The 55394-nt window shown below is 62.4% G+C and carries 59 protein-coding genes (2 of these 59 cut by a window edge); 33 read left to right on the top strand and 26 right to left on the bottom strand.

Annotated features, from left to right (window positions below):
• The 5 genes from BWR18_RS10650 to BWR18_RS10630 form a co-directional block, all read right to left on the bottom strand.
• On the bottom strand, window positions 1–559 hold the 5' portion of the coding sequence (locus tag BWR18_RS10650; protein ID WP_076628109.1) for an OmpA family protein. The gene continues 107 nt to the left of window position 1, outside the view; 559 of the gene's 666 nt are visible here — the first part of the coding sequence; it begins with the start codon at window positions 557–559; its stop codon lies off the left edge, out of view.
• A gap of 10 nt (window positions 560–569) precedes the next feature.
• A complete protein-coding gene (locus BWR18_RS10645; RefSeq protein WP_076630251.1) occupies window positions 570–1997 on the bottom strand; it encodes a type II and III secretion system protein family protein in 1428 nt (475 codons plus the stop codon).
• A 197-nt stretch (window positions 1998–2194) separates the two neighbouring features.
• Window positions 2195–3052: a Flp pilus assembly protein CpaB gene (gene cpaB, locus BWR18_RS10640; protein ID WP_076628108.1), complete on the bottom strand. Its 858-nt coding sequence runs from the start codon at window positions 3050–3052 to the stop codon at window positions 2195–2197.
• Between the two features lie 197 nt (window positions 3053–3249).
• Window positions 3250–3432 (bottom strand): hypothetical protein, encoded by a 183-nt coding sequence (locus tag BWR18_RS10635; protein WP_076628106.1) that lies wholly within the window; start codon window positions 3430–3432, stop codon window positions 3250–3252.
• A 100-nt stretch (window positions 3433–3532) separates the two neighbouring features.
• Window positions 3533–3736 carry a Flp family type IVb pilin gene (locus BWR18_RS10630; RefSeq protein ID WP_076628105.1) on the bottom strand — a complete coding sequence of 68 codons (204 nt, stop codon included), beginning with the start codon at window positions 3734–3736 and terminating at the stop codon, window positions 3533–3535.
• A gap of 368 nt (window positions 3737–4104) precedes the next feature.
• Between BWR18_RS10630 and BWR18_RS10625 the strand changes: the two genes are divergently transcribed.
• Window positions 4105–4914, top strand: a complete 810-nt coding sequence (locus tag BWR18_RS10625) for a lytic transglycosylase domain-containing protein (protein WP_076628103.1) — start codon at window positions 4105–4107, stop codon at window positions 4912–4914.
• A gap of 59 nt (window positions 4915–4973) precedes the next feature.
• On the opposite strand, the gene BWR18_RS10620 is transcribed toward BWR18_RS10625, so the two are convergent.
• The 5 genes from BWR18_RS10620 to BWR18_RS10600 form a co-directional block, all read right to left on the bottom strand.
• Window positions 4974–5264, bottom strand: coding sequence for a GNAT family N-acetyltransferase (locus tag BWR18_RS10620; RefSeq protein WP_076628102.1), 291 nt, complete (start codon window positions 5262–5264; stop codon window positions 4974–4976).
• A complete protein-coding gene (locus tag BWR18_RS10615; protein WP_076628100.1) occupies window positions 5257–5883 on the bottom strand; it encodes a 3-oxoacid CoA-transferase subunit B in 627 nt (208 codons plus the stop codon). Before BWR18_RS10615 ends, BWR18_RS10620 begins: the two co-directional genes overlap by 8 nt.
• Window positions 5884–5892: 9 nt before the next feature.
• A complete protein-coding gene (locus tag BWR18_RS10610; RefSeq protein ID WP_076628099.1) occupies window positions 5893–6921 on the bottom strand; it encodes a PAS domain-containing protein in 1029 nt (342 codons plus the stop codon).
• A gap of 11 nt (window positions 6922–6932) precedes the next feature.
• Window positions 6933–7628 (bottom strand): CoA transferase subunit A, encoded by a 696-nt coding sequence (locus BWR18_RS10605; RefSeq protein ID WP_076628097.1) that lies wholly within the window; start codon window positions 7626–7628, stop codon window positions 6933–6935.
• A 196-nt stretch (window positions 7629–7824) separates the two neighbouring features.
• Window positions 7825–8448, bottom strand: coding sequence for an SRPBCC family protein (locus tag BWR18_RS10600; RefSeq protein WP_076628095.1), 624 nt, complete (start codon window positions 8446–8448; stop codon window positions 7825–7827).
• A 101-nt stretch (window positions 8449–8549) separates the two neighbouring features.
• On the opposite strand from BWR18_RS10600, the gene BWR18_RS10595 reads away from it, so the two are divergent.
• On the top strand, window positions 8550–8999 hold the full coding sequence (locus tag BWR18_RS10595) for a MarR family winged helix-turn-helix transcriptional regulator (protein WP_172839375.1): 450 nt from the start codon (window positions 8550–8552) through the stop codon (window positions 8997–8999).
• Here the strand turns inward: BWR18_RS10595 and topA are convergent.
• The 3 genes from topA to tldD form a co-directional block, all read right to left on the bottom strand.
• Window positions 8991–11564 carry a type I DNA topoisomerase gene (topA, locus tag BWR18_RS10590; protein WP_076628092.1) on the bottom strand — a complete coding sequence of 858 codons (2574 nt, stop codon included), beginning with the start codon at window positions 11562–11564 and terminating at the stop codon, window positions 8991–8993. The genes BWR18_RS10595 and topA overlap by 9 nt on opposite strands.
• Before the next feature lie 97 nt (window positions 11565–11661).
• The gene (dprA, locus tag BWR18_RS10585) at window positions 11662–12813 is read right to left on the bottom strand and encodes a DNA-processing protein DprA (protein ID WP_076628090.1); all 1152 of its coding nucleotides are present in this window, start codon (window positions 12811–12813) and stop codon (window positions 11662–11664) included.
• A gap of 236 nt (window positions 12814–13049) precedes the next feature.
• Window positions 13050–14471: a metalloprotease TldD gene (gene tldD / locus BWR18_RS10580; protein ID WP_076628088.1), complete on the bottom strand. Its 1422-nt coding sequence runs from the start codon at window positions 14469–14471 to the stop codon at window positions 13050–13052.
• Window positions 14472–14657: 186 nt separating this feature from the next.
• Between tldD and coxB the strand changes: the two genes are divergently transcribed.
• The 12 genes from coxB to BWR18_RS10520 all read left to right on the top strand — a co-directional run bounded on the left by coxB (window position 14658) and on the right by BWR18_RS10520 (window position 25302).
• Window positions 14658–15557 (top strand): cytochrome c oxidase subunit II, encoded by a 900-nt coding sequence (gene coxB / locus BWR18_RS10575; RefSeq protein ID WP_076630250.1) that lies wholly within the window; start codon window positions 14658–14660, stop codon window positions 15555–15557.
• Between the two features lie 60 nt (window positions 15558–15617).
• Window positions 15618–16556 (top strand): heme o synthase, encoded by a 939-nt coding sequence (gene cyoE, locus BWR18_RS10570; protein ID WP_076628086.1) that lies wholly within the window; start codon window positions 15618–15620, stop codon window positions 16554–16556.
• Entirely contained in the window at window positions 16553–16714 is a 162-nt protein-coding gene (locus BWR18_RS10565) for a cytochrome C oxidase assembly protein (protein ID WP_076628085.1), read from the top strand. Before cyoE ends, BWR18_RS10565 begins: the two co-directional genes overlap by 4 nt.
• Window positions 16714–17289, top strand: a complete 576-nt coding sequence (locus BWR18_RS10560) for a cytochrome c oxidase assembly protein (protein WP_076630249.1) — start codon at window positions 16714–16716, stop codon at window positions 17287–17289. Before BWR18_RS10565 ends, BWR18_RS10560 begins: the two co-directional genes overlap by 1 nt.
• A 10-nt stretch (window positions 17290–17299) precedes the next feature.
• The gene (locus BWR18_RS10555) at window positions 17300–18157 is read left to right on the top strand and encodes a cytochrome c oxidase subunit 3 (protein ID WP_076628083.1); all 858 of its coding nucleotides are present in this window, start codon (window positions 17300–17302) and stop codon (window positions 18155–18157) included.
• 75 nt (window positions 18158–18232) lie between these two features.
• On the top strand, window positions 18233–18907 hold the full coding sequence (locus BWR18_RS10550; protein ID WP_076628081.1) for an SURF1 family protein: 675 nt from the start codon (window positions 18233–18235) through the stop codon (window positions 18905–18907).
• 13 nt (window positions 18908–18920) lie between these two features.
• Entirely contained in the window at window positions 18921–20309 is a 1389-nt protein-coding gene (thrC, locus tag BWR18_RS10545) for a threonine synthase (RefSeq protein ID WP_076628079.1), read from the top strand.
• A gap of 20 nt (window positions 20310–20329) precedes the next feature.
• Window positions 20330–21592 carry a M16 family metallopeptidase gene (locus tag BWR18_RS10540; RefSeq protein ID WP_076630248.1) on the top strand — a complete coding sequence of 421 codons (1263 nt, stop codon included), beginning with the start codon at window positions 20330–20332 and terminating at the stop codon, window positions 21590–21592.
• Complete coding sequence (locus BWR18_RS10535) at window positions 21592–22176, top strand: GNAT family N-acetyltransferase (protein WP_076628077.1); 585 nt, start codon at window positions 21592–21594, stop codon at window positions 22174–22176. The genes BWR18_RS10540 and BWR18_RS10535 overlap by 1 nt, the downstream gene beginning before the upstream one ends.
• A 64-nt stretch (window positions 22177–22240) precedes the next feature.
• The gene (locus tag BWR18_RS10530) at window positions 22241–23074 is read left to right on the top strand and encodes an MBL fold metallo-hydrolase (protein ID WP_076628075.1); all 834 of its coding nucleotides are present in this window, start codon (window positions 22241–22243) and stop codon (window positions 23072–23074) included.
• 61 nt (window positions 23075–23135) lie between these two features.
• Window positions 23136–24557 (top strand): FAD-binding oxidoreductase, encoded by a 1422-nt coding sequence (locus BWR18_RS10525; protein WP_076628073.1) that lies wholly within the window; start codon window positions 23136–23138, stop codon window positions 24555–24557.
• A gap of 13 nt (window positions 24558–24570) precedes the next feature.
• Entirely contained in the window at window positions 24571–25302 is a 732-nt protein-coding gene (locus BWR18_RS10520; protein WP_076628072.1) for an SGNH/GDSL hydrolase family protein, read from the top strand.
• A gap of 102 nt (window positions 25303–25404) precedes the next feature.
• Here the strand turns inward: BWR18_RS10520 and BWR18_RS10515 are convergent, their stop codons facing one another.
• The 4 genes from BWR18_RS10515 to BWR18_RS10500 form a co-directional block, all read right to left on the bottom strand.
• The gene (locus BWR18_RS10515; protein ID WP_076628070.1) at window positions 25405–26160 is read right to left on the bottom strand and encodes an SDR family NAD(P)-dependent oxidoreductase; all 756 of its coding nucleotides are present in this window, start codon (window positions 26158–26160) and stop codon (window positions 25405–25407) included.
• Between the two features lie 107 nt (window positions 26161–26267).
• Entirely contained in the window at window positions 26268–26798 is a 531-nt protein-coding gene (locus BWR18_RS10510; RefSeq protein ID WP_076628068.1) for an adenine phosphoribosyltransferase, read from the bottom strand.
• Entirely contained in the window at window positions 26795–27427 is a 633-nt protein-coding gene (locus BWR18_RS10505) for a LysE family translocator (protein ID WP_076628066.1), read from the bottom strand. Before BWR18_RS10505 ends, BWR18_RS10510 begins: the two co-directional genes overlap by 4 nt.
• Window positions 27428–27447: 20 nt before the next feature.
• Window positions 27448–28320 (bottom strand): S-methyl-5'-thioadenosine phosphorylase, encoded by an 873-nt coding sequence (locus BWR18_RS10500; protein ID WP_076628064.1) that lies wholly within the window; start codon window positions 28318–28320, stop codon window positions 27448–27450.
• Window positions 28321–28604: 284 nt separating this feature from the next.
• Between BWR18_RS10500 and BWR18_RS10495 the strand changes: the two genes are divergently transcribed.
• Complete coding sequence (locus tag BWR18_RS10495) at window positions 28605–29333, top strand: class I SAM-dependent methyltransferase (RefSeq protein ID WP_076628062.1); 729 nt, start codon at window positions 28605–28607, stop codon at window positions 29331–29333.
• Between the two features lie 298 nt (window positions 29334–29631).
• Window positions 29632–31257: a SulP family inorganic anion transporter gene (locus tag BWR18_RS10490; protein WP_076628061.1), complete on the top strand. Its 1626-nt coding sequence runs from the start codon at window positions 29632–29634 to the stop codon at window positions 31255–31257.
• A 71-nt stretch (window positions 31258–31328) separates the two neighbouring features.
• On the opposite strand, the gene BWR18_RS10485 is transcribed toward BWR18_RS10490, so the two are convergent.
• The 4 genes from BWR18_RS10485 to BWR18_RS10470 all read right to left on the bottom strand — a co-directional run bounded on the left by BWR18_RS10485 (window position 31329) and on the right by BWR18_RS10470 (window position 34211).
• On the bottom strand, window positions 31329–32381 hold the full coding sequence (locus BWR18_RS10485) for a calcium-binding protein (protein ID WP_076628059.1): 1053 nt from the start codon (window positions 32379–32381) through the stop codon (window positions 31329–31331).
• A 188-nt stretch (window positions 32382–32569) separates the two neighbouring features.
• Complete coding sequence (locus BWR18_RS10480; RefSeq protein WP_076628057.1) at window positions 32570–32755, bottom strand: hypothetical protein; 186 nt, start codon at window positions 32753–32755, stop codon at window positions 32570–32572.
• 221 nt (window positions 32756–32976) lie between these two features.
• Window positions 32977–33609, bottom strand: coding sequence for a CatB-related O-acetyltransferase (locus tag BWR18_RS10475; protein ID WP_076628055.1), 633 nt, complete (start codon window positions 33607–33609; stop codon window positions 32977–32979).
• Window positions 33606–34211, bottom strand: coding sequence for a flavin reductase family protein (locus tag BWR18_RS10470; RefSeq protein ID WP_076628054.1), 606 nt, complete (start codon window positions 34209–34211; stop codon window positions 33606–33608). Before BWR18_RS10470 ends, BWR18_RS10475 begins: the two co-directional genes overlap by 4 nt.
• Window positions 34212–34302: 91 nt before the next feature.
• Here BWR18_RS10470 and BWR18_RS10465 point away from each other — a divergent pair, with 91 nt between their 5' ends.
• Both BWR18_RS10465 and BWR18_RS10460 read left to right on the top strand, forming a co-directional pair.
• The gene (locus BWR18_RS10465) at window positions 34303–34788 is read left to right on the top strand and encodes a GNAT family N-acetyltransferase (RefSeq protein ID WP_076628052.1); all 486 of its coding nucleotides are present in this window, start codon (window positions 34303–34305) and stop codon (window positions 34786–34788) included.
• A 31-nt stretch (window positions 34789–34819) separates the two neighbouring features.
• Window positions 34820–35590: an EcsC family protein gene (locus BWR18_RS10460; protein ID WP_076630247.1), complete on the top strand. Its 771-nt coding sequence runs from the start codon at window positions 34820–34822 to the stop codon at window positions 35588–35590.
• On the opposite strand, the gene modC is transcribed toward BWR18_RS10460, so the two are convergent.
• The 3 genes from modC to modA are packed head-to-tail and all read right to left on the bottom strand — an operon-like array spanning window position 35571 to window position 38052.
• The gene (gene modC / locus BWR18_RS10455; RefSeq protein ID WP_076630246.1) at window positions 35571–36635 is read right to left on the bottom strand and encodes a molybdenum ABC transporter ATP-binding protein; all 1065 of its coding nucleotides are present in this window, start codon (window positions 36633–36635) and stop codon (window positions 35571–35573) included. The genes BWR18_RS10460 and modC overlap by 20 nt on opposite strands.
• Window positions 36632–37324, bottom strand: a complete 693-nt coding sequence (gene modB / locus BWR18_RS10450; RefSeq protein ID WP_083957685.1) for a molybdate ABC transporter permease subunit — start codon at window positions 37322–37324, stop codon at window positions 36632–36634. The genes modC and modB overlap by 4 nt, the downstream gene beginning before the upstream one ends.
• On the bottom strand, window positions 37321–38052 hold the full coding sequence (gene modA / locus BWR18_RS10445; protein WP_254684840.1) for a molybdate ABC transporter substrate-binding protein: 732 nt from the start codon (window positions 38050–38052) through the stop codon (window positions 37321–37323). The genes modB and modA overlap by 4 nt, the downstream gene beginning before the upstream one ends.
• Window positions 38053–38230: 178 nt before the next feature.
• Between modA and BWR18_RS10440 the strand changes: the two genes are divergently transcribed.
• The 6 genes from BWR18_RS10440 (at window position 38231) to ptsP (ending at window position 44379) form a co-directional block, all read left to right on the top strand.
• On the top strand, window positions 38231–38692 hold the full coding sequence (locus BWR18_RS10440; RefSeq protein WP_076628051.1) for an NUDIX hydrolase: 462 nt from the start codon (window positions 38231–38233) through the stop codon (window positions 38690–38692).
• A gap of 55 nt (window positions 38693–38747) precedes the next feature.
• Complete coding sequence (locus BWR18_RS10435; protein WP_076628049.1) at window positions 38748–39176, top strand: DUF1178 family protein; 429 nt, start codon at window positions 38748–38750, stop codon at window positions 39174–39176.
• A 5-nt stretch (window positions 39177–39181) separates the two neighbouring features.
• Entirely contained in the window at window positions 39182–39823 is a 642-nt protein-coding gene (locus BWR18_RS10430; RefSeq protein WP_076628047.1) for an SDR family NAD(P)-dependent oxidoreductase, read from the top strand.
• 175 nt (window positions 39824–39998) lie between these two features.
• Window positions 39999–41237 (top strand): aspartate kinase, encoded by a 1239-nt coding sequence (locus tag BWR18_RS10425; protein ID WP_076628045.1) that lies wholly within the window; start codon window positions 39999–40001, stop codon window positions 41235–41237.
• Window positions 41238–41255: 18 nt separating this feature from the next.
• Window positions 41256–41993 (top strand): DUF4344 domain-containing metallopeptidase, encoded by a 738-nt coding sequence (locus BWR18_RS10420; RefSeq protein WP_076628043.1) that lies wholly within the window; start codon window positions 41256–41258, stop codon window positions 41991–41993.
• Between the two features lie 139 nt (window positions 41994–42132).
• The gene (gene ptsP, locus BWR18_RS10415; RefSeq protein ID WP_076628041.1) at window positions 42133–44379 is read left to right on the top strand and encodes a phosphoenolpyruvate--protein phosphotransferase; all 2247 of its coding nucleotides are present in this window, start codon (window positions 42133–42135) and stop codon (window positions 44377–44379) included.
• 286 nt (window positions 44380–44665) lie between these two features.
• Here the strand turns inward: ptsP and BWR18_RS10410 are convergent, their stop codons facing one another.
• The gene (locus BWR18_RS10410) at window positions 44666–45727 is read right to left on the bottom strand and encodes an ABC transporter ATP-binding protein (RefSeq protein ID WP_076628039.1); all 1062 of its coding nucleotides are present in this window, start codon (window positions 45725–45727) and stop codon (window positions 44666–44668) included.
• A 20-nt stretch (window positions 45728–45747) separates the two neighbouring features.
• On the bottom strand, window positions 45748–46536 hold the full coding sequence (locus tag BWR18_RS10405; protein ID WP_076628038.1) for an IclR family transcriptional regulator: 789 nt from the start codon (window positions 46534–46536) through the stop codon (window positions 45748–45750).
• Between the two features lie 205 nt (window positions 46537–46741).
• Here BWR18_RS10405 and BWR18_RS10400 point away from each other — a divergent pair, with 205 nt between their 5' ends.
• The 9 genes from BWR18_RS10400 to BWR18_RS10360 all read left to right on the top strand — a co-directional run.
• Complete coding sequence (locus BWR18_RS10400) at window positions 46742–47971, top strand: ABC transporter substrate-binding protein (protein ID WP_076628036.1); 1230 nt, start codon at window positions 46742–46744, stop codon at window positions 47969–47971.
• Window positions 47972–48164: 193 nt separating this feature from the next.
• A complete protein-coding gene (locus BWR18_RS10395; protein WP_157598706.1) occupies window positions 48165–49160 on the top strand; it encodes a carbohydrate ABC transporter permease in 996 nt (331 codons plus the stop codon).
• A 1-nt stretch (window position 49161) separates the two neighbouring features.
• Window positions 49162–50010: a carbohydrate ABC transporter permease gene (locus BWR18_RS10390; protein ID WP_076628032.1), complete on the top strand. Its 849-nt coding sequence runs from the start codon at window positions 49162–49164 to the stop codon at window positions 50008–50010.
• Window positions 50007–52091: an alpha-galactosidase gene (locus BWR18_RS10385; RefSeq protein ID WP_076628030.1), complete on the top strand. Its 2085-nt coding sequence runs from the start codon at window positions 50007–50009 to the stop codon at window positions 52089–52091. Before BWR18_RS10390 ends, BWR18_RS10385 begins: the two co-directional genes overlap by 4 nt.
• Window positions 52092–52114: 23 nt before the next feature.
• The gene (locus BWR18_RS10380; protein ID WP_076628028.1) at window positions 52115–52885 is read left to right on the top strand and encodes an SDR family NAD(P)-dependent oxidoreductase; all 771 of its coding nucleotides are present in this window, start codon (window positions 52115–52117) and stop codon (window positions 52883–52885) included.
• On the top strand, window positions 52885–53775 hold the full coding sequence (locus BWR18_RS10375) for a 2-dehydro-3-deoxygalactonokinase (RefSeq protein WP_076628026.1): 891 nt from the start codon (window positions 52885–52887) through the stop codon (window positions 53773–53775). Before BWR18_RS10380 ends, BWR18_RS10375 begins: the two co-directional genes overlap by 1 nt.
• Entirely contained in the window at window positions 53772–54374 is a 603-nt protein-coding gene (locus BWR18_RS10370; protein WP_076628024.1) for a 2-dehydro-3-deoxy-6-phosphogalactonate aldolase, read from the top strand. The genes BWR18_RS10375 and BWR18_RS10370 overlap by 4 nt, the downstream gene beginning before the upstream one ends.
• Window positions 54374–55207 (top strand): SMP-30/gluconolactonase/LRE family protein, encoded by an 834-nt coding sequence (locus tag BWR18_RS10365; protein ID WP_302622820.1) that lies wholly within the window; start codon window positions 54374–54376, stop codon window positions 55205–55207. The genes BWR18_RS10370 and BWR18_RS10365 overlap by 1 nt, the downstream gene beginning before the upstream one ends.
• A protein-coding gene (locus tag BWR18_RS10360) for a beta-galactosidase (RefSeq protein ID WP_076628020.1) crosses the window boundary here: on the top strand, window positions 55204–55394 show its 5' end (the start). It continues 1726 nt past the right edge of the window; the window shows 191 of its 1917 coding nt (coding positions 1–191); the start codon lies at window positions 55204–55206; the stop codon falls past the right edge of the window. The genes BWR18_RS10365 and BWR18_RS10360 overlap by 4 nt, the downstream gene beginning before the upstream one ends.

Below are 55394 nucleotides of genomic sequence, written 5' to 3'. Positions count from 1 at the left end.
GCACGGTGGGATGCGATTTCACGAAGCCGCTGACCTCGGTCACGGTGCGGCGGTTGCGGCGTTCGCGGCCCTGCGTGACGATCAGCGGTTGGGTTTCGCCAAAGGACGCCACCGCTTCGAGCCGGGACCGGCTGATGCCTTGGGTCGTCAGGTAGTGTACGACCGCGTTCGCGCGGGCAAGGCCAAGCCGTTTGTTGTAGGCGGCAGAGCCGACCGCGTCGGTGTGTCCGTAGACGCGGAAGCGGATTTCGGGGAACTGCCGGATCCAGAGCGCCTGTTCGCGCAGCGCATCGCGTGCGCCTGCATCCAGTTGTGATGAGTTGAAGGCGAAGTTGACTGTCGTGCCAACCTCGGACGCGAAACGTTGGGCCAAATCAAAGGTGTATTGGCGTTCGCCCGTCAATAGCAGGGTGTTGTTGGCCGTCGCGTTGCCGAATTGGCCGGTGTCCACCAAAGAGCCCGCTTCGCGGTAGAACTGTGTGTAGACCGGGTCGTTGGACGGGCCACAGGCGCCAAGGGCGAGGGTGCCTGCCACTGCAACGGTGAAAATCGGTTTCATGACCCTGTCCTTAGTCCAACACGTAGCCATATGAGCCGGAGAAGTCCTGTTTGGCAACCTCGCCCGCAGCACCCTGTTTCGGGGCGCGCGTGCCGGCGGCAGTGCGGCCATAAAGGAACAGATCCCGTTCGCTTGGCGGTTTGATCCGGTCGGTGGGCAGCGCCAGGGCGTCGCCGCGAACGGGGGAAACAAGGTGCGCGGTGATGATGATCACCAGCTCCGACTGGTCCCGCTGATACGAGGCCGAGCGGAAGAGCGCGCCCAGTACCGGCACATCGCCCAGCCAGGGCAGCTGGTTGTTGTTGTCGATGAAGTTGTCTTCCAACAGGCCCGCGATGGCAAAGCTTTCACCGTCGCGCAGTTCCACCGTGGTCGCCGTTTCGCGGACGCTGAAGGCGTCAACCGTAAAGCCGTCAACCGTGATGCCGTTTGTCGGGTCGATGTCGGACACCGTCGCCTCAAGTTCCAGGTTGATCAGGTCCTTGTCGACGACGCGCGGGATAAAGTTGAGCTGGATGCCGAATGGCTTGAACTCAATCGTGATCACGCCGTCTTCCTGGGCGACGGGGACGGGGTATTCGCCGCCTGCCAGGAAGCGCGCCTCTTGCCCTGAGAGGGCCACGAGGTTCGGTTCCGCCAGTGTGCGCACAACGCCTTTGGTTTCAAGGGCTTCCAGCAACAGGCCCACCTGGGTGTTGCCCGCGTTGAAGCCGAACAGGATCGCGCCCGCATTGGCGTTCGAGGCTGGCACGTTGCCCGCAAGAGTATTGGTGATCGCGGCCTGGCCGACCGTTGTGCCGTTACCACCGCTCAGGCCCACGTCACCCGACAGGATCGTGCCGCCAAGCGACAGCGACGAGCTGAGCGATTTCGACACAGAGCGGTTCATTTCCGCAAAACGCACCTTGAGCATCACCTGCTGGATGCCGCCGACGCTCATCAGGTTGCTGACGCGCCCTTCGGCGTAGCGTTCAGCAAGGTCGAGCGCGCGTTGCAGGCGCGACGCGGAAGATACGATGCCCGACAGCACGATACCGTCATTGGCGGTTCGCACTTCGATCTTTTCGCCGGGCAGGATCTGGCGCAGCCGTTCCTTGAATTCCGAGATATCCGCCGACACCCGCACGTTCACATTGGTGATCAGGCGCCCGTTGCCATCCAGCAGCGTCAGGGTTGTCAGGCCGGGGGCCTTGCCCAGCACATAGATCGTGCGGTCACTTAAGGACGAGATATCCGCAATCGCGGGGTTCGCGATGCTCAGTTCGGCGAATGCCGTGTCACTTTCCACAACGACCGCGCGATTCATCGGCACGTTCAGCGTGGCTTCGGTCGATTTGCGCACCACCCGCAGGTTTTCCGCCTGGGCGGTTTCCGCGATGGGACCTGCAGCAAAACACAGCCCCAGCAGGGCCGCTTTGAAAATTCCGTCAATGTTCATGTGACCTGCCTTTTTGATCACGCCTCTGTGCCGGGTCTTGGTGCCCGCGGTTTTAAGCACCATGCGGCAGTTTGGATTTTTTTGCAAGAATCAACGACTTCAGGTGATTCTTTTATGTGGATAACAAGCAACAGGGGGACATATGGAACCGGCGCCACCAAAGGTGACGCCGGGCATAAGTGCTTGAAAACGAGGGATCAGTTTGTGCAGGGGATCGGGATCTGCACGACCTCGGCCCCGCGACGGGTCCGTATTGAACAGGTCTTTTCCTCTTCAATCTCGACCTTGACCTCTTTGGTTTCGATGCCGAGCAGGGCGCGTTGGTCCACTTCGATGGCGCCTGCGACCGTGTCATCTTCGGCCCCGACAAGGGACAGGGAGAGGCGACCTGTCGATTGCGCCTGGGCCAGCTTGGCAACCTGGGCCGGGGCAACGGCGACGGTTACTGTTTGCGCGATTGTTGCGCCGTCCAGATCGCCAGCTGCATTCTGGTCGATTGCGATCAGCTTGATTGCGGGTTGGATCAGCTTGGTCACTTCGCCCCGTGCGCCGCCAAGGTCCTTGCCCACGCGGCCTGTCCAGTAGACATCGACCCGGTCACCGGGACGCAGGAAGCCGGACACGCCCGAAGCCACGTCCACACGGATGGCAAATGCCCGCATACCCCGTTCAAGACGTGAGGTCAGCCCCGCCTCTTCGCCGGGCTTGGTCACTTTGACAGCAAGGATCGCTTCGTTCTTTTCCATTGTGCGCAGCACGACGCGCTGTGCGGTCACGCCCTCGGGAAAGAGGGGGTTTTCGGTTGTGAATGCGCCTTCGGGCAGAGCAGTTTCGGGCCAATCGACCTTGCGCACGTCCTCTTGGGTCAGCGCCTCGCCGTATTTCAATTGACGCTCGGCCACGTAGATCGGGACGGTTGGCACGATCTTGTCACGTTGGGCCCGTTCGGCAGCCAACGCCGTCTGATATTGCCCGATGTAATTCTTGGCCATGTACACGGCGCCACCTGCCAGGGCGATCCCAGCCAGCAAAACCAATCCAAATACCATTCGCATTTCAGCACCTCATTGATAGGATTCCTGTCCGGATCGGACGGAACCTCTTGCGACCTGCCTGACAGCAGATTGTGGCGATTTGTGGGAAGAGGTGAGGAAGGTCAGGGGCAACCGGTGTGACCTGTCGCCAGACGCAGAAGGCCCACCACGATCTGCGGCAGGCTATTGTGTGTTTCGCTGTATCTGGAACCCGGGATTTATTCGGTGAAGAACTGGCTTTCGAGATAGGTGTCCACGTTGCCCGCTATCGCCAGCGTGCCGGAATTCATGCCGTAAATGACCGCGATGGCGAGACCGACAACGGCGGCACACAACACAACCCAATCTACAGTGACCGCACCGCGTTCGCTGGTTTTGAAAGTGGTCAGGAAACGGTTCATGGCGGACCTCTTTAACGACACTGTAATGTCTTTGGGTGCAAAAAGGGGCCGTGTCCGGATATGGTCACGGCCCCTGTCATCAGACGGTTACGCCTGAATATTATTCGGCAGCAGGGATACCGATGGAGCCAACAGTCTGGCCGTCCAGGAATGTTTCGGTGGCTGCGGTCAGGTCGGATGCACCGGAGTAGATCGAGCCGTAAGCAGCAATTGCCAGGCCAACCACGGCTGCGGTCAGAACAACCCAGTCAACCGTCACGGCACCGTTTTCGTCTTTGCGGAAGTTTTTGATGAACTTGATCATGATTTTGTCCCTCCAAAGGATCAGTAGATTTGCGTTTCAACCTTGCCAGCCTTGGTGGGCCACTCTCTCTCTGGCCCGTGTCCGACTTGGTATGCCGCTATATAGTCGGGGGATTGGGGCACGAATTTGGCGGGTTATTGGGGATTTCGCGTCGCCCTCGAATTTTTTTGCGGAAAATTAGTAACATGCTGAAAAATATAAAAAAAATTTGAAGCGTGGTATGTAATTCGTGTAATTTTCGTTAATCCGGACTGCAAATGTGGCAGCTTTGCCATTTTCTAAACCCTCGGACTGGCCTGAAACGCCGATTTCTGCAATATTTGCTGCGATGTCCGCCAAAAGAGCGGGCGCAGATCGAGAGCAGTCCTATGGTTCGTTTGTCCGTTGTCGCCCTGACGGCGTTGGCGTTGTCCTTTGGGAGCGCCGCCGCGCAAGACCCGCCGCCGTTCAAGGACTTTTCGGCCAAACGGGTCAAGCCGCCGAAGCCGGGTTCAAAACGCTTTATCACCGTGCAGATCGAACCGGAGGCCCCGGAAGCCGAACCGGCGGCTGTCCCGCCCGGCAGTCCAGCGGTCGCGCCAAGCGCGCCCTCAACGCGCTTTGACTGGTTCTGGAATGACGTCTCTCCGGCGCTGGATCAGGCCGGGCCGGGGCGCCTGGACCAGGCGCTGCGTGCGCTTGCCCGGGCCAAACAGCCGGTGCCGGTGCCGCGGTTGCAACAGATGCAAACGCTCGCCCAGGCCCAGGGGGTCGAGATCCTCAAGGCGACGATCGGCACGGATGTGTCGCCTGCGCTGGTCCTTGCCGTGATGATGGTCGAGTCCGCGGGGCGTGTCGACGCCACGAGCAGCGCGGGTGCGCAAGGGCTGATGCAGCTGATGCCTGCGACCGCCGATCGCTTCGGGGTCAAGGACAGCTTTCTGCCCGAGCAGAACATCACTGGCGGGGTCAAGTATCTCGACTGGTTGATGGACAGGTTCGACCGTGATCCGGTGCTGGTCCTTGCGGGTTACAATGCGGGCGAGGGAGCCGTGAAAAGCCACGCTGGCGTGCCTCCGTATTCCGAAACACGGGATTATGTGCCGAAGGTGCTGGCGACGTTTCAGGTGGCCAAGGGGTTGTGTATTACGCCGCCGGAACTTGTGACCGATGGCTGCGTGTTCGCCGCCATGAATTGACGTGCCCGGAATTTAACAAAAATGCCGGTCCGTTTTCTGTGTCAGAAGACGGCGCGGTGTCACACGTTGAATGCGTCGGCCCAGTCGGGGTGCATTGCGCGTTGCGCATTGACGAAGGGGCAGAGCGGCACGATCTTCCATCCTTCGGCACGTGCGTCTTCGACCAGGCGTTTCACGAGCGCCTGGCCCGCGCCCGTGCCCCGCATCGCATCCGGCACGCCTGTGTGATCTGCGATGCGCGTCTGCGGCGACAGGATCGAATAGGTCAGTTCTGCCTCTGCCCCATCACGCGTCAGGACATAGCGACCCTTTGAACCGCTTTCTTCGCGACGGATGTCGACCTTAGACAAGTGTGGCTTGCGTAGCGCCGCGCAGCTCGTCCTCGGTCACGCCATCGGCCACCTCGACGATCTTGAGACCGCCATCGACTACGTCAAGCACGCCAAGGTTCGTGATGATGCGGTCTACGACGCCCTTGCCCGTCAGGGGCAGGGTGCATTCCTTGAGCACCTTGCTGTCGCCGTGCTTGTTGGTGTGGTCCATGACCACCACGACGCGGCCGACACCCGCGACGAGGTCCATGGCACCGCCCATCCCCTTGACCAGCTTGCCCGGGATCATCCAGTTGGCCAGATCACCGTTTTCAGCGACTTCCATCGCCCCCAGGATCGCCATGGCGATCTTGCCGCCACGGATCATGCCGAAGCTCTGCGCGCTGTCGAAATACGCGGTTTGGGGCAGTTCGGTGATGGTCTGCTTGCCCGCGTTGATCAGGTCGGCGTCTTCTTCGCCCTCAATCGGGAAAGGGCCCATGCCCAGCATGCCGTTTTCGGATTGCAGGGTCACCTCGATCCCGTCGGGGATGTAGTTGGACACCAGCGTCGGAATCCCGATCCCGAGGTTCACATACCAGCCGTCTTCCAATTCCTGCGCGGCACGCGCCGCCATTTGGTTGCGATCCCAGGGCATCAGTCGTCCTTATTCGTCGGTGAGTGCCGCGCCTGCTGGCACGTCGATGGTGATAAAACTTCCCGCGGCACCGCGGCCGAGATGCAGTGTGCCTTCCAGCCCTTCGATCAGGCCGGACACGATGCGACCGCCCACGGTCTTGCTGTCGGGCCATTCCATGTCGGCGGGAATGCCCACGCCGTCATCGGCCACGATCAGGCGCAGGCCGCCCGCGCTCAGCCGGCTCATTCGCACTTCGACCAGGCCCATGTCGATCCGGTCAAAGGCGTGCTGGAAGGCGTTGGTGAGCAATTCGGACAGGACAAGGCCGACCCGGGTTGCCGTCTCGATCGGCACTTCGAGGGATTCGATCTGCAAGGTCACGCGGATGCCCGAGCGTCCTTCGATATGTGCAATGGCGGCGGCCAAGCGGGACAGGTAGCTGCCCATCTGAATGCTGTCGCGGTTGGATTGCTGATCGCTCAGCTTCATCTCTTCGTAGAGAAGTTGCAGTGTTTCGATCCGGCGCGAGAGGGCGGCAAAGTCCTCTGGGACCGACGTGCTGCCGGATTGCTGACGGATCATACCGATGATCATCGACAGGTCGGAGGCGACCCGGTTCTGGATCTCGATCAGCTGGGCGTTGATCTCTTCGGCGCTGGTCGACATTTCGTTGCCGCGCAGTTCCTTCTGGATTCCGATGAAAAACTGCGTCTTGCCCCGGTTGTCCTGGACGGGCGCCACGATCAGGCGGTTCATGAACGGCTCGCCGTTGGCGCGGTAGTTCAGGATGTCGACCGTTACGCTTTCTTCGGCTTCGATGCCTGCGCGCAGCTTGTCCACGTCCGCCTTGCGCGTGTCGTCGCCCTGCAGGAACCGGCAATTCCGCCCGATCGAGGCGGATCGCGCATAGCCGGTGGACCGTGTAAACGCCTGATTGACGTACACGATCGGATTGTCCTCGAGATGAGGATTGGTCACCACCATGGACACCTGTGCCCGGGTGAACCCCTCAAAGGATTTGTCGTCTTCCAGCAGTTCTTCGATGGTGTCAGGCATGGCCTGGCTCCTTACGCGGCGCGCGTTGTCCGTTGTTCGATGCGCTTTTCGTGTTCGCCCTGGATCAGGCGGTGGACGTAGATGCCCGGCAGGTGGATGTGGTCGGGGTCCAGGCTGCCTGTCGGGACGATTTCCTCGACCTCGGCGATACAGACCTTGCCGCACATCGCAGCGGGCGGGTTGAAGTTGCGGGCGGTCTTGCGGAAGACGAGGTTGCCCGTTGCATCCGCTTTCCACGCCTTGACGATGGACAGATCGGCAAAGATGCCCTCTTCCATGATGTAGGTTTCGCCGTTGAAATCCTTGTGTTCCTTGCCCTCGGCAATCACCGTGCCGACGCCGGTCTTGGTATAGAAGCCGGGGATGCCGCAGCCACCCGCGCGCATCCGTTCAGCCAAGGTGCCTTGGGGATTAAACTCAAGTTCCAGTTCGCCCGACAGGTACTGGCGCATGAATTCGGCATTCTCGCCCACATAGGACGAGATCATTTTCCTGACCTGGCGGGTCTGCAGCAGGATGCCGATCCCGAAATCATCGACGCCTGCGTTGTTCGAGGCAAAGGTCAGATCCTTTGTCCCGGCATCCTTGATCGCGTCGAGCAGAAGTTCGGGAATACCGCACAGACCGAACCCGCCCGCTGCGATGAACATGCCGTCAAACAAGAGCCCATCCAGCGCTTCGGTGGCAGAGCCGTATATCTTCTTCATCTATTTCCCCAACAGGCCCGGTGGCAGAGCATTCACTGTATGCGTTAGTATGTGAATGTATGCACGTTCAAAGTCAACTTGGTCAGCGATGGCAGCGGTATACTACGCCTCATCTGCGTGCGTGACCCTTGGGGTGTGAGATATTTCATAAAAAGGGCATTCCACGCCAAGGAAATGCCCCGAAGGTTTGGGCCTCTTAGCGTTCTGCGTAGGCGTTCGCCGTGCCATTCAATCCTGCACGCATGAAAGGGCCGAAATCGTCGCGCAGATACCGGTTGATGGCCGGACGGGCGACAAAAATATTCGGCTTGATGTTGTAATCCCACGTTACGTGAACCGTGTCGCCCCGCTGCTCAAAGGTGAACTCGCCCTTGATGTGGTCCACCACCCTGCCCGCAGGCGCGGTTATGTCCCAAATCTGATAGGTGAAAGCGGTCGGAGTGTTGGTCAGAACCCGTTCGTGCACACTGTGACCGCCCGCCAGATCGACGCGGCGGACGGCGCCCGGTTCCGGCCAGGTGCCGGACAGCACCTGAATGCCTTCAATGGCCGGGATGGCTTCGGTTGGGGTGACGAAGTCGGTGATCGGGTTTTGATCCATGAAGGCGCGCACCTGACCCACCGTCCCTGTGAAGGTCGCTGTTTCGGTATTGGTCAGGTACTTGGTGTCGCGCGCCAATCCGGGGGGCGGCGGGACGTCCGCGATGTCTTCTGCAAAGGTAAGGTTGGGCATGTTCAAGGGCGCGATACTGCCCGCGACGGAACCCGTGGCGAACGGCAGGGTGATCAGGGCAAGGGCAAAGGCGTGACGTGAGGACATGACAGATCTCCATTATACGATTCTCGCAGTAAAAGATGCGAATATCGTACTAAATGGATTGTGCCCTTGTGGATTCAAGTGGTTTTGGAGACAAAACCGACATGGCCAAAGACTCCGAACTGTTGGAACACGTGCGGACGCTGATGCGTGTCATGCTTGTCAGCGAACGCACGCAGCCCCAGCATCAACACGTCATTCGCTTCAATGCGTTGGATTTTCATACACTCGGCATGCTGCGCCAAGGGGCGCCGGTGCGCGCCACGGCCATCGCGGATGCCTTGGGCATTGCTCCCACGACCATAAGCAGCGTCGTGTCCCGCCTGATCAAACGCGGTTTGATCATCCGCGCCCAAAGCGCAGACGACCGTCGGGCCTTTGATCTGAGCCTGACCGACGAAGGTCGCGAAATCGCCGAAGCGATACACCGCCAGGACCTGCGCAACATGAATTTGTTTCTGTCTGCCCTGGACGATGAAGACCAGAATCGTCTGCTCGATATCCTGGGGCAGGTCGTCCGGCGGGTCGCCGAGCTTGAACAGAAGTCAGGCTGACTTTTTCTTGGCTGCCGTTTTTTTCGGGGCGGCGGTCTTGCGCGCCGTTTTCTTTTTCGGCGCCTTTTCGGCAATCAACTGTACAGCCATCTCCATGGAGACATCCTGAGGTTCCGTCCCCTTTGGAATGGTCGCATTCACCTTACCCCACTTTACATAGGGGCCGTACTTGCCCTTCATGACATTGACGGGGCCGCCTTCGTCCGGGTGTTCGCCGAGTTCGTGCAGCGGTTTGGCCGCAGCACCGCGCCCACCCCGACTGGCGACCTTTTCGGCCAGCAATTGCACGGCGCGGTTCATCCCGACGGTCCACACCTCGTCGATGCCCTCGAGGTTGGCATTGGTGCCTCCGCGATCCGAGGTGCTTTCGGCGTGTTTCAGATAGGGGCCGTAGCGCCCGATATTCGCCCAGACCATCACGCCATCTTCGGGATGTGGCCCGATTTCGCGGGGCAGGGACAACAGCATGACGGCGCGGTCAAGTTCCAGGTCTTCGGGCACCCAATCCTTGGGGATCGACTGGCGGGGCGGCTTCTTGTTTTCTTCGGTCACTTCCCCGCGCTGGACGTAGGGGCCAAAGCGACCCTTGAACACCCGGATCTCGTCGCCCTGATCCTCGCCCAGCAGCTTGCCTTCGGGCGGAATGGCACTGGCCTCCGCCTCTGGATCCGGCGGACCGAAGGGGCGGGTGTAGCGGCATTCGGGGTAGTTCGAGCAGCCAATGAACGCGCCACCGGACCGGGCCGTGCGCATGGACAGGCGGCCGACCCCGCAATTTGGACACAGGCGCGGATCGCCCCCGTCTTCAAGCGGCGGGAACAGGTGCGGCTCCAGCACCTCGTTGATCTTTTCCAGCACCTCGGTGATGCGCAATTCGGAGGTTTCTGCAATCGCAGCGCTGAAATCCTGCCAGAAGCGGCCGAGCACGTCCTTGTAATTGCGGTCGCCCGCGCTGACGTCGTCCAGCTCTTCCTCAAGGCCCGCAGTGAAGTTGTAGCCCACATATTTACGGAAATAATTCTCGAGGAATGCAATGACGAGCCGCCCCTTGTCCTCGGGGATCAGACGGTTGCGGTCCTTGCGCACGTATTCGCGGTCCTGGATCGTCGTGACGATACTGGCATAGGTCGAGGGGCGGCCGATGCCCAACTCTTCCATGCGCTTGACCAGTGTCGCCTCCGTATAGCGGGGCGGGGGCTGGGTGAAATGCTGTTCTGGCGTGACCGACCGCTTGTCCGCAGGCTCGCCCTCGCTCAGTTGCGGCAGGCGCTTGTCGTCGTCATCGACCACATCGTCGTCGCGCCCTTCCTCATAGACGCGCAGGAACCCGTCAAACAGCACCACCTGGCCGGTCGCACGCAGGCCGACCTGTCCGTCATCGCTGCCAATCTCGACCGTGGTGCGTTCGAGCCGCGCGCCTTCCATCTGGCAGGCAAGGGTCCGCTTCCAGATCAGGTCATAAAGCTTGCGCTGGTCATCATCCGAGATCTTGAGGCTCGCGGCATCCTTGGCCATGTCCGTGGGGCGGATGCACTCGTGTGCCTCTTGCGCGTTCTTGGCCTTGTTTTTGTACATGCGCGGGCTCGACGGCACATAGTCGGCGCCATAGCGATCTTTGATCGCGTCGCGGGCGTTTTGAACCGCCTCCGGCGCCATGTCGATGCCGTCGGTCCGCATATAAGTGATGTGGCCCGCCTCATAGAGCCGCTGGGCCGACGACATGCACTGACGGGCACCCATCCCGAACTTGCGGCTGGCCTCCTGTTGCAGGGTCGAAGTCATGAACGGGGCAGAGGGGTTGCGGGAGGCGGGTTTCGCCTCGACCGACTGGATCTTCAGATCGCGGCTGGTGATGGCCTGCTGGGCCATTTCGGCGGCGGTCTGGTTTTCCAGGTCGTATTTCTCGAGCTTCTTGCCCGCGAGACTGACGAGCCGCGCCTCGTATTCCTGTCCCCGCGGGGACGCGAGCACGGCCTTGACGGACCAGTATTCGCGGGCGCGGAAGGCCTCGATCTCCATCTCGCGTTCAGTGATCAGGCGCAGGCACACGGATTGGACCCGGCCTGCCGATTTTGCACCGGGCAATTTACGCCACAGAACGGGCGACAGGTTGAAACCCACCAGGTAGTCGAGCGCACGGCGCGCCAGATACGCCTCGACCAGAGGCATGTCGACCTGGCGCGCGTTCTTCATCGCCTCGGTTACAGCCGCCTTGGTGATGGCATTGAAGGTGACGCGCTTGACGTCCGTGTCCTTCTTGATCGACTTTCGCTTGGTCAACGCCTCTTGCAGGTGCCAACTGATGGCTTCGCCCTCGCGATCGGGGTCAGTGGCGAGGATCAGCGCATTGTCGTCTTTCAGTGCGTCGGCGATGGCCTTGACGTGTTTCTTGCTGTCAGAGGCGACCTCCCACAGCATATCAAATTCGTTATCCGGATCGACGGATCCGTCCTTGGGCGGCAGGTCGCGCACGTGGCCGTAGCTGGCCAGAACGGTGTAGTCGCTGCCGAGATATTTATTGATCGTCTTGGCTTTGGCTGGGGATTCGACAACGACGACGGGCATTAACGGAGTGACCTCGGACCTGAAAATTTGCTGCTCTATGGCGGCGCAACATGTGGGGTGCAAGGGCGGAATGTCAACAAGCGCACTCTGAGTGCGATCAACTGGCGCGGGTCAGAAGGCCGCCGGGCGCGCGGTCAATGCTGCCGTCGAGTTCCAGTTCGACAAGGGCAGGAGCGACAGTCGCCGTAGGCGCGCCAATATCCCGGATCAACTGATCCTCCGCGACCGGAGACGGGCCGAGACGGGACAGGATTTGTTGGTGCAGCGCTGCGGTTTCCTGGAGGCTCCTGCGGTCTTTGGGCAGCTGTTCCGGCACATCGAGTGGCAATTCGGGCGCTGGCCTTGGCACGATCGGCGTCAGCGCTTCGATCACGTCGGCTGCGTCGCGGATCAGTGTCGCGCCGTCCCGGATCAGCATGTTGCACCCCGATGCCCGCGCGTCCATCGGGTGGCCAGGGACCGCCAGCACGTCGCGGCCCAGATCAAGGGCGTCCCGTGCGGTGATCAGGCTGCCCGATTTTGCAGCAGCCTCGACCACGATGGTGGCGCCGGAGAGACCCGAGATGATGCGGTTGCGTGCCGGAAAGTGTCGCGCCATCGGCTGCAGGCCCAACGGCTGCTCACTGATCCGCGCGCCGCGCGCCGCGATGTCCTCGGCCAGCTTGGCGTTTTCTGCCGGGTAGATGGTGTCGACGCCGCCCGCCTGCACTGCGACCGTGCCACTATCGAGTGACGCAAGATGCGCGGCGGCGTCCACGCCGCGCGCCAGTCCGGAGACAACGACATATCCTTCGGCGCCAAGGTCTCGGGCCAGCGCACGGGCCATGCGCGTCCCGAGGGATGAGGCATTGCGCGCGCCGACCAGCGCGATCATGGGGCGTTGAAGCAAATCAGTGTTGCCGAGCACCCATAGAAATGGCGGCGCATCGGACATCTCGTTCAGCGGCGCAGGATACAGATTATCGCCCTGCGCAATCAGGCGAGCGCCGAGTGCGCGACCGGCGGCCAGCTCGGCATGAATGACGCCCTCGGGACATGGTTTGTAATTCTCAACGCCGGCGGCGCGCGCTACCTGAGGCAGCGCGGCCAGCGCATTTTGCGCGGTGCCGTGTTCAATCAGCAGTCGTTTATACGTTGCAATGCCGACCCGGCGTGAGCGCAACAGACGGAGACGCGTGAACTGGTCGTCTTCCGAGGTGGGTGGGAGTGGGGGGTGAGTGGAAGAAGGATGGGTATCCTTTTCAGTCATCCGTGGCTCCGTCCGTTGCTGGTATTGTTGTAGATTCGACAAGGTTAACAACGCATGAACAGGCGGGCCCGGATTGCAGCTTGCTCGCCTAGGGGTTGATTTGACTTGGAAAAATTTTCCAGAAAACCTTTGATTGGAACAGATGTGGAACAATATGGTCGCCTCGCCCTCCCCGAAAATGGCGAGGGGGCGGCCAAATCACTGTGTTATTTGACATATCTGAATTCGGAAACGACTCAGGCCGCAGACCCTCCAACCGTCAGCCCACCGATCATCAGCGTCGGCTGACCGACGCCAACCGGCACCCACTGACCGGCCTTGCCGCAATTTCCCATGCCCGGATCCAGGGCCATGTCGTTGCCGATGGCGCGGATCTGCTTGAGCGCGGTGGCGCCGTCGCCGATCAGGGTCGCACCCTTCACCGGCGCGCCCACCTTGCCGTTTTCGACGCGGTAGGCCTCGGTACAGGAAAAGACGAACTTGCCGTTGGTGATGTCAACCTGACCGCCGCCGAATCCCACCGCATAGATCCCGTCCTTCAGATCGGCCACGATGTCATCTGGCGCAGTATCACCGCCCAGCATGTAGGTGTTCGTCATCCGCGGCATCGGGGCATGGGCATAGCTTTGGCGTCGCCCGTTGCCCGTCGCCTTGACACCCATGAGGCGCGCGTTCTGCCGGTCCTGCATGTAGCCGACAAGAATGCCGTCTTCGATCAGGGTGTTTTTGGCCGATGGCGTGCCTTCGTCATCCACCGTGATGGATCCGCGCCGATCCGGGATCGTGCCGTCGTCCAGCACGGTCACGCCCGGGGCCGCGATCCGCTCGCCCATCAGCCCGGCAAAGGCGGAGCTGCCCTTGCGGTTGAAATCGCCCTCGAGCCCGTGGCCGATGGCCTCGTGCAGCAGGATACCGGGCCAACCGGGGCCAAGCACCACGTCCATCACGCCAGCTGGGGCAGGGACGGCATCGAGGTTCACCACGGCCACGCGCAGCGCTTCGCGTGCCTTGGCCTGCCAGTCATCACGGTCAATCAAACCATCAAGGCCGACGCGCCCGCCGCCCCCGGCGCTGCCACTTTCGCGCCGCCCGTTCTGTTCCACGATGACAGAGATGTTCAGGCGCGTCATGGGGCGCACATCCCGCACCGAATGGCCCTCGGGGCGCAGGATCTCGACCTCCTGAATGGAGGCGGCAAGGGAGGCGGACACCTGCACCACCCGCGAATCAAGGTCGCGCAGATATGCGTCGATCTCTTTCAGTGTTTCGAGTTTGACCGGGAAGCTCGCCCCGGCAATGGGATCGTCAGAGGTGTAAAGCTGCGTGTTCGTCGGTTGGGGCGCGTCAGCGAGCGTACCTCCACCCGCACCCACGGCCAGACGTGCGGTCTCCGATGCGCGGCGCAGTGCCTGTTCTGAAATTTCGGTGGAATGCGCATATCCCGCGACTTCGCCCCGCACTGCGCGCAGGCCGAAGCCCTGTGCGGCATCATAGCTTGCGGTTTTCAGGCGCCCGTCATCATAGACCAGCGCTTCGGACCTGCGGCGTTCCAGAAACAACTCGCCATCGTCCGCCCCCGCTGTCGCATCGCGCAAAATTTGCAGGGCCACGCTGCGATCAATGTCGTGATCCAGCGGGGCGAAAGGGGCGTCGTTCATCTGGTATACTCCGGTATGCAGTGGGGCGTTTCGCCACGGCAAGCGTCCGTTTGACGCGCCCCTTACGTCTTTATCTTGCAGTCAGAATATGATTGTAACTGGCAACAATACAACGGGAGGCGGAAGCAGTGCGCATTGCGGCCTTTCTTCCCACTCATGATGATCACGCAAGATCAGGACGACCAGATGAAAAAGCTTTTCTCGATTTCGGGTGTGCTGAGCGCCCTTGCCGCCGCCCCGGCCTGGGCCCAGGACGGGCTTGAGGTGATTGGCCGCCCCGTCGACGGGGGTATGGGCTTCCAACCGGCTGCGACGGAAATCGCCCGCCGCCTGCAATGGCTGGATGGCATGATCCTGGTGATCATCACCCTGATCACGTTGTTCGTGACGGGCCTGCTGGCCTGGGTCATCGTGCGCTACAATCGCAAGCGCAACCCAGAGCCTGCCAGCTTTACCCACAACACCCCGGTTGAAATTGCATGGACCGTTGTTCCGATTGTGATCCTGGTCTTTATCGGTGCGTTCTCGCTTCCGACGCTGTTTCACCAGCAAGAGATCCCCGAAGGTGACGTGACGATCAAGGTCACCGGCTACCAGTGGTTCTGGGGCTATGAATATGTGGATGAGGACATCTCGTTCGACAGTTACATGATTGGCGCGCCGGCGACCGAGCCGCTTGATTCCGAGATGCCCTACAATTACGCGATCAACGACGAGGTGCGCGCGCATCTTCAAGAGGCTGGCTATTCCGAACAGGATTTCCTGCTGGCGACCGACACAGCGGTTGTTGTGCCCGTTGGCAAGACCATCGTGATGCAAGTGACGGGCGCAGATGTGATCCACTCGTGGACGATCCCGGCCTTTGGCGTGAAGCAAGACGCCGTGCCAGGCCGTCTGGCCGAACTGTGGTTCCAGCCTGAAAAGGAAGGCATCTACTTTGGCCAGTGTTCGGAACTGTGTGGTATCGCGCACGCCTACATGCCGATTGCGGTCAAGGTGGTGAGCGAAGACGCCTACGAGGCGTGGCTCGACGCCAACCGCGAGGGCGGTGACTACGTCGATGTGCGGCAAGTTCTGACCAACTGATAATGCGCTTGCGCGGCGGGGCTATCCCGCCGCCCTTGTCTTAGGATCAACGGGAACGTGATGACCGACATCAGCTACCAGACGCAAAGCTACGAGGACGAAGCGTCCCTGGGCGATTATTTCGCGCTGCTGAAACCGCGTGTTATGTCGCTTGTGGTCTTCACGGCGCTTGTCGGTTTGCTGGCGGCGCCCGTTTCTGTGCATCCGGTCATAGCATTTGCGTCCATCCTGTTCGTCGCAATTGGGGCCGGGGCATCCGGTGCGCTGAACATGTGGTGGGATGCTGACATCGACGCCGTGATGAAGCGGACGTCGAAACGGCCCATCCCCGCAGGCAAGGTTACACCGGACGAAGCCAAGGTGCTTGGCGTCGCCTTGTCAGGCATGTCCGTGATGATGCTGGCGCTCAGCGCCAACCTGTTGGCGGCTGGTCTGCTGGCATTCACCATCTTCTTCTACGCGGTTGTTTATTCGATGTGGCTCAAACGCTCGACGCCGCAGAACATCGTGATCGGCGGCGCTGCCGGTGCGTTCCCGCCGGTGATCGGCTGGGTGATCGCAACCGGGTCCATGTCGGTTGAGGCATGGTTGATGTTCGCCCTGATCTTTATGTGGACGCCGCCGCATTTCTGGGCGCTGGCCCTGTTTATGAAGTCGGATTACGATGACGCGGGCGTCCCCATGCTGACAGTGACGCACGGGCGCAAAGCAACGCGTTTGCACATTCTGGTCTACACCGTCCTGCTCGTCGGTCTGGCCGTTGGCACGGCGTTCACGGCGATTGGCGGGCCCGTCTATCTTACGACCGCAATCATCCTGAACGCACTTTTCCTTAAAGGTGCGTTCGACATCTGGCGCCGGGATGAAGCTGTGGCTGAGGCTGACAGCTACCGCGTCGAAAAGGCGTTCTTTAAGCTGTCGCTTCTATACCTTTTCCTGCACTTCGGCGCGATCCTGGTTGAGGCGATGTTGCCCGCATCCTGGGGGATCTGGGCATGAGCATTCGCGCCGAACATGAAATCCACCAGCGCCGCAAAGGGCGCAATGTGGGCGTGGGGCTGATGCTGGCAGGGTTTGTCATCCTCATCCTTGCGCTCACGTTTGTGAAAATCACGGGCGGAGACTTCGAGCTGCCCCGGATCGAGGAGCAACAATGATGCGTCTGGAAGGTCCAACGAAAACAGTGGCACAAACCGTCGGTCTGGTTCTCGTCATGGGCGGGCTCGCCTGGGCGTCGGTCCCTTTCTACGACTGGTTCTGCCGCGTCACCGGCTTTGGCGGCACGCCGGGCGTGTCCGAAGTGGCGAACGAAGACATCCTGGATCAGACGATCAAGGTCCGCTTTGATGCCTCGCTCGAGCGGCACATGCCGTGGCAGTTCACGCCGGAAGTGCGCGAGATGGAATTGCGCATCGGTGAGACCGGCCTCGCGTTCTACGAAGCCTACAACCCCACGGACAAGCCTGTGGCCGGATCAGCCAGCTACAACGTAGCCCCTTACGAGGCAGGCGGCTTTTTTTCGAAGATCGACTGCTTCTGCTTTGAAGAACAGGTGCTGCAGCCGGGCGAGCGGGTGATGATGCCCGTCACCTTCTATGTCGATCCCGAGATCGTCACGGACCGCGATGCGAAATACGTGCACACGATCACGCTGAGCTACACCTTTTACCAAATCGACCTGCCCGACGGCTATGCCGCGCTGGAGCAGGCGGAAGACACAAACCTGAACTAAGGGACGGACAATGGCCCACGCAAAAAATCACGACTACCACATTCTTGCGCCATCAACCTGGCCCTTGTTGTCGGCGCTGGCCGCATTCACCATGCTGTTCGGTGCTGTTGCCTGGATGTCGGGCGGCATGACAATCTTCTTCAAAGCCATCGAATTGAGCGGGCCCTGGCTGTTCCTGATCGGCTTTGTTGCGGTCCTTTACACCATGTTTGGCTGGTGGGCCGATGTGGTTGCCGAAAGCCGCATTGGCGATCACACGCCCGTTGTGCGGATCGGTCTGCGCTATGGCTTCATCCTGTTCATCATGTCCGAAGTGATGTTCTTTGCCGCGTGGTTCTGGTCGTTCTTCAAGCACGCCATGTACCCGATGAGCGAGTATGTCGGGTCAGAGTACCTGCAGCCGGAAATATACCACGTCGATGCGTTCCACCTGCCGCTGATCAACACGCTGATCCTGCTGTTGTCGGGCTGTGCAGTCACCTGGGCGCACCACGCGCTGGTGCATGGCGGCGCGCGCAAGGACGTGGTGAACGGTCTGGCCATCGCAGTGGTTTTGGGGCTCTTGTTCACCTTCTTCCAGGCGTATGAATATTCCTATCTGCTGTACCAGGGCTGGGAATTCGGCGGTGACAAGTTCTTCTCGAACTTCTTTATGGCAACAGGCTTTCACGGCGTTCACGTGATCATCGGCACCATCTTCCTTTTTGTGTGCCTGCTGCGGGCGATGAAAGGACACTTCACCGCCGAAAAGCACATTGGGTTTGAGGCCGCCGCATGGTACTGGCACTTCGTCGATGTGGTGTGGCTGTTCCTGTTCTTCGCCGTGTACATTTGGGGCGTCGGCACGATGCCGGGCCTCGACCACTAAACCGCGTCACACGCAACAAGATCAAAGCGCGCGGTTTCCGCGCGCTTTTCACATGTTCAGAGGGCACTCGCGCGCATGCGTCGCTTACTCTTTCTGCTGACCTTCGGCCTCATGGGAGCCGGTATCCTGATCGGCCTCGGCGTCTGGCAGGTGCAAAGGCTTTCCTGGAAGCAGGACCTCTTGGCCCGCATTGACGCGCAAATCGACGCTGCTCCGACGTCGCTCTCTGCTGCTGTGGATCCACAGTTCCAACGCTATGCACCGGTTGAAGTGACGGGTACGTTCGGCCCGGATCACATCCGCATGTTGGCATCGCGCAAGACGACAGGGGCCGTCCACCGCATCATCCGACCCTTCGACGTGGATGGTTTCGGACCCGTCCTGATCGACACCGGCTGGCTGCCGGACGAGTTGGCGGTGCCAAGCTTACCCGACACGCCACTGACAATTGTAGGCAACCTCGACGCCCCGAACGAAGCTGACAGTTTCACGCCGGCCCCCGATCTCGACAAGAATCTCTGGTTTGCCCGCGACGTGCCTGCCATGGCCGATGTGCTCGATACCCAGCCGGTCCTGATCGTTCTGCGCGAGACGCCGGAAATTGACCTTGGCGTGACGCCCTGGCCTGTAGACACCGCTGGCATTCCGAACGATCACCTGCAATACGCAATCACCTGGTTTTCGCTGGCGGCGATCTGGGTATTGATGACTGCCTATTTCGTGCTGCGCACCAACCGCAGCCCGCGCTGAGAAAGACGACACGATGCGCTACATCTCGACCCGTGGCCAAGCCCCCGCGCTGACCTTCGAAGACACGATGCTGACGGGACTGGCCCGGGATGGCGGCCTCTATGTCCCCGAAACGATCCCAACACTGGATGAGGCGACCATCGCCGAGATGGAGGGACATCCCTACGAAGAGATCGCCTATACCGTCATGCGCCCCTTTGTGGGCGACACATTTACGGATGATGAATTCCGCGCCTGCATCGACCGCGCCTATGCGGGTTTTGGCCATGCCGCCCGCGCACCGCTTGTACAACTGGACCAGGGGCATTTTTTGCTTGAGCTGTTTCATGGGCCCACGCTGGCGTTCAAGGACTTCGCCATGCAGCTGATCGGGCAGCTGTTCCAGACCGCGCTTCGCCGCCGCAATCAGCGGGTGACCATCGTCGGGGCAACGAGCGGCGATACCGGGTCTGCCGCGATTGAGGCGTTTCGCGGCCTCGACAATGTGGATGTGTTCATCCTCTACCCCCATGGTCGCGTCAGCGAAGTGCAGCGCCGCCAGATGACCACGCCGACAGAAAGCAACGTGCATGCGCTGGCCGTCGAGGGCGACTTCGACGACTGCCAGGCCCGGCTCAAGGACATGTTCAACGATTTCGAGTTCCGTGACGGTGTGGCCCTTGCCGGCGTGAACTCGATCAACTGGGCGCGTGTGCTGGCGCAGGTCGTTTACTACTTTTCAGCTGCCGTGGCGGTGGGTGCACCACAGCGCAAGGTCAGCTTCACCGTGCCCACCGGCAATTTCGGCGACATCTTTGCGGGCTACATCGCCAAGCGGATGGGCCTGCAAATCGACAAGCTGGTCGTGGCCACCAACCAGAACGACATCCTGCACCGCTGCCTGAGCGGGCAAGGCTATCACAAGGGCGAAACAATCCCGTCGATCAGCCCGTCCATGGACATTCAGGTGAGTTCCAATTTCGAGCGTGCCCTTTTCGACGCCTATGACCGCGATGGCATGGCGGTGGCGCAGCTGATGGAAGAGTTGAAACATGGCGGTTTCGAGGTCAGCCAGGGCGCTATGCAGGTTCTGCAGGACCATTACGCTTCGGGCCGGGTATCCGAAGACGAGACAAGTGCGCAGATCACCACCTCGCTGAAGGCAAGCGGCGAGCTTCTTTGCCCGCACTCCGCCGTTGGCGTTCACGTCGCAGACATCGAACGCGCGGCAGGCATCCCCATGATCACGCTGGCCACAGCCCACCCCGCCAAGTTCCCGGCCGCGGTCGAGGCGGCAACAGGCATCACGCCCCCCCTTCCACCCAGGATGGCAGACCTGTATGAACGCGCGGAACGGCTGACGCGGGTGCCGAACGATCTTGAGGCGCTCAAGGCGCATATCCAGACGCACCGCGCGCAGTGACCAACGGCAGTGAGACTGAATTGACCACGCAAACGCATCGCCTGAAAAACGGCTTTCGCATCGTCACGGAACACATGCCGGGGCTGGCTTCGGCCTCGGTCGGCATCTGGGTCGGGGCAGGGGCGCGACACGAAGCGCCCGAACAGAACGGGATCGCGCATTTCCTTGAACACATGGCGTTCAAGGGGACAGAGCGGCGCAACGCTTTGCAGATCGCCGAAGCGATCGAGGATGTGGGTGGATACATCAACGCCTACACGAGCCGTGAGGTCACCGCCTTTTATGCGCGCGTGCTGGAAAATGACGTGCCGCTGGCGATGGATGTGCTGTCCGATATCCTGCTCAACCCGATCTTTGATCAGAACGAGATCGAGGTGGAGCGGGGCGTGATCCTGCAGGAAATTGGTCAGGCGCTGGATACGCCCGACGATGTGATCTTTGACTGGTTGCAGGAGCAGGCCTATCCCGAGCAACCACTTGGTCGCACGATCCTTGGCCCAACAGAACGCGTATCATCCTTTGGCCAGCCGGACCTGAAGCGCTTCGTCGATCAGAACTATGGCCCGGAACAGATGATCCTGTCCGCGGCGGGCGCGGTTGACCACGATGCCATTGTACGACTGGCCGAGACACTCTTCGGTCATTTGACCCCGCGTCCAACCGGGATCGCGGATTTAGCAACGTTTTCCGGCGGTGAGGACCGGCGCAGCAAGGCGTTGGAACAGGCCCATTTCGCCATGGCCTTTGAATCGCCGGGCTACCGCGACGATGCGATCTATACCGCACAGATCTATGCCAGTGCCCTTGGCGGCGGCATGTCGAGCCGCCTGTTCCAGGAGGTGCGCGAAAACCGCGGCCTGTGCTATACGATCTTTGCCCAGGCCGGGGCCTATGCTGACACCGGCATGACCACAGTCTACGCCGGAACCTCTGCCGATCAGGTTGCCGATTTGGCGGCCATCACCGTGGATGAGATGAAGCGCGCTGCCGACGACATGACAGTGGCCGAAGTGGACCGTGCGCGTGCCCAGATGAAGGCCGGTTTGCTGATGGGGCTCGAAAGCCCGTCGAACCGTGCGGAACGCCTGGCCCGGTTGGTGCAGATCTGGGATCGGGTGCCAGCGCTCACCGAAACGGTCGCATTGATCGACGGCGTCACCGTTGATGACGTGCGCGCCTTTGCGGCACATATGGCGACGCAAGCGCCCATGGCCCTGGCGCTTTATGGTCCGATTGATGCGGCGCCGACACGCAACGCCTTGCAGGAGCGGCGCGCCGCCTAATGCTTCTGAACAAGCGGAAATTGCGGATCGAAACGGAGCGTATGACGCTGCGCCCGCCAACCCATTCCGACTTTCGGAATTGGGCCGCACTTCGCGCCGCCAGCATCGACCACCTCACACCTTGGGAGCCAAGCTGGGCGGGTGATCACCTGACGCGCAAGGCCTTTACCAACCGCGTGTACTGGGCGCAGCGGTCCGTTGCCAGCGGCACCGCGATGCCCCTGTTCCTGTTTCGGCGCGGCGATGAGACACTCCTTGGTGCGATCACCCTCGACAACATTCGCCGCGGCCCGTCGCAGGCCGGGACGCTGGGCTACTGGACAGGTGCGGCGCACGCGCGGCAAGGCTATATGCGCGAGGCTATCCTTGCGGTTGTTCACCACGCCTTCACACGGCTTGATCTGAGCAGGATCGAAGCCGCCTGCCTGCCGGAAAACATGGCCTCGCGTGGTCTGCTTGAAACGTGTGGCTTCAAATACGAAGGCGTGGCGCAAAGCTATCTGCAGATCGACGGGCGCTGGCGCACCCACGTCCTTTATGCTGCCCTTCGCATGGACCGGCGCGGACGGACGGACGCAGGCTAGAAATCTCACGCAGATTTTTGCCAAGATTTTTTGTAAAAATCATGCGCGGCGCTATCCTACGCCTATGCGCCAACTGCTTGTTGCCCTCGCCCTTGTTGCACTGCCGCTCTCTGCCTTTGCGCAAGACACCCGCACACCCAGCCATTGCATCGCTCTGGCGGATCAGATCGACGGGGCACAGTTCGTGCACCGCGCCAGCTACGATGTGGAGGTGGCGCCGGAGACCGTGCGCATCCACTATATCGCCCATGCCTCTTTTCTGATCCGCACCGCGGGCGGCTTGAACATGGTGACCGACTTTACCGGCTTCACCGGTTCGGCGCCGATGATCCCCGACGTGGTGACGATGAACCACGCGCACGAAACCCACTGGACGGCCTTTCCCGATCCCGCCATCCCCCATGTCCTGCGCGGCTGGGGCGAAGAGCATGGCGCAGGCATCAACCACCGCCTTGATCTGGGCGAAGTGCTGGTACGCAACGTCTCGACCGACATCCGCTCGCAGTGGTCGGGTGTCGAGGCAAACGGCAACTCCATTTTCGTGTTCGAGGTCGCCGGCCTATGCATTGGGCACCTGGGCCACCTGCATCACGAACCCAACGCCGAACAATACGCGGCCATCGGGCGGCTCGATGTGGTGATGGCCGCCGTCGATGGCGGTATGACGGTCGATCTGCCGACAATGATGCGGATCGTGTCACGTCTGCGATCCTCCATCGTGATCCCGATGCACTGGTTTGGCGATTTCACCCTCGACGCATTCCTCACCGGCATGGCCGAAGAGTTTCAGGTGGTCGAAACCGGCGGCCCCTCGCTCGATGTCTCGCTCGATCGCCTGCCAAGCCGCCCCACCATCATGGTGCTGCGCCCCGAATGGCTGCGCGAGGCATCGGAATAACCGCGTTGTCGGTGCCGGCACTATCTGGCACGAACCGGGGCAGGGCGCACAAGGGGTCACCATGCTGAATTCACTGACAAGCGACAGGGCCGCAGCGTTGCGATCCGGTTTGCCGGACGACCGCTTTGCCGCGGCGGACGCCGCACATTTGCAGGAACCGCGTGGACGATATGCAGGGCAGGCGGGCCTTCTGGCCCTGCCGCGCAGCACGGATGAGGTGGCGACGCTGATCCGGCTGGCATCTCAGATGCGCGTGCCGGTCATCCCCTATGGCGGTGGCACGGGCCTCGTTGGCGGCCAGGTGGCGGAGGCTGGACCGGTCCCGCTGATCCTGTCGCTGGAGAAGATGAGGACCGTCCGCGCCGTGTACCCCGAAGAGAACGTGCTGATCGCCGATGCGGGCGTCATCCTCGCCGATGTGCAGGCCGCCGCCGAACAGGCGGGTCGTCTGTTTCCGCTGTCGCTGGCCGCCGAAGGATCGGCACGGATCGGTGGGAACCTCAGCACGAACGCAGGCGGCACCGGCGTCTTGCGCTATGGCAATGCCCGCGATCTGTGCCTTGGGATTGAGGCCGTCCTGCCCAGTGGCGAGGTCTTTCACGGCCTCAGCCGCTTGCGCAAGGACAACACAGGCTACGACCTGCGTCATCTGCTCATCGGGGCGGAGGGGACGCTGGGCATTATCACCGCCGCCGCGCTGAAGCTTTTTCCGCGCCCGTCGGCCTCCGGCACGGCGTTGATGCAGGTGACATCGCCTGCCGCCGCCCTGTCGCTGCTGGCCCTTGCACGGGATCACGTCGGGGACGGTATCTCCGCCTTCGAACTGATCGGGGCGCAGGGGTTCGCCTTTCTGGCAGAAACCATGCCGCAAATCCGCAATCCATGGGCGGCGACACCCGACTGGTGCGTGCTGATCGAACTCGGTTTGACCGGGCCACAGAACCCCGCCAGCGCGCTCGAAGGGCTTTTCGCCGCCGCAAGGGAAGCAGGGCTGGTGCAGGACGGCATGATCGCGCAAAACGCCCAGCAATCGGCGGACTTTTGGTCCATCCGTGAAAACATCCCCGAAGCCAACCGCCGCATCGGGTCCGTCAGCTCGCATGACATCTCGGTGCCCTTGGGCGCGCTTGCCGATTTCATTGCCGAGGGAGGCGTGCGTATCGCGCGCCTCGGGAAGTTTCGGATCAATTGCTTCGGTCATGTGGGTGACGGCAACCTGCACTACAACGTCTTTCCCGCGCCCGGTAAATCCCGCGCGGATCACGAGGTGGAGCGCCCGCAAATCAAGCGCCTCGTGCACGATCTGGTGCACGAGATGGGCGGCTCTGTCAGCGCCGAACATGGCGTGGGCCGGTTGAAGGTCGCGGACATGGAGCGCTACGCCGATCCGACCAAGCTGGATGCGATGCGCGCGATCAAGGCAGCGCTCGACCCGCATGGCATCATGAACCCCGGCGCGGTCTTGCGCGCGGCAGACACCTGAGGCAGGCCGGGCCATGCTGTCCACCCTGCGCACCATGGCGCTGCTGCCGGTCCTTGTGCCACAGGCCCTTTGGGTGGCATGGCGCGCCGTGCGCCTGACCGAAGCGGCAGGCCCGCGCACCGGTTTGGCGGGGCAGGGGGATGCAGTACGGGTCCTGATTGTGGGCGATTCGTCCGCGGCGGGTGTCGGCGTTGCCAAACAGGACGCAGCGCTGGCCGGCCGACTGGCGCACCATCTGGCTCCGACCGCATCGGTTTCCTGGGCGCTGGTCGCGAAATCCGGTTGGACCACGCGCCAGGTCTTGCAAGCACTTGAACTTCTGCCACCAGCCCGCGCGGACATCGCCGTGGTTGCGGTCGGTGTCAATGACGTCAAGAACGGGGTTCACATCTCGAACTGGCGCAAGAATTATGCCGCGATCCTACAGGTACTTGCGTCTCGGCACGGCGCAGGCATCATCGTCGCGTCGGGCGTCCCACCTCTGGGCCTGTTTCCCTTGCTGCCCAAACCGTTGCGCGGTGTTCTTGGCGCGCGTGCAGCCCGGTTTGACGCGCGCCTGGCCGCACTCTGCGCTGAACGTGAGGGCGCGGTGCACCTGCCGTTTGACCAACCGCTCACGCCATCGGACATGGCACGGGACGGCTTTCACCCGGGCGCGCCGATCTACGACGCTTGGGCCGCACAGGTCGTGGATGTGGTGCAGCCGTACCTGCCAGCCATTACCCGGCGTAGCGCAACCAGATAGAGCGTCGAACGAGCGCCAGTATACTCTGTTGCGAACCCGCCGACGCAGCAGCACCGGGCAATTGTTCAATTTGTAATGCGCCATTCGTGTGCGATGTGCCGTTCAGGACGCCATGAACCCACCATCGACGCACAGCACATGCCCAACTACATAGGCCGCCGCGTCCGAGGTCAGCCAGTGCACCGCTTCTGCCACCTCCTCTGGCGTGCCCATGCGCCGCAGCGGCAATGTCGCGGCCACAGCGTCCAGATCAATGCCCGGCTCCATAATCATATCCGTGACGACGCGACCGGGCGCCACAACATTGATCCGCACGCCGTGCTGCGCCTCTTCCATGGCGGCACTCCTTGCCATCGAAATCACGGCTGCCTTCGACGCCGAGTACAGCGCGAAGCCAGGGTTCGGATTGCGCATGCCGCTGACAGATGCGTTGACTACGATAGCGCCTGCGCCTTGTGCCCGCATGGCCGCGATCTGATGATGCAGGCACGCGAGTATGCCACGCACATTCGTGTCGAACACGCGCGCGTAGGTGTCAAAGGTCTGGTCACACAGATCCGCGCGCGTCTCCCTGTAGCCGGCATTGTTGAAGGCGATATCAAGCCGACCATGCTCCGCCAGGATGCGGCCGTGCAGGTCAGCCACGGCATCCAGATCGGTGACATCGTTCACGATGGCCTGCGCACTAAGCCCGTTCGCCTCGATCTCGGCCACTGCGGTGTCCAGCGCAGCAGCACGCCGCCCTGTTATGATGACATGCGCACCTGTGGCGGCCAAACGCAGGGCCGTGGCCTTGCCGATGCCGGTCCCGCCGCCTGTGACGAGTGCGATTTTGCGAGGTGTGTCAACGTCGGGCATGGTCGGGGTCCAGCGTAAGGGGTCAGCTTAGCCCACCCCGAAGCAGGAAGTAGCGTGGGCAGGACTAAGCGTATCAACCTTAATGCCGCTATGCCTCTTAAGACAGCCTAGTCCCCGTCAAACGCGCACAGCGCGTGCACATCCATCCCCATCGCCTCGAGCCGCGCGCGACCGCCCAGATCCGGCAGGTCGATGACAAAGGCGCAGGACACGATCTCTCCGCCTAGCCGCTCGACCAGCTTGATCCCGGCCTCTGCCGTGCCGCCGGTGGCGAGCAGATCATCGACCAGCAGGATCTTCTCGCCCGCCTTGATCGCGTCGTCATGCACTTCGACAATTGCCTCACCATATTCGAGGGTATAGGCCTCGCTGATCGTGGCACCGGGCAGCTTGCCCTTCTTGCGGATCGGCACGAAGCCAACGCTCAGCTGGTGCGCAATGGCCCCGCCCAGGATGAAGCCGCGCGCCTCGAGCCCCACGACCTTGTCGATCTCAAGCCCGGCATAGGGGTGCAGCATCTGATCGACGGCAATGCGGAACCCGCGCGGGTCCGCAAACAGGGTCGTCACATCGCGGAACATGATCCCCTCATGGGGGAAATCGACGATGGTGCGGATGTAATCGGATACGGTCTTCATGTGGCTCTCCGAAGTGTGGCTGTGAGAACGCCCATGCCGACCAGCGTGGCCCCGCCCGCGCGGGTCAGCCACATCTGGACGGCGGGGCGCGTGATGCGGCTGCGCATGGCGTTGGCGGCGAGGGCAAAGATCAGGGCGTTGACGCCTGCGATGCCCACGAACGTGGCGATCAGGATCGCGGCCTGTGGGGCGAAATTTGCTTGTGCGTCAATGAATTGCGGGACAAACGCGATGAAAAAAGTGTTGGATTTGGGGTTCAGTGCAGTGACAGTCGCAAGGTCGCGAAACACCTTGCCCGGCTTTTCGCCCTGGGGCCGGTCCATCAGACTGGTTTGTGACGGTGTCCGGGCGCTCAGGATCATGCGGATGCCCAGATAAACAAGGTACACGGCCCCCACCCATTTGAGGATTGTGAAGGCCAGCGCCGAGGCCAGAAACAGCGCGCCCAGCCCGATCACGGACAGGGTCATCGCGATCAGATCGCCGGTTGCCACCCCAAGGGCAGAGGCCACGGCGACGCGGCGGCCCTGGGTCATGGCATAGCTCAGCACCATCATCAGGGTGGGGCCGGGGATGACCAGCAGGGCGGTCGATGCGATGACGAAGGTCAGCCAGAGGTCGAGGGACATGCGGGGCTCCGATCAGGGGATTACAGGACGCGACCGGCCACGGAGTCGAGCTTTGCAACGACGTCTGGATCGCGGGCGTCGGGCGCGGTCAGAATGGCATATTCCAGCGCGCGGTCGCAGCCATGCTGGCAGGGCGCGCGGTCGGCGCCCAGCAGGGCGGGCAGCCGTTTCACAAGCGCGCGGCCCTTTTCAGCATTGCCCATAAGTGTCTGAATGATTTGCGTTACATCCACTTCGCCATGGTCGGGGTGCCAGCTGTCATAATCGGTGATCATGGCGACGGAGGCATAGCACAGCTCGGCCTCGCGGGCGAGTTTGGCTTCGGGCATGTTGGTCATGCCGATCACGTCCGCGCCCCAGCTTTCGCGGTACATCTGCGACTCAGCGAGGGTGGAGAATTGCGGGCCCTCCATGGCCAGATAGGTGCCGCCGCGATGCACGCTGATCCCGGCATCCCTGGCGGCGGTTTCGCACGCGTCGCTGAGGCGCGGGCAGGTGGGATGCGCGACCGATACATGGGCCACACACCCTGTGCCAAAGAACGACTTCTCGCGCGCGAACGTCCGGTCAATGAACTGATCTACAACGACAAAATCGCCCGGCGCCATCTCTTCGCGGAAACTGCCGCAGGCCGAGACGGAGATCACGTCGGTCACCCCAAGCCGCTTCAACGCGTCGATATTCGCGCGGTAGGGAACAGTCGTTGGCGAATGCACATGGCCGCGCCCATGACGGGGCAGAAAGGCCATGTCGACACCGTCGAGGCTGCCGGTCAGGATCTGATCCGACGGTGCGCCCCAGGGGGTGTCGACCTGCACCCACTCAGCCCCCTCCAACCCGTCGATGTCGTAGATGCCGGAGCCGCCGATCACGGCGATTTTGGTACGGGTCATGGGGGTCTCTCTTGCCGGTACAGAAGAAATTTTGTCAGCCAAAACAGGCCAGCACCACCCGTACACCAGCCGTGCACCATGCGTACACCCCTTGTGCACCGCCACCGCGCGCAGAGGTGGGGGAACGCGCAACGTATGCCAGTTTGCGCATCAAACGGATGGGATGGATTCGCGGTGCGAATGTTGCCATCGGCACGATGCACAGTAGAAGGAGGTGGCGCATCAGATCGGATTGGGGTCTGCGCAAATGCGCAAAGCCTGACACCACTTAAACGGAGGGAGAGATGCGAGACCCGGATGAAAACGGATGGCAGTCCTCCGCACCGGCATGGATCGACCGGATGGCGGAGCGGGGGGATTTCTCGCGCGCGCATGTTCTCGACGCGCCTATGCTGGCGCGGGTTCGCGCGATAAGCCCTCGAAAGGCGCTTGATGTCGGCTGTGGCGAGGGACGGTTTTGCCGCATGCTGGCTGACATGGGCGTGGCTGCCGTCGGCGTCGATCCGGTTGCGAGGATGATCGAGGCCGCGTGCGCATGGCATCCCGAGGGCGAATTTCACGCCGGGTTTGCAGAGGCGCTGCCATTTGCGGACAATGCCTTTGACCTCGTCGTGTCTTATCTGAGCCTCATCGACATTGACGGTCTAAGCGACGCGGTGGCCGAGATGGCGCGCGTGACCTCTCCGGGCGGTCGCATACTTGTTGCAAATCTGACCTCGTTCTCGACATCAAGCGCAGTAATAGGGCCGCGCTACTGTCGCGACACGGGCGAAAAACTGAAACCGTTGGGACGGTATCTGTCGGAAGAAAAGATGTGGTTTGCATGGGATGGCCTGCGTATTCAGAACTGGCACAGACCGCTGTCGACTTACATGCAGGCTTTCTTGTCTCAGGGACTGCTCCTGCGCCACTTCGATGAGCCGGAGCCCACCGGTGGCCCCCCGGAAAAGGTCAGCTCATACGCGCGTATGCCTTATCTGATGATGATGGAGTGGGAAAAACCGCCCGTTTGATGGGCATCTTCCATACGGGCCAGGCACATGCACGTGACGTCCTGTGCGTCTTGGACCGCATATTGTCTGATGCATCTCAAGGCTGCCATGGGCGACGAGGCATACAGCGCCTTGCGAAAGCCCCTCGATTTCAAACGGTTCCGAGGCATCCTTTCGGCATACCCAGAAATACCGTGCCATTGCCCGTAAACCTGCTATGTGCAGCGCACATAACAGCCCGGCGCTTGTTGCAATGGTTTTTGACCACTCCATGGTTTAGATGCCACCGATCGCGTCCTCACGAGCAGACGGAATCCGCATGGCCTTTCTCGACAACCTCAACACCAAGACCCGCTTTGGCGACTTTTCCATCGCACCCGGCGACACCAAGCTGACACCGGGGCAGATCAAGACGGACCTGTTGTCGGGCCTGACGGTCGCCCTTGCGCTGGTGCCCGAGGCGGTGGCCTTTGCCTTCGTCGCGGGGGTGCATCCGCTGGTCGGGCTTTATGCGGCGTTCATGGTGGGCCTGATCACGGCCGTCTTTGGCGGACGGCCGGGCATGATTTCGGGTGCGACCGGGGCGCTGGCCGTGGTGATGGTGGCGCTGGTGGCGCAGCACGGGGTGGAATACCTCTTTGCGACTGTCGTCCTGATGGGCCTCTTGCAGATCTTTGCGGGTGTCATGCAGTGGGGCAAGTTCATCCGCCTTGTGCCGCACCCGGTGATGCTGGGCTTTGTCAACGGCCTCGCCATCGTGATTTTCCTCGCGCAGCTGACGCAGTTCAAGGTGCCCGGCTCGGCCGAGGCGTCGGGCCATGGCATGGCGGGGGGCGAATGGCTTTCGGGCATGCCGCTTTACCTGATGCTGGGCCTTGTGGGGGTGACGATGCTGATCATCTGGCTGGCACCGCGTGTGACGCGCGCCATCCCCGCGCCGCTCGCAGGTATCGGGATCGTGGCCGCCATCGTCATCTTCTTTGGGCTGGACGTGCCGCGCGTGGGCGATCTGGCCAGCATCGAGGGCGGGCTGCCGCCCTTCCACATTCCGGCCGTTCCGCTGACATGGGAAACGCTGCAGATCATCCTGCCCTATGCCGTCATCCTCGCGGCCATTGGCCTGATCGAAAGCCTGCTGACGCTGAACCTTGTCGGTGATCTGACGAACCAGCGGGGCGGGGCGAGCCAGGAGTGTATCGCCCAAGGCGTCGCCAATACGGCCACCGGCTTTTTCGGCGGCATGGGCGGCTGTGCGATGATCGGTCAGTCGATGATCAACGTAAAATCGGGCGGGCGCACGCGCATCGCGGGCGTGGCGGCGGCGCTGTTCCTTCTGGCCTTTATCCTCGTGGGGTCGTCCATCATCGAGTTGATCCCGCTGGCCGCTCTGGTCGGTGTGATGTTCATGGTGGTGATCGGGACGTTCGCGTGGAACAGCCTGAAAATTCTGCGCAAGGTGCCGCTGACGGATGCTTTTGTCATCGTGTTGGTGACGGTCGTGACGGTGATGGAAGACCTCGCCGTTGCAGTCGTGGTCGGCGTGATCGTGTCGGCGCTGGCCTATGCCTGGAACAACGCGCGCCGCATCCATGCCAAGACCTATGAAACGCCCGAGGGCGCGCGCGTCTACCAGGTGCAGGGGCCGCTGTTCTTTGGCTCGGCCACCGGGTTCATCGAGATGTTCAAGGTCGACACCGACCCGCGCGAGGTCATCATCGACTTTGCCGACAGCCGGGTTGTGGACCAATCGGCCCTGCAAGCGATCGAGGCCGTGGCGGGCAAGTATCAAGAGGCGGGCAAGCGGGTTCAACTGCGCCACCTGACCCATGATTGCCACAAGCTTTTGACCAAGGCGGGGCACCTGATCGTGGACAGCGATGATGACCCCGATTACGAGATCGCCACGGATTACGGTGTGCGCACGGGCATCCTCGGCGGGCACTGACGGCCCCCGGTTCCATCAATAAAAAGGCCGGGCGCGGGGCCCGGCCTTTTGCGTTGTGGTTGAAGCACTTCTCAGAGAAACAGGAAGTTGCTGCTGGTCAAATCGACTTCATCAGTATTCTCGATCAGGATGCTGTTGGTGCCAAATGTGACCAGCAGGTCATCGCCCAGATCCTGGAATGTGGCACTGCCGGGATTGTTTTCGCCGTAGATGCGAATGCGGTCCTGGCTGGCCTCAAAGTCAGTGATCACATCATCCTGCGCAGCAGCGGTTTTGACAAAGACAAACCGATCCGCAGAGCTGCCGCCGGTCATCGTGTCGTCGCCGGCACCCCCGATCAGCACGTCCTTGGCGCTGCCGCCGTTCAGGCTGTCATCACCCTTGCTGCCGCGCAATTCGTCGCGCTGGTTGCCCCCGAACAGGGTATCGTTGCCATTGCCGCCGATCAGGGTGTCCTGCTGATTGCCGCCGTTCAGGCTGTCGCTGCCGCTGCCGCCGTTCAGCAGGTCATTGTCGGCACCGCCCAGCAAGGTGTCGTTGCCTGCGTCCCCGTTCAACACGTCGTCACCCGCGCGGCCCCAGATCAGGTCGCCCTTCAGTCCGCCGCTGACCGTGTCATTGCCCGCGCCCGCATCAAAGATGTCAAAGCCGCCGTCGAGTTCAACATAGTTGTCGCCGCTGAACGTGAGCGGCACGCCGTCCGACGACACGGCGGTATTGCGGAATTCAGTGACGGCATCATTGCCCAGAATGGTCCAGTCCATTGGCATCAGGAAGTTTTCCAGCGCCGCAGGATCGGCACCGGAGGCGTCCTGTTGATAGAGCGCCGCAAAGCTGGCGACGTCAAAGGCGATGCCTGTCATTTCAACCGTCACACCGGGGGAGACTTCGAAAATGAGCGCGTTCAGCGTGCCACCGACCAACTGCCGCTCTTCAGTGGACCCGACATACGCAAAGCCGGACCCTTGCAGCGTGATGCTGGCACCGCTGCCGGTTTCAAAAACGGCTTCGGTCGCGCTTTCGCTTGTCAGCGTGACGTCGTTGAACAGCGCGTCAAAGATCGTATCGAAAATCAAGATGTTCGGTGAAACACCGTTCGAGAAACGAATTGTCGGGCCTGGCATTGGTTAAACTCCCCTGTCTTTACTGGCGGGAGTATTCGAGACAGCCACAAAAAAAATCAAGCACCAAGGAGCAGTTCGTACAATTCGGTTACGAATTGCACGTCATGCGCGTGCGTAAATGGTCTTGGGTCAAAGGGCGCGTATGTTGCGCGCCCTTTTTTGGTCAAAGCGGCGCGCGGCCGCCTGCATCATTCGGTGATCACGCCAACGCCAGCGCCCACAACGGCACCTTCGACGCAGCGGCCATTGGCCAGCACTTCGCCCGCGGCGCAGCCGATTGCGCCCCCGATCACGGCGCGCTGGGCGGTGCTGTCGCCACATGCCGAGAGGCCCAGAAATGCCGCGACTGCGGTCAGTGCAAATACTTTGTTCATGGCCAATCTCCTGCGCCGTTTGTGTGGCAGAAGACTAGCATGTGGCGTTCGTCGGCTTGAATGGCCCGTCTTTTCGACGCGCAGATTGCGCGCCTATTCGCCGACGGTTGCGGATTGCCGCGACATTGATGCGTGTACGGAGCCGATCTGGCGAAAACCGTTCCATGTTTCACTTGCGTGTGGGGACATGAACGGGCCTTGCACCCAAGCACGTGGGTGCGTCAGCACTGTTTCAATGCGGTAACATCACCCGCCAGCAGCGCAGGCACAGCCGCCGCCACCCGGTCAGCGGGCCAGTCCCACCAGGCCAGCGCGTTCAGCGTATGGATCTCGGCCTCCGAAAACCGCATACGCACCACGTCGCCTGGGTTGCCCGCAACCATGGCATAGTCCGGCACGTGGCCCCGCACGACCGCCCCGGCCCCTACGATCACGCCGTTGCCGATGCGTGCGCCCGGGCAGACAATCGCCCCGTAGCCCAGCCACACGTCATGCCCGATCACCGTGTCGCGGCTGTCGGGTTGATAGCTGGTCATCTGCGCCGGATCGAAGATGGGAAAGGGAAACGTGCTCAGCCCGTCCATGGCGTGGTTGGCACCGGAGGTAATGAACCGGACCCCATGCGCGATCTGGCAATAGCGCCCGATCCGCAGCTTTTCGGGCCCGTAGCCGAAGAGATACGGTGCCAGATGCGCCGCCCAATCCGCCACCGGAGAGAAGTCGGAGGCGTAGGTGTAGTCCCCCACCTCCCATCCCGGATTGTCGATCACCTGGTTCAGAAAGACCGTGCCCTGATGGTCGGACCCGTCGGGCAGGGTCACGGGATAGGCGCGGCGCGGGTCTGGAAAGGTCATTCGCCCGGGCGCTTGAGGCTGAATTTCTCGCGGATGACCGAATAGTCGCGATAGCCCATGCGCGTCAGCGGGTTGAAGGCCAGCACGTCAAAGATGCCGTCGACCACGCAATCGTCGCGCAGGTGGATGCCCACGACCTCCCCGAACACAACGTAGTTGGTGTCGCCCTCGATCTTGTGGATCTGGGTCATGCGGCATTCCAGCGACGCGGGCGCTGCGGCCACCCGTGGGCAGTTGATCTCGGAACACTCGGCCTTGTCCACCGATGCGAGCGAAAACTCGTCCGTATCCGCGCTCCAATCGCCCGAGGTCTGGTTCATTACGTCCTTCATCGCGTGTTCCACGATGTTGATGCAAAAGACGCCCGTGTCGCGGATGTTGGCGACCGTGTCCTTGGTCCCGTCGCGGTCGGGCTTGGCGCTGGTGGACGCGAACATGACCTGCGGCGGGACATATGCCGTCGCGTTGAAGAAGGAATAGGGCGCCAGGTTGTCCGATCCGTCGCTGCCGCGTGTGGCGACCCAGGCGATGGGGCGGGGGGTCACGATGGCGTTGAACGGGTTGTGCGGCAGGCCGTGGCCGTCGGCGGGGCGGTAGAACATTGCGGCTCCGAATGGTCGTGCGTTTGCGCAAGGGATAGCCCCATGCTAGGGCGGGGGCCAGCCCTCACGAACGTAACACCTCGCCCCACCCATGTACCATCTGCGCACAGAGACGCCCGAGGATCGGTGGGAGGTCGAGGCCCTTTATGACCTGTGCTTTGCACCAGGGCGCGAGGCACTGTCTTCGTATCGTTTGCGCGATGATGTGCCGCCGGTTGCTGGCCTCAGCCATGTGGCACGCGACCCGGACGGCATTCTGGCGGGCGCGATCCGCTATTGGCCGGTGCGCGTGGGCGCGCAATCGGCGTTGTTGCTGGGCCCTGTGGCCGTGCACCCGACCCGGCAGGGCGAGGGGCTGGGCGGTGAATTGATCGGGACATCGCTGGCCCAGGCGCAGACATCCGGCTGGGACCGCGTCATGCTGGTGGGCGATGCGCCCTATTACAGCCGCTTCGGGTTCGAGAAGCTGACCGGCGTCGTCATGCCGCCCCCCACAAATCCCGACCGCGTGCTTGGCCGCGCCCTTGCGCCCGGCGCGTGGACAGGCGTCGCGGGTGATGTCACGCGTTTCAGTTGATATGCGCGCGCGTCTTGCCCATCTTGGGGGCATGAACCAGATCATCGTCGTTCCCGACCCGCTGAACCCCGAGGATGAACTCGAACGGCTCGCGCGCCGCTACAAGGCCGCGGGCGGCATGGGCATCCAGGTGCTCAACACGCTGGGCACGCAGGCCGACGGGCTGCTGAACCGCTTGCCCGTCGCGGTGCAGGACCAGTTGACCGAAGCCACGCGCGCCGCCCTGACCCAGGCGCTGGGTGCGGCCAGCCGCTCGCGCGGCGTGGTGCCGGATCAGGCCGAGTGGCTGAATGCGACCGTCAGTGCGGCCATGGGGGCTGCGGGCGGTTTTGGCGGTCTGCCCACGGCGCTGGCCGAGCTGCCGGTGACCACGACGCTCCTTCTGCGCGTGATCGAAGGGGTGGCCGAGGAATATGGCTTTGATGCGAGCACCGCATCGGTCCGTTTCGACTGTATCCAGGTCTTCGCCGCTGCCGGTCCGCTGGAACATGATGACGGGTCCGACATCGCCTTCCTGTCCGCCCGCATGGCGCTGAGCGGGGCGGCGATGCAGGCCATGATCACCCGCATCGCGCCGCGTCTGGCCGTGGTGCTGGGCCAGAAGCTGGCGGCCCAGACGGTGCCGGTGCTGGGGGCCGCCGCCGGGGCCGCCATCAACTTCAGCTACACCAAGTACTACACCGACATGGCGCATGTGCATTTCGGCCTGCGCCGCCTGTCGGTCGAGGCGGACCAGCCGCACGAGGCGATGGTCGAACGGCTGCGCACCCAGGTGCTGGCGCTCAAGGCGCAGCAGAAATAGCCGATTGCGCCACCGACGTGGCCTTGATCACGGCAAAGAGAGACTGACCCTCGACCAGCCCCATCCGCTGGACCGCACGGCCCGTCACCCGCGCCAGCAACGCATCGCCCCCCGCATCCAGCGCAATGGCCGCCCCCGGCCCGTCGCCCGCGCGAATGGCGCGGATCGTGACGGGCAGGATGTTCTGCGCGCTCAGGCCCTGCGGTTCGGTCAGGGACAAGAGCACATCCTGCGCCAGCACGCGCAACCGCACCTCGGCCCCCACCGGGGCCTGCACACCCAACAGCTGCACGGGCCCGGCGGCCAATTGCAATGTACTCAACCCGTCCTCACCGTGGTCCACGACCCGCGCGCGCAACACCGCGCCCGCCTCGCGCACGCCCAGCAGAGGCACGGCGGCAGGGTCGGCCATCACGTCAAAAAGCGGCCCGGCGCGCGCCACCCGGCCCCCGGACAGCAGCACCATGTGATCGGCCAGGCGCGCAACCTCGTCCACCGCATGGCTCACATACAGGATCGGCACGCCCGTCTCGGCCTTCAGCCGGTCGAGATAGGGCAGGATCTCGGCCTTGCGCGGACCATCAAGGGCGGCCAAAGGTTCGTCCATCAGCAGCAGGCGCGGGTTCGATAGCAGCGCCCGCCCCAGCGCCACGCGCTGCTTCTCTCCGCCCGACAACGTCGCCGGGCGGCGGTCGAGCAACGCGCCAATCCCCAACATCTCGATGATCCGGGGGCGGTCGCGCGCGCGCGCGCCATAGCGGCTGGCATAATCCAGATTGTCGGCGACGGTCATATGCGGAAACAGCCGCGCGTCCTGAAACACATAGCCGACGCGGCGGCGGTGGACGGGCAGGGTATCGAAACGATCCCCATCCAAGGTGATCTGCGCATGATCGGGCCGCAACAACCCCGCCACCGCATTCACGATGGTGGTCTTGCCTGCCCCCGACCGACCGAACAGGGCGGTCACACCGGGCCCGGCCTCAAACGCGACATCCAGGTCGAAACCACCGAACCGGTGGCGCAGGGCAACAGACAGTGTCATGCGCCCGCGATCCTTGCGGCAACCCGGCGGGCCAACCATTCCGACAGGGCAACGGCCCCCAGCGCGATGATGCACGCCCAGATGACCAGGCGAATGGCGGCGTCCTCGCCTCCCGGCACCTGCAACAGCGCATAGATGGCCGAGGGCAGGGTTTGCGTCTCACCGGGGATGTTGGCGACAAATGTGATGGTCGCGCCGAACTCTCCGATGGCCTTGGCAAAGCCCATGACGGCGCCTGCCAGCACACCGGGCAGGATGAGGGGCAGGGTGATCGAGCCGAAGACGGCCCAGCCGGGCGCGCCGAGGGTGCGGGCGGCGTCCTCGATCCTGGGGTCCACAGCCTCGATGGCCAGACGAATGGCGCGGACCATCAGGGGAAAGCCCATGACGCCCGCCGCCAGCGCCGCACCGGTCCAGCGAAAGGCGAGGACAAGGCCGAACGTTTCCTCCAGAAAGCGACCGGCGGGGCCGTTGCGGCCAAAGGACAACAGCAACAGATAGCCGGTGACGACGGGCGGCAACACAAGGGGCAGGTGGACGAGCGCGTTCAGCACACCCTTGCCCCAGAAGTCGCGGCGCGCCAGCAGCCAGGCGATCCAGATCGCCAGCGGCAGGGCCAGCAGGGTCGCCGTCACGCCCACCAGCAGCGACAGGCGCAGGGCGGTCCATCCGGCAGCGTCCAGCATCATGGCGCGCGGAACCCCGCGGCGACAAAGCGGTCGATCTGTGCAGCGACATGGTCGAGAAAGGCGGCCCCCTCGGGTGTCAAAGCCAAGCCGGGATACAGGATGGCGGGATGCGCATCCGTCGGCACATCAAACAGGACGGTCACCTCAGAACTCGCGACGGCGTCAGAGGCATAGACGATGCCCAGCGGCACCTCGCCCCGCGCCACGAGGGCGAGGGCCGCGCGCACGTTCTCGGTCTCGGCCAGATGGGGTTGCAGCGTGTCCCACGCGCCGATCTCACCCAGCCATGCGCGGGCGTATATGCCCGCGGGCACCGACATATGCTGGCCCATGGCCAGGCGCCCGCCGTCCAGTCGCGCCAGCAATGCGTCGGCGCTGACATCGGGCAAGGGCAGCGCGCCTGCGGGGCCAACAACGACCAATCCATTCGACAACAGGGGCCGCGGGGGTGCCGTCCCAATGCCGCGATCCAACAGCCAATCAGACCAGTCTGCATTGGCCAGAATCACCGCGTCAGCGGGTGCGCCCTGGCTGATCTGGCGCGCCATTGCGCCGCTGCCGCCATAGCTGATCACGACCGGGCCGTCCCAAGTTGCTGCCACGGCGTCCAGCGGCCCTTGCAAAGACGCGGCGGCAAAGACGCGCAAAGGCTCCGCCTGCGCGCCGGGCGCGGCCATCGCTGCGGCGCAGGCCAGCACCAAGCCCTTGATCCAGTTCGGGGTTTTCATCGCCCCGAACTATTGGGCAAGCCGCCGGTTGCCTCAAGGCCAAAACGCCGTTGGGGGATGAACGTCTCGGGCGGCGCGCTGTAAATAGAATGCCCATGGGCGCCGCAGAAACTGGTGTTTTGCGGCAAAGACAGCTATAGTGGAGCTAATTACGGAGGGCAGGGCAGTGACGGCCCCGATGATCAAACAACTCCCGCTTTCATTCGGGCGGGCGAAGAAGGCGGACGTGCGCACCCAGTTCGCGGCGCTGTGTTACCGCGTCAAGAACAGCAAGGTTCAGATCCTTCTGGTCACCTCGCGCGGAACGCGGCGGTGGATCATCCCCAAGGGCTGGCCCATGGACGGCCTGACGCCCGGCGACAGCGCAGCGCAGGAAGCCTGGGAAGAGGCGGGCGTGATGGGCCGCGCCGATCAGCGCCCCTTGGGCATGTTTTCTTACAACAAGGACATGGGCGCGGATGCCGGTCTGCCCGTTGTGGCGATGGTCTATGCGCTCAAGGTGAAGTCGCTCGCGGCTGAGTTTCCCGAGGCTGCCGAGCGCACGCGCAAATGGGTGAGCCGCAAAAAGGCGTCTCAAATGGTCGATTCCCCGGAACTGGCCCGTATCCTGCGCGATTTTGACCCACGGTTTCTTGCGTGATCCAAAGGCTTTAGGGCTTTGACGTGGGCGTCGTGGCGTCTATGTTCGCGCGACAATGATCAAGTATGCACTCAAATGTGCCGATGGGCACGGGTTCGAAAGCTGGTTCGCCAGCGCCGATGCCTTTGACAGCCTGACGGCTGCGGGCCATGTGTCTTGTGCCATTTGTGGGAACGCCGACGTCTCCAAGGCCATCATGGCGCCGCGCGTCAGCAGTGCCAAGGACGCAGTGGCGTCCGAACAACCCTTGTCCAAACCAGCCTCCGATGTCGAGGCCGCGATGGCGAAGATGCGCGAGACGGTCGAAAAGAACGCCACCTATGTGGGCGGCAACTTCGCCTCCGAAGCGCTGGCGCAGCATCTGGGCGAACAGCCCGATCGTCCGATCTGGGGCGAGGCGAACCGCGAAGAGGCCAAGCGCCTGATCGACGACGGCGTGCCCGTGGCCCCGCTGCCCTTTGTTCCAACACGCAAGGCGAACTGACCGACATGCATATTCTGATCACGGGTGCCACACGCGGCATCGGCGCAGGGCTGGCCGCAGCCTACCGCGACATGGGCCACGACGTGACCGGCACGGGCCGGTCATCGGGCGCCGAAGTGACGCTGGACGTCACCCAGCCGCAGGACCACCGCGCCATGGCCGCACAACTGGCGGGCCGCACCATCGACTTGCTGGTCTGCAACGCGGGCGTCTATCTGGACAAGGGCAGCGATCTGGAGACCGGCTACGCCGCCGATCTCTGGGCGCAAAGCTTTGCCGCCAACGTCATTGGCGTGTTCCTGACCATACAGACGCTTTTGCCCAACCTGCGCGCCGCGCCTGCGCCGCGCATCGCCATCATCTCGTCCCAGATGGCGTCGCATACCCGCGCGCCGGGCGGCAGCTATATCTACCGCGCGTCCAAGGCTGCGGCGCTGAACCTGGGCCGGAACCTGGCCGCCGATCTGGCCGGTGAGGTGGCGGTGGGCATCTATCACCCCGGCTGGGTGCAAACCGATATGGGCGGTGGGTCGGCCGACATCACGGTGGATGAGGCCGTGGCCGGGCTGGTCGACCGCTTTGCGGCGCTGAGCCACGAGACGACGGGCTGTTTCGAGACCTGGGACGGGCGTGCGCACGCCTACTAGACAGCGTGCGATCCAAAGGACGCGCTGACGCGCGGCGCGATTTGTTTTTGTGAATGGGGGCGCTGCCCCCAAACCCCCGAAGTATTTTCAGCCAGAAGAAGATGGGGGTCGGGGTGTCCTTGCAAGTCGGTGATTGCAGGGATAAAGCCGGGCGGACGAAAAATTGGGGCCCGTCATGCCTGTTCTCGTGATGAAATTCGGCGGCACATCTGTCGCCACGCTGGACCGCATCCGCCGCGCCGCCAAGCGCGTCGGCGTTGAAGTGGCCAAGGGCTATGACGTCATCGTTATCGTATCCGCCATGTCGGGCAAGACCAACGAATTGGTGGGCTGGGTGAACGAGACATCGCCGCTGTTCGATGCGCGCGAATATGATGCGGTCGTGTCATCGGGGGAGAATGTGACCGCCGGGCTCATGGCCCTCACCCTGCAGGAAATGGACGTGCCCGCGCGGTCCTGGCAGGGTTGGCAGGTGCCGCTCAAGACCTCCTCCGTCCATTCCAGCGCCCGGATCGAAGAGATCCCCACCGACAACATCAACGCCAAGTTCGGCGAAGGCATGCGCGTGGCCGTGGTCGCAGGTTTCCAGGGGATCAGCCCCGAGGGGCGGATCACCACGCTGGGCCGGGGCGGGTCCGACACCACCGCCGTCGCCTTTGCCGCCGCGTTTCAAGCGGAACGCTGCGACATCTATACGGACGTGGACGGCGTCTATACCACCGACCCGCGGGTCAGCTCCAAGGCGCGCAAGCTCGACAAGATCGCGTTCGAGGAGATGCTGGAACTCGCCTCTCTCGGCGCCAAGGTGCTGCAGACCCGCTCGGTCGAGCTGGCGATGCGCTACAAGGTGCGCTTGCGGGTGCTGTCGAGTTTCGAGGAACAATCCGACGAGGCCGGGACACTGGTCTGCGATGAGGAGGATATCATGGAAAGCAATGTCGTGGCCGGTGTGGCCTTTTCCCGCGATGAGGCAAAGATGACGCTGGTGTCGGTCGCGGACCGCCCCGGCATCGCCGCCACCATCTTCACCGCACTCTCCGAGGCGGGCGTGAACGTGGACATGATCGTGCAAAACATTTCCGAGGAAGGGCGCACGGACATGACGTTCTCCTGCCCCACCGACCAGGTGGCGCGCGCGGAAAAGGCGATGGATGCGGCCAAGGGCGAGGGGATCATAAACTTCCACGAACTCATCGCCGACACGGACGTGGCCAAGATCAGCGTCGTCGGCATCGGCATGCGCAGCCACACCGGTGTGGCGGCCAAGATGTTCCAGTGCCTCAGCGCCGAAGGGATCAACATCAAGGTCATCACCACATCCGAGATCAAAATCTCGGTCCTGATCGACCGGAAATACATGGAATTGGCGGTTCAGGCGCTGCACGACGCGTTCGAGTTGGACAAAGCCGCCTAAGCCCCCATGTAGGGCGCAATGCTGACGTCAACGGACGATCAAATGGTGCGCGCGCTCTACGCCTTTTGCCTCGTGATCTTTGCCGCTCCGGCCACGGCCAATGAGGTGCCGGAGCGGGTCGGCAACGCCCTCCTGCACGTGATCGCACACGAGATCGGGCACGCCGTCCTGCGCGAGTTTGACCTGCCCATCCTCGGGCCCGAAGAGGACATCGCCGAGGATTTCGCGACCACATTCGTCTACCTGACACTGCCCGACCGGGCCGAGGCGATCGTTGAAGCGCGCGCGGCCCAGCACCGGGCGGATGGTGCCACGCCGGGGCCGTTTTCGGAATACCGGCCCGACACGCAACTGGCCGGGCGGATGATCTGCCTGCTCTACGGGTTCGATCCTGATCGCTATGCGGATCTGGCCGACCGCAATGACATGGACGCGGACGCGCGGGACACCTGCGCCGATATGGCGCCGGAACTTCTGCGCAGTTGGCGGCGCACGCTTGAACCGCTCTGGATCGACCCGGATGCGCGCGTGACCGAGGTGGGGCTGCGCGCGGACCCGGATCTTGAGGCGGTCGCGGTGGCCAACCATGCCCTGGTCGAGACCGCCTTGAACATGCTGGCCCGTATCGACTGGCATTCCCGTGTCACCCTGCACCTCGAGCAATGTGACGGAACCGCAGGCTGGCAGCGCAACGGGCGCACCATTTTCCTGTGCAGCGCCTATGTCGACAGGATGATTGCACAATTGGCGGACTGATCCGCAGGATGCTGCGGAATACAGCGCATATGCTACTTTTGCGGGAATATTGGCGGCAGGCAGGTCGCTTTGTCGTTTCGCTTTGCGCGTCCCTGTGATCTAAGCTGATGTCGCAGGATCGACGGGGGACAGCGCGGCCATGGCCGAACGCTTTGAAACGGAAAGCCGCAAGCTCTTGGGACGCTTGCGCGACGCCATGGCGGGGGATGACCCGGGCCAGGCGCGGCTGGACAAGATCACCCATCTGATCGCCACCAGCATCGGGTGCGAGGTCTGTTCGATCTATCTGTTCCGGGACGAGGACACGCTGGAACTGTGCGCGACCGAAGGGTTGAACGCGGACGCCGTGCACCAGACCCGGATGCGGCTGGGCGAGGGGCTCGTGGGCCGCGTCGCACAACGCCGCCAGGTCATCAACACCGCCGATGCCCCGAATGCGCGCGGCTTCCGCTTTATGCCGGAAACGGGGGAAGAGGTGTTTTCCAGCTTTCTCGGCGTGCCGGTCCAGCGGCTGGGCGAGGCGCTGGGCGTGCTGGTCGTGCAATCGAAAGAGGCGCGCGAGTTTTCCGCGGACGAGGTCTATGCCCTCGAAGTGGTTGCCATGGTGCTGGCCGAGATGGCCGAGCTTGGCGCCTTTGTGGGTGAGGGTGCCGCCATGGGTGCGCGCCACTCGCAGCCCGTCATGCTGCGCGGCACCGTGGCGCAGGAAGGCGTGGCCGAGGGCCATATCTGGCTGCACGAACCGCGCGTCGTGGTCACAAACCCCATCGCCGATGATCCGACCCGTGAAGTGGAGCGTCTGACCGAAGCGGTCGAGGAGTTGCGCGTGGGCGTCGACAAGATGCTGGCGCTCGCCTCAGCCGACAAGGAACAGGCGCAAGTCCTTGAAGCCTATCGCATGTTTGCCAATTCCAAAGGCTGGATGCGGCGGATGGAGGAAGACATCGCGAACGGTCTCAGCGCCGAAGCGGCGGTGGAGAAAGAGCAATCGCTCGCCCGTGCGCGCATGGGGCAGGCGACGGACAATTACCTGCGCGAACGGCTGTCCGACCTTGATGACCTGTCGAACCGCCTGCTGCGCATCCTGACGGGGCAGGGCGCGGATACGGGCGCAGAAATGCCCGCCGATCCGATCCTCGTGGCGCGCAATATCGGCCCGGCGGAATTGCTGGATTACGGTCGGTCGTTGAAGGGCATCATCCTTGAAGCGGGCTCCGTCGGCAGTCACGCTGCCATCGTCGCCCGCGCGCTGGCCATCCCGCTGATCGTCCACGCCGAGCGGGCCACGCTTGAGGCGCTGAACGGCGACCATGTCATGGTCGATGGCGAACAGGGCATCGTGCACCTGCGCCCCGACGACACGGTCGTGACCGCCTTCCGCGACAAGATGGCGATGCAGGCGGCCGCCGTGGAGCGCTATGCCTCCATCCGTGACAAACCGGCGGAAACGGTTTGCGGGTCGGTCGTGGGGCTGCACATGAACGCCGGTCTGATGGCCGATCTGCCGTCACTTCAAGGATCGGGGGCCGAGGGCGTGGGCCTCTTCCGCACCGAATTGCAGTTCCTCGTGCGCAATCAGATGCCGCGCCGGTCCGAGTTGTCCGCGCTCTATGCCCGCGTGCTGGATGCGGCAGGCGGCAAGCCGGTGATCTTCCGCACCCTCGACATAGGGTCGGACAAGGTGCTGCCCTACATGAAACCCAATGACGAGCCGAACCCCGCGCTCGGCTGGCGCGCGATCCGCGTGGGGCTCGACAAGCCGGGCGTCATGCGGATGCAATTGCAGGCGCTGATCCGGGCGGCGGACGGGCGCCCCCTTACGGTCATGTTCCCCTTCGTCGCACAATACGAGGAATACACGCTGGCCCGGGCCGAGGTCGACAAGGCGCTCGAACGCGAGGCGCGGCTGGGCCACGTGCTGCCCCAAAAGGTCGAAGTGGGCGCCATGCTGGAAACGCCCAGCCTCGCCTTCGCCCCCACCAAGTTCTTCGAAGAGGTGGGGTTCCTGTCCATCGGCGGCAACGACCTCAAGCAGTTCTTCTTTGCAGCAGACCGCGAGAATGAGCGGGTGCGGCGGCGCTACGACACGCTTAACGTCTCGTTCCTGTCGTTCATCGAACGCATCGTGGAACGCTGCGCCCAGACCGACACGCCGCTGTCCTTCTGTGGCGAGGATGCGGGCCGCCCGGTCGAGGCGCTGTGCTTCGCCGCCATCGGCCTGCGCCGCCTGTCCATGCGGCCAGCATCAATCGGGCCGGTCAAGTCACTGTTAAGACGGTCAAATCTGGACGAGGTCCGCAAGGTGATCGCGGACGCGCGGCACAGGGGCGACATGAACGTCCGGCCCGCGATTATGGACTATCTGCGCGATCAGAAGCAGGCCTGAGAACTTACATTAAAATTCAATGTATTGGCGGGTGATCCGAATGTTTCGGCTCAGCCAGCCTCCGGTCTGTCCATACCCTGATTTGAGGCGTTGACGAGTAGGATTCAAGATGGGCCAGCATTAATAGCTATCAAAAATACGATACTTTTCGGTTAATAATCAAAATGAAAACTCATAAATTATCCAAAAACATACATTTGAACAAAATACCCCCAAACCAGCCACACTACATAGAAAAGCCGTCACCTGACACCCAGATGACGGCCTTTTTCGCCAAAAACCGCGCTTAACGCAGCCGCTGCTCCGTCTTTGCGTCAAAGAACATCACGCGATCATCGTCAAAGCTGACCGTGACCTGCGTGCCTTCCTCCATCGCCATGTCGCCGCGGGACTCGACAATCAGCCGCTCACCCGTCGGCGTGGTCAGATAGTCATAGGCGACACCGCCCAATCGTTCGCGGATGTCCAGGCTGATGGGCGACGCACCCTCGGCCAGCGCCATGTCCTGCGGGCGGACGCCGACAATCACCTCGGTCCCCGCCGCAGGCAAACCAACAGAAGTGGGCACAACCCGGTCCGCCAGCCCCGGCACGCGCACCCCGCCGCCCTCGACCACACCGTTCACAAAGTTCATCGCAGGCGACCCGATAAACCCAGCCACGAACTTGTTGTCCGGATCCTGATAGAGATGCATGGGGCTGCCCACCTGCTCAATATACCCCGCACGCAGCACAACGATCTTGTCGGCCAGCGTCATGGCTTCGACCTGATCGTGGGTCACGTAAATCATCGTGGTGCCCAGTTCCTTGTGCAGGCGGGCAATCTCGACCCGCATGTCCACACGCAATTCGGCATCCAGGTTGGACAGGGGCTCATCAAACAGGAACACCTCGGGCCCGCGGACGATGGACCGGCCAATCGCCACACGCTGGCGCTGGCCGCCTGACAGGGCGGCAGGCTTACGCTTCAGATAATCGTCCAGTTTCAGGATCTTGGACGCACCATCGACCTTGCGCTTGATCTCGGCCTTGTCGACGCCGTTCATCTTCAGGCCAAAGCCCATATTCTCCTCGACCGTCATGTGGGGGTAGAGGGCATAGGTCTGGAACACCATCGCCACCCCACGCTCGGCGGGGTCCATATGGGTCACGTCGCGGGCGCCGATGTTGATCTGGCCGTCGCTCGTTTCCTCCAGACCGGCGATCATGCGCAACAGCGTGGACTTGCCGCAGCCCGACGGGCCGACAAAGACGCAGAACTCGCCGTCGTCAATGGTCAGGTCCACACCATGGATGACCTGAGTGGCGCCGTAGCGCTTGATGGCTTTCTGCAATGTCACACCGGTCATGGTGTCCTCCCTTGGTGGCCTTATTGAATTGGAAACTGCCAGTTGGCAGCCGCACCGGCGATATCGCGCGCGGTGGATTGAAGATGGGGCGCCAGCTGGCCCAGATCGGCCAGCGATTTGCGCGCGGTGGATGTGGTGACACTCAGCGCGCCGATGGACCGGCCCGCATCGGACAGGATGGGCGCGGCGACACAGATGATGCCGGGTTCGTGCTCTTCGCGGTCATAGGCGACGCCGTCGCTGCGAATCATGTCCAGTTCCGAACACAGCGATTCGCGGCTGGTGTGGGTATGGGCGGTGTGGGCAAACCACGCCTGCTGCGACAGGGCCGTGTTCAACGCATCCTCGGGCAGAAAGGCCAGCATCGCCTTGCCCACACCGGTGCAGTATCCGGGGCCGACCTTGCCCGCCTGCGAAAACATCTCGATCGGTTCGGCGGCGTTGCGCTTGTCCACATACAGGACCTGCCCGCCATCCATCTGCGCCAAATGCACCGTCTCGCCCACTTGCGCGCTCAGCGCATCGACAAAGGGGCGCGCGATGGGGGCCAACGAGCTTTGGCGCCACGCCGCATGGGCCAGGCGGACAAGGCGCAAACCGGGGGAATAGGTCTGCCGCTCGACATCATAGCGCAACATGCCAAGCGACGTCAGCGTCTGCACCAGACGGTACAGTGTGGCCTTGGGGTGGGGGGACAGCGACAGCAGTTCGGAAAACCGCACAGGGCGTTCCAGCTGGGCCACAAGGTCCAGCACTTCCAACGCCTTGGCAATGGTTCCTTCCCCCGACCGGGGGGCTGCGCTATTCATGTGTCTCCTCCCAAAGACGTCGGGCATGAAATCTGTTGACCTCTCGCCCAAGTGCCCCGTAGTGTTCCAATAGTTGGAAACCGGTTCCACTATTTGGAACTTCCACAAAGCAAGGGCCGGTGTCAAAGAAAATCTGAATTTCGTCGCCGACAGGAAGATGTACGCTCGGCGGCGAAGCCCAATGGAACCAACGGGAGGAGAACCAATGTTCCTTAATCTGAAAACCGCAGTTGCGGCCATTGCCCTGTCGGCTGTTGCCGGCACCGCATTTGCCCGCGACCTGGTCATCAACTTCGATGACCTGAACCCCGGCCCCAAAAAGGGCTTCGAAGATGCCGTGGCAAAGTTCCAGGAGGAAAACCCCGACATCAACGTGATCGTCAACATCAACGACCGCGAAGCGCACAAGACGGCGATCCGCAACTTCCTGACTGCCGATGCGCCCGACGTGACCAGCTGGTATCCCGGCAACCGCATGGCGCCCTTCGTCGATGCGGGCCTGTTCCAGCCCGTCGATGACGTATGGGAAGAAAACGGCTTTAACGAAGACCTGTCCGCGATCAAGGCCACGATGAGCCGTGATGGCAAGATCTGGGGCGTGCCCTATTCCTACTACCAGTGGGGCATCTATTACCGCAAAGACATCTTTGACCTGCTGGAGCTGGAAGAACCCCAGACCTGGGACGAGCTGATGTCGGCCTGCGCCAAGATGAAAGAGAACGGCGTGACGCCCTTCACCATCGGCACCAAGTTCCTTTGGACCGCCGCCGGTGTGTTCGACTACATCAACCTGCGCACCAACGGCTATGACGTTCACAACGCCCTGACCGCCGGAGAGATCAAATATACCGATCCCCGCATCGTCGCGACCTTCGACAACTGGGAACAGCTGATCGACGAATGCGGCTTTGTCGCCAACCACGCCTCCATGTCCTGGCAGGACGCCATCGCGCCCTTCGCCAACGGGGACGCGGCCATGTACGTGATGGGCAACTTCTCGGTCGATGGCTACAAGAACGCCGGTCTGACCGAAGAGCAGATCGACTTCATGCCGTTCCCGACCATCGACGCGGCGATCCCACCGGCCGAAGAAGCGCCTGCTGACGCCTTCTTTATCCCGACCAACGCCAAGAATGTCGAAGACGCCAAGAAGTGGCTCGCCTTCGTCGCGCGCCCCGATGTGCAGACCGAGTGGAACAAGACCATCGGCCAGCTGCCCATCAACTCCAAGGCCGATATTTCCGATGACAAGTTCATCCAGGAAGGGTTCGCCCTGCTGAACGCGGCCACGGGTCTGGCGCAGTTCTACGATCGTGATGCGCCTGCGGCGATGGCCAAGGCGGGCATGGAAGGCTTCCAGGAGTTCATGCTTGACCCGTCCAAAAAGGACGCGATCCTGCAGCGCCTGGATGAGGTCCAAGCCGAGGTCTACTAAGGCCCGGATCCGGGATGCGCGACACCCCGCGCATCCCACACCATCCGTGGGGTGCGCGTGTGTCGCGCGCCTCGCCCCAAACACGCTGATTTGCCCCGATTAACCTTCTGTAAAGACACATTAACCCTGTTTTTTCATAAGGTTAGATCATGTCCCAGCATGGGACACATGCCCTCAGACCAGGAGGATGCCCATGGCAGATGCCGTCGTCACCGACACCCGAACCCCGACCGAGCCGGGGTGGTTCAGGCGCAACAAGCTGGCCATCGCCCCGTGGATTTTCCTGATCCCGGCCCTGATTTTCTTTGCCATCTACGTGGTCATCCCGATCTTCGAATCCCTCTGGCTCAGCCTCTACGAATGGAACGGCCTCTATGATGCCGAGGGCAATTCCACCGCCACTTGGGTGGGTTTCCAAAATTACGTGAAGCTCTGGGATGATCCCAATTTCTGGACCTCCCTGCGCAACAACATCGCCTGGCTGGTCCTCTACATGCTCGCCGTCCCTCTGGGCCTGTTCATCGCCCTTTTCCTGAACCAGACGGTGACGGGAATGCGGTTCTACAAGTCGATGTTCTTCTTTCCCTTCGTGATCTCCCAGGTGGTCGTGGGCCTGATCTTTGGCTGGTTCTACAACCCCGATTTCGGCGTGGTGGGCACCGTGTGGAAGGCGATCTTCTGCGAGGAAACCACCAATATCCTCGGCAACGTCACCTTCAACTGCTCCCGCCCGGCGCCCGATATCCTGTCGAGCCCGGAATGGGCCACCTACGGCATCATCGCCGCGGGCCTCTGGCCCCAGATCGCCTACTGCATGATCCTCTACCTCACCGGCCTCAACAACGTCGCCGCCGACCAGATCGAAGCCGCGCGGCTGGATGGTGCGAAGGGGTGGAAAATGCTGTGGTACGTGGTCGTCCCCCAGCTCAAGCCCGCCACATTCATTGCCGTCGTGGTGACCGTGATCGGCGCCCTGCGCAGCTTCGACATGATCGCCATCATGACCCAGGGCGGGCCGTTCGGATCCACCAACGTGCTGTCGCATTACATGTACGAGGTCGCAATCTCGGAATACGGCGAGCGCTATGGCTATGGGTCGTCCGTGGCGACGGTGCTGTTCGGCATCATGCTATTCTTCATCAGCTACTTCCTGTGGCGCATGTACCAAGACGAGAAGGGGGGCCGCTAAGATGTTTCCGCGTCCAATCGAAAAGTCGGGCCCGGCGGCCAAGGCGGCGTACCAGGCGTTCCTGCCCTTCGCGTTGATCCTGTGGCTGCTGCCCCTGCTTGCCATCTTCCTCACGTCGATCCGGTCGGCGGCGGACATCAACTCGGGCAACGTCTTTGGCTGGCCCAGCGAGTTTGCCATCATCGAGAATTACACCGCCGTCTTCACCCAATCGGCGGCGGCGCAGTACATGTGGAACTCGGTCCTGATCACCGTGCCCACGGTGATGATCTCGGTCGCGCTGGCGTGCCTCGCAGGGTATGCGCTGGCGATCTACAAATTCCGGGTGGCGCTGCCGCTGTTCTTCCTGTTCGTGGCGGGCAACTTCATTCCGTTCCAGATCCTGATGGTGCCGGTGCGGGACATGTCGGTGCAGACCGGCCTGTATGACACGATCGCGGGTCAATTCCTGTTCCACGCAGCGTTCCAGACGGGTTTTTGCACCCTGTTCATGCGCAATTTTATCAAGGCGTTGCCCTTTGATCTGATCGAAAGCGCGCGGATCGAGGGTGTCGCGGAGTGGAAGATTTTCTGGTTCGTCGTCCTGCCCCTTGTCCGGCCCGCGATTGCGGCGCTGGCGGTGCTGATCTTTACCTTTGTCTGGAACGATTTCTTTTGGGCCAACGTCCTGACCCAGGGCGAAAGCGCCAAACCGATCACGGCGGGGGTGCGTGCGCTAAACGGGCAGTTCGTGAACAATTGGCATCTGGTGTCGGCGGCGTCCTTGCTGGCGGCGATCCCACCCGTTGTCTGCTTCTTTCTCATGCAGCGGCACTTCATTGCCGGTCTGACGCTGGGGGCTGTTAAGTGATAAGATGTTGGCGCCTCGATGATGGGCGTCAGACTTTGGTCCTCGGCTCCGACAGGGGCCGATTGGCGGAGGTTGTCTATTGGGGACCGAGCCTGCCGGACGAAGAAGATCTGACGACGCTCTACGAGGCTTACACCCTTGATGTGACGGGCGGGATGCTGGATGCAAACCCCGAACTCAGCATCTGTCCGGAGGCCACGCGGTCCTTTCCCGGACAGCCCGGCCTGATCATCCGGCACGGGGACGGCACGCCGTTCCTGCCCAAGTTCTGTCTGGAGCAGGCGGATCTGGGCGATGATGTGCTTGTACTGACCTACATGGACGGTGACCGTGTGCTGACCTACCGCGCGCGCTTTGCCATTGATCCAGATACCCACATCATCGAGGCGAGCGCCGAATTGGAGGCGCTGGAGCCGATGCACCTGCACTGGCTTGCGGCGCCCGTGTTTCCGGCACCGCAACTTGCCGATGACATGATCGACTTTGCGGGCCGCTGGTGTGGCGAGTTTCAGATGAACCGCACGCCCTGGTCGCCTGGCATCCGCTACCGCGAGAACCGGACGGGACGGACAGGGCATGAGCATTTTCCGGGCCTGATCGTGCCGGTGCGCGGGGCGTCGAACGCCTCTGGTCACGCTTATGCGTTTCATTATGGATGGTCTGGCGGGCATCGGATGGTCGCCGAGGAGTTGCCGGATGGGCGGCGGCAGATACAGTTCGGGCATGCGGCCCGGGTTGAAGGGTCGGCGCAAAAGAAGTTTGCGACCGGCAAGCTTTATGCCGTGTTCTCGGATGATGGTTTGAACGGCTGTGCTGTGGCGTTTCAGCGCCATTTGCGGGATCGGATCGTGACATTCCCGCGTCCCGAGGCACCGCGCCCGGTGCATTACAATTGCTGGGAAGCTGTCTATTTCGACCATAATCTGGATGAATTGAAGGAGATTGCGGACCGCGCGGCCAAGCTGGGGGCGGAGCGGTTTGTGCTGGATGATGGCTGGTTCGGCAATCGCGATGACGACACGCAGGCGCTGAGCGATTGGGAGGTGGACCCGCGCAAGTATCCGGATGGCCTGACGCCGCTGATTGACCATGTGAAATCACGAGGCATGACCTTTGGCCTTTGGTTCGAACCGGAGATGATCAACCAGAACTCGGACATCTTCCGTGCCCACCCTGATTGGGCGCTGGGGGGCGAGGATCAGATCATGGGGCGTCAGCAGATGGCGCTGAACATGGCGCTGCCTGCCGTGCAGTCATTCCTGTTTGCACGGATGAGCGACATTCTGAGCCGCCATGACATCGAGTATGTGAAGTGGGATCACAACCGGGTGTTGCCCATGCCCGATGCGGCGCAGACGCGGGGGTCCTATACGCTGCTGGATCGGTTGCGCCGTGAGTTTCCGCATGTGGAGATTGAAAGCTGTGCGTCCGGCGGGGGCCGCATCGACTTTGGCATTATGGAACGCACGCAGCGTGTGTGGCTGAGTGACAGCAACGACGCGGTCGAGCGGCTGCGCATTCAGCACAATGCGTCGATCTTTTTGCCGATGGCGGTGACCGGGTCCCATGTGGGGCCACGGACGTGCCACACGTCGGGCCGGACGCTTGATATCCGGTTTCGTGCGTGGGTTGCCGCCCAGCGCCATATGGGGTTCGAGATGGACCCGCGCGAGTTGACCGAAGAAGAAGCGCAGGTTCTGACTGACGTCACAGGCTGGTGGAAGCACAACCGCGACTGGATGTATGGGGCGGATATTCTGCGCCTCGACAGTGCGGACCCGGCCGTGTTTGCCGAGCAGCATCTGGAAGAGGGCGGTGGCCAGTTCGTGGTCTTTGCCGGCAAGGCCGCGACCAGCGATCAGATCGCGCCGCGCCCCCTGTGCCTGACCCGACTGAGCCCTGATGCCAAGTACCGGGTCGAGCTGATCAATCGAGAGGATGCGGGTGAGTTGTCACGCGGTCAGATCGCGCTGAAGGGGGGCCCGATCGTGGTGAGCGGTGCCTATTTGATGTACCATGGCCTGACGCTGCCATGGAGTTTTCCGGAACGGATGTGGGTGATCAAGGGCGACCTTGCCTGAGCCTGCGCAGAAAGAGTGATGCCATGAAAGAGACAGCCACATTTCACGATCTGAAGGGCGCGTCGGTGTTCATAACCGGAGGGGGGTCTGGCATTGGTGCGTCGCTGACCGACGGATTCATGGATCAGGGCGCCAAGGTTGCCTTTGTCGGGCGGTCCGATGCGACCGAGTTTGCCGACGAGATGGAGGCCAAGCATGGCGTCCGCCCGTTGTTCCTGCAGTGCGATATCACGGATATTGAGCGCCTGAAGGCCTGCGTGGCGCAGGCGGCGGAGGCCCACGGCCCGGTGACGACACTGGTCAACAACGCCGCCAACGACAAGCGTCACAGCACCATGGAGGTCGACAGCGACTTTTGGGATTGGATGATTGCCGTGAACTTCAAGGCGTATTTCTTCGCCTGTCAGGCGGTCATTCCGGGCATGCAGGCGGCCGGTGGCGGGTCGATCATAAACTTTTCGTCCATCAGCTACATGATGGGGAATGCGGGCTATCCGATCTATACGGGCTCGAATTCTGGCATCAACGGGATGACGCGGTCGCTGGCGCGCGAGTTCGGGCCGGACAGGATCCGGGTGAATGCGCTGGCCCCTGGCTGGGTGCTGACGCAGAAGCAGTTGGACCAATGGGCGACGCCCGAGGGGTTGGCGGCGCATATGGAGCGGCAGTGTCTGAAGGACCATCTGGAGCCCGACGATATTGTCGGTGCGACTCTGTTCCTGGCGTCGGGCACGTCACGTATGATGACCGGGCAATCGCTGGTCATTGATGGCGGCGTGGTGGTGACGGGCTGATGACGGATGTTGCGTGGATCGCTGTCGATTGGGGGACGTCGCATGTGCGCGCGTGGTTGATGCGCGCCGATGGGACGGTTCTGGATCGGCGGTCGTCGGCGCAGGGGATGGGGTCGCTTGACCGCGCGGGGTTCGAGCCTGCGTTGCGTGCGCTGGTGGGCGATGCGCTGCCCGCGCCCGTGTTGGCCTGCGGCATGGTCGGGTCGCGCCAGGGCTGGGCAGAAGCACCCTATGCCGCCGTGCCCTGTGCGCCACCGTCTGCAGCAGAGGCGGTTCGGGTCACGGGAACCGATCTGGACGTGCGTATCCTGCCCGGCGTGAAGCAGGTGAAACCGGCGGATGTGATGCGGGGGGAAGAGACTCAGATTGCTGGTTTTCTGGCTATGTCGCCAGGATTTGATGGTGTTATCTGCCTGCCCGGCACGCACACGAAGTGGGCGCATGTGAGCGCGGGCGAGATCGTGAGTTTCCGCACCGCCATGACGGGCGAGATGTTTGCGCTGCTATCGGAGCAGTCGGTGCTGCGCCATTCGGTGGGCGACGGCTGGGATGCCGACAGCTTTGCGGCGGGTGTTGATCAGTCCCTGTCGCGGCCCGAGGGTTTGGCGGCGGCGCTGTTTTCGTTGCGGGCCGAGGGGTTGTTGGACGGGCTGCCAGGGGATGCGGCGCGGGCGCGGCTGTCCGGCCTGCTTGTCGGTGCCGAGCTGGCGGCGATGCGGCCTTATTGGCTGGGCCAGCAGGTCGCCTTGATCGGGGCCGAAGCACTTTCCAGCGCCTATGCCGAGGCCTTGAAGACCCAAGGCGTGCCCAGCCAAATGGCGGACGCGGAAGAGATGACATTGGCGGGTCTGACGGCCGCCTACACCCAGATTTACGGAGAGGCCGCATGAGCCGAGAGATCATTGCCATTCTGCGCGGTATCACGCCGGACGAGGCTGTGCCGATTGCCGACGCGCTGGTTGATGCTGGTATCACCCGGATCGAGGTGCCGCTGAACTCGCCCGATGCGTTCAACAGCATCGGGCAGATGCTGGAGGCGCATGGGCAAAATGCGATGATAGGCGCGGGCACCGTGCTGGATGTGCGCGACGTTGAGCGGCTGCACGAGATGGGCGCGCATATGGTCGTGTCGCCGGATGCCAATGCGAGCGTCATTGTGGCGACGAAACAGGCGGACATGCTGTCCTTTCCCGGTGTGATGACGCCGACCGAGTGCTTTGCTGCGCTGCAGGCCGGGGCCGATGGGCTGAAGCTGTTTCCGGCATCGCTGTTGGGCGTGGACGGGCTGAAAGCCATTGGTGCGGTGCTGCCCAAGGGCACCAAGACCTATGCCGTGGGCGGCGTGGGTCCTGCGAATTTTGCGGAGTGGTTTGCCGCCGGGATCACCGGGTTCGGCATTGGGTCGGCCCTGTTCAAGCCGGGCATGTCGGTGGCCGACGTGGCGAGCCGCGCGGCGGATATGGTGGCTGCTTACGACGCGGGCGCGTAGTGCAAGTCTTTGACGATACGCCGTGCCGTCTGGGCGAGGGGCCGATGTGGCACCCGGAACGTGGCGAATTGTTTTGGTTCGACATTCTGGGCAAACGTATGTTCTCGCGCGGTGCGCAGCGGCGGGAATGGGCGTTTGACGAACACGTGTCGGCTTGCGGCTGGGTGGATCGGGACACGCTGTTGATGGCGTCTGCCTCGGGCCTTTGGCGGTTTGATATCCCGACCGGCGACCGGGACCTGATTGTGGCGCTTGAGGCGGACAATCCGGTCACGCGGTCCAATGACGGGCGGGCCGATCCGCAGGGCGGGTTCTGGATCGGGACAATGGGTCTGAATGCTGAACCCTACGCCGGGGCGATTTATCGGTTCTACAAGGGCGAGCTGCGACAGCTCTTTGACCGCATCACCATCTCGAACGCGATCTGTTTTGCGCCGGATGGCACACGGGCTTATTTTGCCGATACGTTTTCGCAGCAGATTCAGAGCGTTGAGTTGGATGTTGAGGGGTGGCCCAAAGGCCCATCTGAGGTCTTTGTCGATCTTAGTCAGGAGGGGTTGAACCCCGACGGCGCGGTTGTCGATGCCGATGGCAATCTTTGGAACGCGCAATGGGGCGCGGGCCGTGTTGCTTGCTACGGGCCCGATGGGACGTTCAAACGGGCTGTTGAGGTTCCCGCGGCCCAATCAAGCTGCCCGGCGTTTGGCGGGCCGGATGCAACGACACTTTTTGTGACAACCGCAGCCGTTGGCGTGAATGAGGACGAGGGCGGAAAGACCTTTTACGGACCCGCCGGCGTGACGGGCCAACGTGAACATCGGGTGATCCTATGAATCGAACGCTTGGGGTCTGCTATTACCCTGAACATTGGCCCGAGGCGCAGTGGGCCGAAGATGCGCAGCGCATGGCTGATCTGGGGCTGACCTGGGTGCGGATTGGTGAGTTTGCCTGGAAGCGGATGGAGCCGCGAGAGGGGGAATACGACTGGGGCTGGCTGGACCGCGCGATTGATGTGCTTGG

This window comes from Tateyamaria omphalii (genome assembly GCF_001969365.1).
Lineage (GTDB): Bacteria > Pseudomonadota > Alphaproteobacteria > Rhodobacterales > Rhodobacteraceae > Tateyamaria > Tateyamaria omphalii_A.
The sequence above is the reverse complement of the archived record's forward strand: the minus strand, read 5'-3'. Positions and strand labels throughout refer to the sequence as shown.

What these genes read in the sequence shown, in the direction of transcription:
- BWR18_RS10470 (WP_076628054.1), bottom strand. Translation starts at nt 34,211, where the DNA reads ATGTTCTACCGCCCCGCCGACGGCCACGGCCTGCCGCACAACCCGTTC.
- BWR18_RS10440 (WP_076628051.1), top strand. Translation starts at nt 38,231, where the DNA reads ATGATCAAACAACTCCCGCTTTCATTCGGGCGGGCGAAGAAGGCGGAC.
- BWR18_RS10600 (WP_076628095.1), bottom strand. Translation starts at nt 8,448, where the DNA reads ATGTCCTCACGTCACGCCTTTGCCCTTGCCCTGATCACCCTGCCGTTC.
- BWR18_RS10560 (WP_076630249.1), top strand. Translation starts at nt 16,714, where the DNA reads ATGCGTCTGGAAGGTCCAACGAAAACAGTGGCACAAACCGTCGGTCTG.
- BWR18_RS10535 (WP_076628077.1), top strand. Translation starts at nt 21,592, where the DNA reads ATGCTTCTGAACAAGCGGAAATTGCGGATCGAAACGGAGCGTATGACG.
- BWR18_RS10635 (WP_076628106.1), bottom strand. Translation starts at nt 3,432, where the DNA reads ATGAACCGTTTCCTGACCACTTTCAAAACCAGCGAACGCGGTGCGGTC.
- BWR18_RS10615 (WP_076628100.1), bottom strand. Translation starts at nt 5,883, where the DNA reads ATGCCCTGGGATCGCAACCAAATGGCGGCGCGTGCCGCGCAGGAATTG.
- BWR18_RS10420 (WP_076628043.1), top strand. Translation starts at nt 41,256, where the DNA reads ATGCTGACGTCAACGGACGATCAAATGGTGCGCGCGCTCTACGCCTTT.
- modB (WP_083957685.1), bottom strand. Translation starts at nt 37,324, where the DNA reads ATGATGCTGGACGCTGCCGGATGGACCGCCCTGCGCCTGTCGCTGCTG.
- ptsP (WP_076628041.1), top strand. Translation starts at nt 42,133, where the DNA reads ATGGCCGAACGCTTTGAAACGGAAAGCCGCAAGCTCTTGGGACGCTTG.
- BWR18_RS10485 (WP_076628059.1), bottom strand. Translation starts at nt 32,381, where the DNA reads ATGCCAGGCCCGACAATTCGTTTCTCGAACGGTGTTTCACCGAACATC.
- BWR18_RS10630 (WP_076628105.1), bottom strand. Translation starts at nt 3,736, where the DNA reads ATGATCAAGTTCATCAAAAACTTCCGCAAAGACGAAAACGGTGCCGTG.
- coxB (WP_076630250.1), top strand. Translation starts at nt 14,658, where the DNA reads ATGAAAAAGCTTTTCTCGATTTCGGGTGTGCTGAGCGCCCTTGCCGCC.
- BWR18_RS10395 (WP_157598706.1), top strand. Translation starts at nt 48,165, where the DNA reads ATGGCAGATGCCGTCGTCACCGACACCCGAACCCCGACCGAGCCGGGG.
- BWR18_RS10480 (WP_076628057.1), bottom strand. Translation starts at nt 32,755, where the DNA reads ATGAACAAAGTATTTGCACTGACCGCAGTCGCGGCATTTCTGGGCCTC.
- tldD (WP_076628088.1), bottom strand. Translation starts at nt 14,471, where the DNA reads ATGAACGACGCCCCTTTCGCCCCGCTGGATCACGACATTGATCGCAGC.
- modC (WP_076630246.1), bottom strand. Translation starts at nt 36,635, where the DNA reads ATGACACTGTCTGTTGCCCTGCGCCACCGGTTCGGTGGTTTCGACCTG.
- BWR18_RS10610 (WP_076628099.1), bottom strand. Translation starts at nt 6,921, where the DNA reads ATGCCTGACACCATCGAAGAACTGCTGGAAGACGACAAATCCTTTGAG.
- BWR18_RS10605 (WP_076628097.1), bottom strand. Translation starts at nt 7,628, where the DNA reads ATGAAGAAGATATACGGCTCTGCCACCGAAGCGCTGGATGGGCTCTTG.
- BWR18_RS10550 (WP_076628081.1), top strand. Translation starts at nt 18,233, where the DNA reads ATGCGTCGCTTACTCTTTCTGCTGACCTTCGGCCTCATGGGAGCCGGT.
- BWR18_RS10425 (WP_076628045.1), top strand. Translation starts at nt 39,999, where the DNA reads ATGCCTGTTCTCGTGATGAAATTCGGCGGCACATCTGTCGCCACGCTG.
- modA (WP_254684840.1), bottom strand. Translation starts at nt 38,052, where the DNA reads ATGAAAACCCCGAACTGGATCAAGGGCTTGGTGCTGGCCTGCGCCGCA.
- BWR18_RS10380 (WP_076628028.1), top strand. Translation starts at nt 52,115, where the DNA reads ATGAAAGAGACAGCCACATTTCACGATCTGAAGGGCGCGTCGGTGTTC.
- cyoE (WP_076628086.1), top strand. Translation starts at nt 15,618, where the DNA reads ATGACCGACATCAGCTACCAGACGCAAAGCTACGAGGACGAAGCGTCC.
- cpaB (WP_076628108.1), bottom strand. Translation starts at nt 3,052, where the DNA reads ATGCGAATGGTATTTGGATTGGTTTTGCTGGCTGGGATCGCCCTGGCA.
- BWR18_RS10460 (WP_076630247.1), top strand. Translation starts at nt 34,820, where the DNA reads ATGAACCAGATCATCGTCGTTCCCGACCCGCTGAACCCCGAGGATGAA.
- BWR18_RS10530 (WP_076628075.1), top strand. Translation starts at nt 22,241, where the DNA reads ATGCGCCAACTGCTTGTTGCCCTCGCCCTTGTTGCACTGCCGCTCTCT.
- BWR18_RS10565 (WP_076628085.1), top strand. Translation starts at nt 16,553, where the DNA reads ATGAGCATTCGCGCCGAACATGAAATCCACCAGCGCCGCAAAGGGCGC.
- BWR18_RS10515 (WP_076628070.1), bottom strand. Translation starts at nt 26,160, where the DNA reads ATGCCCGACGTTGACACACCTCGCAAAATCGCACTCGTCACAGGCGGC.
- BWR18_RS10390 (WP_076628032.1), top strand. Translation starts at nt 49,162, where the DNA reads ATGTTTCCGCGTCCAATCGAAAAGTCGGGCCCGGCGGCCAAGGCGGCG.
- BWR18_RS10410 (WP_076628039.1), bottom strand. Translation starts at nt 45,727, where the DNA reads ATGACCGGTGTGACATTGCAGAAAGCCATCAAGCGCTACGGCGCCACT.
- BWR18_RS10430 (WP_076628047.1), top strand. Translation starts at nt 39,182, where the DNA reads ATGCATATTCTGATCACGGGTGCCACACGCGGCATCGGCGCAGGGCTG.
- BWR18_RS10370 (WP_076628024.1), top strand. Translation starts at nt 53,772, where the DNA reads ATGAGCCGAGAGATCATTGCCATTCTGCGCGGTATCACGCCGGACGAG.
- BWR18_RS10465 (WP_076628052.1), top strand. Translation starts at nt 34,303, where the DNA reads ATGTACCATCTGCGCACAGAGACGCCCGAGGATCGGTGGGAGGTCGAG.
- BWR18_RS10625 (WP_076628103.1), top strand. Translation starts at nt 4,105, where the DNA reads ATGGTTCGTTTGTCCGTTGTCGCCCTGACGGCGTTGGCGTTGTCCTTT.
- topA (WP_076628092.1), bottom strand. Translation starts at nt 11,564, where the DNA reads ATGCCCGTCGTCGTTGTCGAATCCCCAGCCAAAGCCAAGACGATCAAT.
- dprA (WP_076628090.1), bottom strand. Translation starts at nt 12,813, where the DNA reads ATGACTGAAAAGGATACCCATCCTTCTTCCACTCACCCCCCACTCCCA.
- BWR18_RS10520 (WP_076628072.1), top strand. Translation starts at nt 24,571, where the DNA reads ATGCTGTCCACCCTGCGCACCATGGCGCTGCTGCCGGTCCTTGTGCCA.
- BWR18_RS10645 (WP_076630251.1), bottom strand. Translation starts at nt 1,997, where the DNA reads ATGAACATTGACGGAATTTTCAAAGCGGCCCTGCTGGGGCTGTGTTTT.
- BWR18_RS10595 (WP_172839375.1), top strand. Translation starts at nt 8,550, where the DNA reads ATGGCCAAAGACTCCGAACTGTTGGAACACGTGCGGACGCTGATGCGT.
- BWR18_RS10510 (WP_076628068.1), bottom strand. Translation starts at nt 26,798, where the DNA reads ATGAAGACCGTATCCGATTACATCCGCACCATCGTCGATTTCCCCCAT.
- thrC (WP_076628079.1), top strand. Translation starts at nt 18,921, where the DNA reads ATGCGCTACATCTCGACCCGTGGCCAAGCCCCCGCGCTGACCTTCGAA.
- BWR18_RS10525 (WP_076628073.1), top strand. Translation starts at nt 23,136, where the DNA reads ATGCTGAATTCACTGACAAGCGACAGGGCCGCAGCGTTGCGATCCGGT.
- BWR18_RS10375 (WP_076628026.1), top strand. Translation starts at nt 52,885, where the DNA reads ATGACGGATGTTGCGTGGATCGCTGTCGATTGGGGGACGTCGCATGTG.
- BWR18_RS10505 (WP_076628066.1), bottom strand. Translation starts at nt 27,427, where the DNA reads ATGTCCCTCGACCTCTGGCTGACCTTCGTCATCGCATCGACCGCCCTG.
- BWR18_RS10400 (WP_076628036.1), top strand. Translation starts at nt 46,742, where the DNA reads ATGTTCCTTAATCTGAAAACCGCAGTTGCGGCCATTGCCCTGTCGGCT.
- BWR18_RS10490 (WP_076628061.1), top strand. Translation starts at nt 29,632, where the DNA reads ATGGCCTTTCTCGACAACCTCAACACCAAGACCCGCTTTGGCGACTTT.
- BWR18_RS10475 (WP_076628055.1), bottom strand. Translation starts at nt 33,609, where the DNA reads ATGACCTTTCCAGACCCGCGCCGCGCCTATCCCGTGACCCTGCCCGAC.
- BWR18_RS10500 (WP_076628064.1), bottom strand. Translation starts at nt 28,320, where the DNA reads ATGACCCGTACCAAAATCGCCGTGATCGGCGGCTCCGGCATCTACGAC.
- BWR18_RS10435 (WP_076628049.1), top strand. Translation starts at nt 38,748, where the DNA reads ATGATCAAGTATGCACTCAAATGTGCCGATGGGCACGGGTTCGAAAGC.
- BWR18_RS10495 (WP_076628062.1), top strand. Translation starts at nt 28,605, where the DNA reads ATGCGAGACCCGGATGAAAACGGATGGCAGTCCTCCGCACCGGCATGG.
- BWR18_RS10405 (WP_076628038.1), bottom strand. Translation starts at nt 46,536, where the DNA reads ATGAATAGCGCAGCCCCCCGGTCGGGGGAAGGAACCATTGCCAAGGCG.
- BWR18_RS10555 (WP_076628083.1), top strand. Translation starts at nt 17,300, where the DNA reads ATGGCCCACGCAAAAAATCACGACTACCACATTCTTGCGCCATCAACC.